54 protein-coding genes are annotated in these 48262 nt (G+C 38.7%); 37 read left to right on the top strand and 17 right to left on the bottom strand.

What is annotated here, in order from left to right; genetic code table 11:
• From VLZ86_RS06680 to VLZ86_RS06665, 4 genes are all read right to left on the bottom strand, one after another.
• Positions 1–343 (bottom strand): rhodanese-like domain-containing protein (locus tag VLZ86_RS06680; protein WP_325449859.1); only part of this gene is annotated, 343 nt, incomplete at its 3' end.
• A 41-nt stretch (positions 344–384) separates the two neighbouring features.
• Positions 385–696 carry a rhodanese-like domain-containing protein gene (locus VLZ86_RS06675; protein ID WP_325449858.1) on the bottom strand — a complete coding sequence of 104 codons (312 nt, stop codon included), beginning with the start codon at positions 694–696 and terminating at the stop codon, positions 385–387.
• 104 nt (positions 697–800) lie between these two features.
• Positions 801–1406: a thioredoxin family protein gene (locus VLZ86_RS06670; RefSeq protein WP_325449857.1), complete on the bottom strand. Its 606-nt coding sequence runs from the start codon at positions 1404–1406 to the stop codon at positions 801–803.
• A 66-nt stretch (positions 1407–1472) separates the two neighbouring features.
• Complete coding sequence (locus tag VLZ86_RS06665) at positions 1473–2000, bottom strand: TlpA disulfide reductase family protein (RefSeq protein WP_325449856.1); 528 nt, start codon at positions 1998–2000, stop codon at positions 1473–1475.
• Between the two features lie 114 nt (positions 2001–2114).
• On the opposite strand from VLZ86_RS06665, the gene VLZ86_RS06660 reads away from it, so the two are divergent.
• From VLZ86_RS06660 to VLZ86_RS06585, 16 genes are all read left to right on the top strand, one after another.
• Positions 2115–2570 carry a MarR family transcriptional regulator gene (locus tag VLZ86_RS06660; RefSeq protein WP_325449855.1) on the top strand — a complete coding sequence of 152 codons (456 nt, stop codon included), beginning with the start codon at positions 2115–2117 and terminating at the stop codon, positions 2568–2570.
• Between the two features lie 36 nt (positions 2571–2606).
• The gene (locus VLZ86_RS06655; RefSeq protein WP_325449854.1) at positions 2607–3164 is read left to right on the top strand and encodes a YceI family protein; all 558 of its coding nucleotides are present in this window, start codon (positions 2607–2609) and stop codon (positions 3162–3164) included.
• Positions 3165–3439: 275 nt separating this feature from the next.
• A complete protein-coding gene (locus VLZ86_RS06650) occupies positions 3440–4843 on the top strand; it encodes an anthranilate synthase component I family protein (protein ID WP_325449853.1) in 1404 nt (467 codons plus the stop codon).
• Positions 4844–5020: 177 nt separating this feature from the next.
• Positions 5021–5605 (top strand): aminodeoxychorismate/anthranilate synthase component II, encoded by a 585-nt coding sequence (locus VLZ86_RS06645; protein ID WP_325449852.1) that lies wholly within the window; start codon positions 5021–5023, stop codon positions 5603–5605.
• Positions 5606–5754: 149 nt separating this feature from the next.
• Positions 5755–6750 carry an anthranilate phosphoribosyltransferase gene (gene trpD / locus VLZ86_RS06640; protein WP_325449851.1) on the top strand — a complete coding sequence of 332 codons (996 nt, stop codon included), beginning with the start codon at positions 5755–5757 and terminating at the stop codon, positions 6748–6750.
• Between the two features lie 128 nt (positions 6751–6878).
• On the top strand, positions 6879–7661 hold the full coding sequence (gene trpC, locus VLZ86_RS06635) for an indole-3-glycerol phosphate synthase TrpC (RefSeq protein ID WP_325449850.1): 783 nt from the start codon (positions 6879–6881) through the stop codon (positions 7659–7661).
• 93 nt (positions 7662–7754) lie between these two features.
• Complete coding sequence (locus VLZ86_RS06630; RefSeq protein WP_325449849.1) at positions 7755–8411, top strand: phosphoribosylanthranilate isomerase; 657 nt, start codon at positions 7755–7757, stop codon at positions 8409–8411.
• Between the two features lie 75 nt (positions 8412–8486).
• Entirely contained in the window at positions 8487–9668 is a 1182-nt protein-coding gene (trpB, locus tag VLZ86_RS06625) for a tryptophan synthase subunit beta (protein WP_325449848.1), read from the top strand.
• Between the two features lie 362 nt (positions 9669–10030).
• Entirely contained in the window at positions 10031–10804 is a 774-nt protein-coding gene (gene trpA, locus VLZ86_RS06620; RefSeq protein ID WP_325449847.1) for a tryptophan synthase subunit alpha, read from the top strand.
• A gap of 87 nt (positions 10805–10891) precedes the next feature.
• Positions 10892–11035 (top strand): hypothetical protein, encoded by a 144-nt coding sequence (locus tag VLZ86_RS06615; protein WP_325449846.1) that lies wholly within the window; start codon positions 10892–10894, stop codon positions 11033–11035.
• 92 nt (positions 11036–11127) lie between these two features.
• The gene (locus VLZ86_RS06610; RefSeq protein ID WP_325449845.1) at positions 11128–11604 is read left to right on the top strand and encodes a hypothetical protein; all 477 of its coding nucleotides are present in this window, start codon (positions 11128–11130) and stop codon (positions 11602–11604) included.
• A gap of 1 nt (position 11605) precedes the next feature.
• The gene (locus VLZ86_RS06605; RefSeq protein ID WP_325449844.1) at positions 11606–12058 is read left to right on the top strand and encodes a tRNA (cytidine(34)-2'-O)-methyltransferase; all 453 of its coding nucleotides are present in this window, start codon (positions 11606–11608) and stop codon (positions 12056–12058) included.
• A gap of 63 nt (positions 12059–12121) precedes the next feature.
• Positions 12122–13642 (top strand): carbon-nitrogen hydrolase family protein, encoded by a 1521-nt coding sequence (locus VLZ86_RS06600; RefSeq protein ID WP_325449843.1) that lies wholly within the window; start codon positions 12122–12124, stop codon positions 13640–13642.
• Between the two features lie 2 nt (positions 13643–13644).
• The gene (locus VLZ86_RS06595; protein ID WP_325449842.1) at positions 13645–14304 is read left to right on the top strand and encodes a hypothetical protein; all 660 of its coding nucleotides are present in this window, start codon (positions 13645–13647) and stop codon (positions 14302–14304) included.
• A gap of 528 nt (positions 14305–14832) precedes the next feature.
• Complete coding sequence (locus VLZ86_RS06590; RefSeq protein WP_325449841.1) at positions 14833–15672, top strand: alpha/beta hydrolase; 840 nt, start codon at positions 14833–14835, stop codon at positions 15670–15672.
• A gap of 84 nt (positions 15673–15756) precedes the next feature.
• Positions 15757–16167 carry a DUF805 domain-containing protein gene (locus VLZ86_RS06585; protein WP_325449840.1) on the top strand — a complete coding sequence of 137 codons (411 nt, stop codon included), beginning with the start codon at positions 15757–15759 and terminating at the stop codon, positions 16165–16167.
• On the opposite strand, the gene VLZ86_RS06580 is transcribed toward VLZ86_RS06585, so the two are convergent.
• The 4 genes from VLZ86_RS06580 to VLZ86_RS06565 form a co-directional block, all read right to left on the bottom strand.
• The gene (locus VLZ86_RS06580) at positions 16164–16382 is read right to left on the bottom strand and encodes a VF530 family protein (protein WP_325449839.1); all 219 of its coding nucleotides are present in this window, start codon (positions 16380–16382) and stop codon (positions 16164–16166) included. The two genes, VLZ86_RS06585 and VLZ86_RS06580, sit on opposite strands and share 4 nt — an antisense overlap.
• 218 nt (positions 16383–16600) lie before the next feature.
• Positions 16601–16816, bottom strand: a complete 216-nt coding sequence (locus VLZ86_RS06575; protein ID WP_325449838.1) for a DUF6500 family protein — start codon at positions 16814–16816, stop codon at positions 16601–16603.
• Positions 16817–16926: 110 nt separating this feature from the next.
• On the bottom strand, positions 16927–18207 hold the full coding sequence (locus VLZ86_RS06570) for a DEAD/DEAH box helicase (protein WP_325449837.1): 1281 nt from the start codon (positions 18205–18207) through the stop codon (positions 16927–16929).
• Positions 18208–18294: 87 nt separating this feature from the next.
• Positions 18295–18678 (bottom strand): hypothetical protein, encoded by a 384-nt coding sequence (locus VLZ86_RS06565; protein ID WP_325449836.1) that lies wholly within the window; start codon positions 18676–18678, stop codon positions 18295–18297.
• A gap of 35 nt (positions 18679–18713) precedes the next feature.
• Between VLZ86_RS06565 and VLZ86_RS06560 the strand changes: the two genes are divergently transcribed.
• The 11 genes from VLZ86_RS06560 (at position 18714) to VLZ86_RS06510 (ending at position 29734) form a co-directional block, all read left to right on the top strand.
• Positions 18714–18935 carry a hypothetical protein gene (locus tag VLZ86_RS06560; protein ID WP_325449835.1) on the top strand — a complete coding sequence of 74 codons (222 nt, stop codon included), beginning with the start codon at positions 18714–18716 and terminating at the stop codon, positions 18933–18935.
• A 120-nt stretch (positions 18936–19055) separates the two neighbouring features.
• Complete coding sequence (locus tag VLZ86_RS06555; protein ID WP_325449834.1) at positions 19056–20018, top strand: alpha/beta hydrolase; 963 nt, start codon at positions 19056–19058, stop codon at positions 20016–20018.
• A gap of 30 nt (positions 20019–20048) precedes the next feature.
• Entirely contained in the window at positions 20049–20654 is a 606-nt protein-coding gene (locus VLZ86_RS06550) for a class I SAM-dependent methyltransferase (protein WP_325449833.1), read from the top strand.
• 244 nt (positions 20655–20898) lie between these two features.
• Positions 20899–21663: a hypothetical protein gene (locus VLZ86_RS06545; RefSeq protein ID WP_325449832.1), complete on the top strand. Its 765-nt coding sequence runs from the start codon at positions 20899–20901 to the stop codon at positions 21661–21663.
• A gap of 518 nt (positions 21664–22181) precedes the next feature.
• Positions 22182–22667 carry a hypothetical protein gene (locus VLZ86_RS06540; RefSeq protein WP_325449831.1) on the top strand — a complete coding sequence of 162 codons (486 nt, stop codon included), beginning with the start codon at positions 22182–22184 and terminating at the stop codon, positions 22665–22667.
• 261 nt (positions 22668–22928) lie between these two features.
• Entirely contained in the window at positions 22929–23606 is a 678-nt protein-coding gene (locus VLZ86_RS06535; RefSeq protein WP_325449830.1) for an RNA pseudouridine synthase, read from the top strand.
• Between the two features lie 124 nt (positions 23607–23730).
• Complete coding sequence (locus VLZ86_RS06530; protein WP_325449829.1) at positions 23731–24774, top strand: endonuclease/exonuclease/phosphatase family protein; 1044 nt, start codon at positions 23731–23733, stop codon at positions 24772–24774.
• 233 nt (positions 24775–25007) lie between these two features.
• Positions 25008–25421, top strand: coding sequence for a lipocalin family protein (locus tag VLZ86_RS06525; RefSeq protein WP_325449828.1), 414 nt, complete (start codon positions 25008–25010; stop codon positions 25419–25421).
• A 204-nt stretch (positions 25422–25625) separates the two neighbouring features.
• On the top strand, positions 25626–27323 hold the full coding sequence (gene ggt, locus VLZ86_RS06520) for a gamma-glutamyltransferase (protein ID WP_325449827.1): 1698 nt from the start codon (positions 25626–25628) through the stop codon (positions 27321–27323).
• Between the two features lie 311 nt (positions 27324–27634).
• The gene (locus tag VLZ86_RS06515) at positions 27635–29434 is read left to right on the top strand and encodes a serine hydrolase (RefSeq protein ID WP_325449826.1); all 1800 of its coding nucleotides are present in this window, start codon (positions 27635–27637) and stop codon (positions 29432–29434) included.
• A gap of 18 nt (positions 29435–29452) precedes the next feature.
• Positions 29453–29734 (top strand): hypothetical protein, encoded by a 282-nt coding sequence (locus VLZ86_RS06510; protein WP_325449825.1) that lies wholly within the window; start codon positions 29453–29455, stop codon positions 29732–29734.
• A 110-nt stretch (positions 29735–29844) separates the two neighbouring features.
• Here VLZ86_RS06510 and VLZ86_RS06505 read toward each other — a convergent pair whose 3' ends face one another.
• From VLZ86_RS06505 to VLZ86_RS06495, 3 genes are all read right to left on the bottom strand, one after another.
• Positions 29845–30642, bottom strand: a complete 798-nt coding sequence (locus VLZ86_RS06505; protein WP_325449824.1) for a tryptophan-rich sensory protein — start codon at positions 30640–30642, stop codon at positions 29845–29847.
• Positions 30643–30753: 111 nt separating this feature from the next.
• Positions 30754–31488, bottom strand: coding sequence for a uracil-DNA glycosylase family protein (locus VLZ86_RS06500; protein WP_325449823.1), 735 nt, complete (start codon positions 31486–31488; stop codon positions 30754–30756).
• The gene (locus tag VLZ86_RS06495; RefSeq protein ID WP_325449822.1) at positions 31489–32211 is read right to left on the bottom strand and encodes a hypothetical protein; all 723 of its coding nucleotides are present in this window, start codon (positions 32209–32211) and stop codon (positions 31489–31491) included.
• A gap of 101 nt (positions 32212–32312) precedes the next feature.
• On the opposite strand from VLZ86_RS06495, the gene VLZ86_RS06490 reads away from it, so the two are divergent.
• Positions 32313–32444, top strand: coding sequence for a 30S ribosomal protein THX (locus tag VLZ86_RS06490; protein ID WP_129017895.1), 132 nt, complete (start codon positions 32313–32315; stop codon positions 32442–32444).
• A 34-nt stretch (positions 32445–32478) separates the two neighbouring features.
• Here VLZ86_RS06490 and yaaA read toward each other — a convergent pair whose 3' ends face one another.
• From yaaA to VLZ86_RS06475, 3 genes are all read right to left on the bottom strand, one after another.
• Positions 32479–33237 (bottom strand): peroxide stress protein YaaA, encoded by a 759-nt coding sequence (gene yaaA, locus VLZ86_RS06485; RefSeq protein WP_325449821.1) that lies wholly within the window; start codon positions 33235–33237, stop codon positions 32479–32481.
• Positions 33238–33561: 324 nt separating this feature from the next.
• A complete protein-coding gene (locus tag VLZ86_RS06480) occupies positions 33562–34611 on the bottom strand; it encodes an RluA family pseudouridine synthase (RefSeq protein WP_325449820.1) in 1050 nt (349 codons plus the stop codon).
• A complete protein-coding gene (locus VLZ86_RS06475; RefSeq protein ID WP_325449819.1) occupies positions 34608–35174 on the bottom strand; it encodes a PASTA domain-containing protein in 567 nt (188 codons plus the stop codon). Before VLZ86_RS06475 ends, VLZ86_RS06480 begins: the two co-directional genes overlap by 4 nt.
• A 379-nt stretch (positions 35175–35553) precedes the next feature.
• On the opposite strand from VLZ86_RS06475, the gene VLZ86_RS06470 reads away from it, so the two are divergent.
• Positions 35554–36528 (top strand): D-alanine--D-alanine ligase, encoded by a 975-nt coding sequence (locus VLZ86_RS06470; RefSeq protein WP_325449818.1) that lies wholly within the window; start codon positions 35554–35556, stop codon positions 36526–36528.
• A 105-nt stretch (positions 36529–36633) separates the two neighbouring features.
• Complete coding sequence (gene coaD, locus VLZ86_RS06465; RefSeq protein ID WP_325449817.1) at positions 36634–37089, top strand: pantetheine-phosphate adenylyltransferase; 456 nt, start codon at positions 36634–36636, stop codon at positions 37087–37089.
• Between the two features lie 361 nt (positions 37090–37450).
• Here the strand turns inward: coaD and alaS are convergent, their stop codons facing one another.
• Positions 37451–40063 carry an alanine--tRNA ligase gene (gene alaS, locus VLZ86_RS06460; protein ID WP_325449816.1) on the bottom strand — a complete coding sequence of 871 codons (2613 nt, stop codon included), beginning with the start codon at positions 40061–40063 and terminating at the stop codon, positions 37451–37453.
• 219 nt (positions 40064–40282) lie between these two features.
• Here alaS and VLZ86_RS06455 point away from each other — a divergent pair, with 219 nt between their 5' ends.
• The 7 genes from VLZ86_RS06455 to VLZ86_RS06425 all read left to right on the top strand — a co-directional run bounded on the left by VLZ86_RS06455 (position 40283) and on the right by VLZ86_RS06425 (position 44577).
• Positions 40283–41254, top strand: a complete 972-nt coding sequence (locus VLZ86_RS06455) for a M23 family metallopeptidase (RefSeq protein ID WP_325449815.1) — start codon at positions 40283–40285, stop codon at positions 41252–41254.
• A 1-nt stretch (position 41255) separates the two neighbouring features.
• Positions 41256–41585, top strand: coding sequence for a MerR family transcriptional regulator (locus VLZ86_RS06450; RefSeq protein WP_325449814.1), 330 nt, complete (start codon positions 41256–41258; stop codon positions 41583–41585).
• Positions 41586–41598: 13 nt separating this feature from the next.
• On the top strand, positions 41599–42198 hold the full coding sequence (locus VLZ86_RS06445; RefSeq protein ID WP_325449813.1) for a LemA family protein: 600 nt from the start codon (positions 41599–41601) through the stop codon (positions 42196–42198).
• 67 nt (positions 42199–42265) lie between these two features.
• Positions 42266–42703 carry a TPM domain-containing protein gene (locus VLZ86_RS06440; protein ID WP_325449812.1) on the top strand — a complete coding sequence of 146 codons (438 nt, stop codon included), beginning with the start codon at positions 42266–42268 and terminating at the stop codon, positions 42701–42703.
• A gap of 10 nt (positions 42704–42713) precedes the next feature.
• Positions 42714–43571 carry a TPM domain-containing protein gene (locus tag VLZ86_RS06435; RefSeq protein WP_325449811.1) on the top strand — a complete coding sequence of 286 codons (858 nt, stop codon included), beginning with the start codon at positions 42714–42716 and terminating at the stop codon, positions 43569–43571.
• 191 nt (positions 43572–43762) lie between these two features.
• Positions 43763–44152, top strand: coding sequence for a VOC family protein (locus VLZ86_RS06430; RefSeq protein WP_325449810.1), 390 nt, complete (start codon positions 43763–43765; stop codon positions 44150–44152).
• Between the two features lie 197 nt (positions 44153–44349).
• A complete protein-coding gene (locus tag VLZ86_RS06425) occupies positions 44350–44577 on the top strand; it encodes a (4Fe-4S)-binding protein (protein WP_129017909.1) in 228 nt (75 codons plus the stop codon).
• A gap of 75 nt (positions 44578–44652) precedes the next feature.
• Here VLZ86_RS06425 and VLZ86_RS06420 read toward each other — a convergent pair whose 3' ends face one another.
• Together VLZ86_RS06420 and VLZ86_RS06415 are read right to left on the bottom strand one after the other, a co-directional pair.
• Complete coding sequence (locus VLZ86_RS06420) at positions 44653–47568, bottom strand: discoidin domain-containing protein (protein ID WP_325449809.1); 2916 nt, start codon at positions 47566–47568, stop codon at positions 44653–44655.
• 373 nt (positions 47569–47941) lie between these two features.
• Positions 47942–48262: T9SS type A sorting domain-containing protein (locus VLZ86_RS06415; protein ID WP_325449808.1), on the bottom strand; the 321-nt coding region annotated here is incomplete at its 5' end.

Genomic DNA, 48262 nt, shown 5'->3' with positions numbered 1-48262 from the left:
CTTTAAGGTCGTAAACCTTAACAAATCCAGCGTTTATCAGTTTCTCAGCACATTCGGCACTACGCTTTCCGGAACGACAATATATGATAACGGGTTTGGTTTTATCCAACTTTAAGATGTCTTCATCAAATGTTGGCGAATAGAAATCAATGTTTTGTGAATTTTTAATAAAACCGTCCTCTCTTTCCTTGGCCGATCTTACATCAACCAATTGCACATCTTCCAACTCCATTAAAGAGAGCATTTCTTCAGCCGTAACTAAATTAATCTCACCTTCGGTTTTATCATTACAACCGACTAGGAAGGTAGAAGCAATAATAAAAATCAACAAAAAACGCTTCATAATATGTGGTTTAGTTTTCTTATAAAGAAATAAATCAAGTTTTATTGTGTGGACGGTCCTTTCCATTCACTAAAACCTCCAATTAAGTTATAGGCCTTCTTAAATCCCAAAGAATTCATTATTGAACACGCTTGCCCACTTCTCCCCCCAGATCTGCAATACACATAATAGCTTTTCTCAGGATCTAGTTTTTTGATTTCATCAATAAACTCTTGACCTTTATGAATGTCCAAATGAATGGCCTCCGGAATGTACCCTTCGTCAACTTCATCTTGGGTTCTTACGTCCAAAATGATTGCGTCCTTGTCATTCTCCAATTGAGATGCCCATTCTTGTTGCGTTAAATCTGCCATGATAGTTATTTTTAAAAGAACAAAATTAACATTTCTTTGTGATATAGACGAAAAAAATCCGAAGTGTTACACTTCGGATTCAATTTTTAACAGTTACCTTTTTATTAGAGTTTAATAGAACACCCAATGGCTCGCGTTTGAGTTTCCTTAATGGGCCCTCCAGACAACAATGCGTCTACAGCATTTTCTACATATTTGGTTTGTACCGCACTGGCATCTTGGTAATTATCATCAATAGCACCAATATATTTCACTTGATTCCCTTTACTTGTTTTCTGCAACACATACACTTCAGGCGTTTTGGTGGCTCCATACTGTGGAGAAATCTTTTGGCCTTCATCCATTAGGTAAGGAAACGTAAACCCTTTTGTCTTAGCTCTATGTATCATGGCTTCCATATTGTCTCGAGGTTGAGTCTTGGGGTTATTTGGCATGATGGCAATTACAGGATACCCTTTGGCTTTGTATTTTTTATCGAGTGCGACAATCCTGTCTTCGTAGGCCACAGAATACGGACAGGTATTACAAGTGAAAATGACAATAAATCCTTTGGCATCTTTATAATCAGCCAAGGCTACCATGCTACCATCAATATTTTTCAGATTGAAATCTGCGGCAATATCACCTACTTTATAGCCACTGCTCTGATTTGTAAAAGCAGATAGCATGATGATGGCAATGACCGCGAAAATTCCTTTTATATGTTTCATATTTTCTTAAGATTGTTATTCTGCGCTATACAAGTCAAAAACTGTTCCATTAACAAGTTGCAATTTCTAATTGAGAAATTGCTTTACTTCTTTTTCTAATTCCTCATAAGTAAACGTCCTTTCATAAAACTGACGTTTCTCTCTATTGAAAATCAGCGTTGCAGGAATAGCTCCAGACCAATCAGGATCAATTGCGGGAATCCAAGTGTTAGAGTCGTTATCATCCAAAGCTACCACTTTAGATTTTAAATTATGCTTCTTGATAAATGGTTTCACATGGGAATCATACTTTTTTGGAAAATCTAAACTCACCAAAATAACTTCAACATTTTTATTTTTATAAGTAGCGTTCAGATCCTCAAAATAAGGCAACTCCTTAATGCAAGGTGCACACCATGTAGCCCAAAAATTGATAACATAGGTCTTATCTGTGTTCGTTTTTAGAAAGGGTTTCAGCCCTTCAAAATCATAGATTTCCAAAGGAACCTTAGAAAAATCTTCTTTGTAATCAAGGTCTTCCACCTTTTCACTTTGACGATTTTCGTCCTTACAGGATGCTGTTAAGATCAGCAATAAAAAACATATTATTCTCATGGTATAAAAATAAAGCTCCAATTGAAGACCAATAAAACTTTAACAAAACATTATAGCAAAATTTCAATTGGAAATAAAAAAACACTTATACATTTGTATATACAATTGTTGTATATGAAAGAGTTAGAAGACATCTTATTAACCACCTCCCAAATACCCTTGGCGAAGAAGACGGTTTTGAATATTTCTTATACGAGTAATATCATAAGGGACATTATTTCCAACATCCTTAAGCCTTTTGATATTTCCATTGAACAGTTTAATGTCCTAAGAATTTTACGAGGACAAAAAGGCAAGCCTACCAACCTTCAAGACATTCAAGGCAGAATGGTCAGTAAAATGAGCAACACCACGAGATTGGTAGATAAGCTCATCATAAAAGGATATGTAGAACGCTTTATATGTGAAGAAAATCGGCGGAAAGTTGAAATCTTCATTACGCCGCAAGGTCTGGAATTTTTAAAGGAAATAGACCCAATAGTTGAAGCATCTGAAAAAGATATTGCCTCGCCTTTATCCGAAGAAGAATTAAACACATTAAATAATTTATTAACAAAACTCAGAAATTAACCCTTAAATTAATTACACTTTTAAAATCACATTTTTATGAATAGTACACTAATTTTAGCAATGGCTTTTGTAGCCAGTTCATTTATCACTACAATCGAGAAGAAAGTTGATGTGGTCAACAGTAAAATCACCTGGAAAGGACATAAAGTAACCGGAGAACATGATGGATACATTATTCTTCAGCAAGGTGCTCTACAATTTGACGACAAAAATCAGTTGTCAGGGGGCTCTTTCATCATGGATATGCCAACCTTGACCGTAACTGATTTAGAAGGAGAAATGAAAGGCAAACTTGAGGCACATTTAAAATCCGACGATTTTTTCAGTACAGACAAACATGCCACTGCTACTTTTGTCATTACAAACGTATCAGGAAAAGACGGCAAATATAAAGTAACCGGCAATTTGACCATCAAAGGCATCACCAATCCTAACACTTTTGACATGGTTGTTTCTGGAAATACTGCAACTGCCGACCTTAAAGTTGACCGTACCAAATATGATATAAAATTTAGATCGGCGAGTTTCTTTGATGGTCTAAAGGATAAAGCCATCTATGATAATTTTGATCTCCATGTAGAGTTGAAGTTTTAAACTTTATTTTATTAAAAGCTACATCATAATGAATCCTGCTTCCGGAATTTCGGTAGCAGGATTCTTTTTTAATTTCTTCCCAAAATATTTGATAACTTAATTTTGATTTCTATATTTGGCAAAACAAAAATATGTACACAACTTTAAATCATACTTGGTGGTGGAACTTTTCGAAACAAACTTCGTGAGGTAATGCTATAGTATATTTAAATCTAATATAAAAAAGGCTTGTCATTCACGACAGGCCTTTTTTTTATACATAATAATTCAAAAACATGAAGTCTTACAGCCTACGCACCCATCACAAAAAGATTCTCGCAGACACTATTACGCCGGTGAGCATTTATTTGAAAATAAGGGATAAATTCCCCAACAGTATTCTTTTGGAGAGTAGTGATTACCGCGCCAATGACAATAGTTTTTCCTATATCTGTTGCAATCCTATCGCTTCCATTAAAGTGAAAAATGAAGTCATCACAGAAAGCTTCCCCGATAAAAGTCAGTCAATCCATCCCATTACCCGGGATACGAATGTGGCCAATGTGATCCATAAATTCACCAAACGTTTTAAAACGCATTCCGAAGATAAATTCAAGTTTATAAACAATGGTGTTTTTGGATATATCGCCTATGATGCGGTCCGTTATTTTGAAGACGTAGCCATTTCAAAAAAAGAAGGCCATCAAGATATTCCTGATATTTACTATGCGGTGTACCAAAACATCATTGCCATCAACCATTTCAAAAATGAGGCGTATGTATTTGCCAATTGTTTTGATACAGAAAATAATATCCCAGAAATTCTACAACTCATCCAGTCTAAAAACTTTGCTGCTTTCAATTTTTCAACGGAAGGCGAAACAGTCTCCAATTTAACAGATGATGAATATAAAGAGAATGTCGTCCTCGCAAAAAAACATTGTGCCCGAGGTGATGTGTTTCAACTGGTGCTGTCAAAAAAGTTTTCGCAGCAATTTAAAGGAGACGAATTCAACGTATATCGCGCTTTGCGCAGCATTAACCCCTCTCCTTACCTCTTCTATTTTGACTATGGCGATTTCAAGATTTTTGGAAGTTCTCCAGAAGCACAATTGGTCATAAATAAAGACAAAGCTGAAATCCATCCGATTGCAGGCACCTTCAAACGTACGGGTAACGACGAAAAGGATGCTGAACTTGCCAAACTCTTGGCCGTTGATGATAAGGAAAATGCAGAACATGTGATGCTTGTCGATCTGGCAAGAAACGATTTGAGCCGACATGGAAGTCAGGTCACCGTCGAAAAATATAGAGAAGTACAATTCTTTTCGCACGTCATCCATTTAGTGAGCAAGGTGACAGGAAAAAAACATAAGGACACCACCACCATGCAAATGGTCGCCGATACGTTTCCTGCAGGAACCTTAAGTGGGGCGCCTAAACACAAAGCCATGCAACTCATTGAAAAGTATGAAAAAACGAGTCGCGATTTTTACGGCGGCGCCATCGGATTTATGGATTTTAAAGGCAATTTCAATCATGCCATCATGATTCGGACGTTTTTGAGCAAAAATCATCAATTGCATTGGCAAGCCGGCGCAGGATTGGTTTCTAAGTCAAAACCTGAAGATGAATTGCAGGAAGTTTACAATAAGTTGGGGGCATTGACCAAGGCGATTGAAATGGCCAAGGAGATATAAACGGAAAGAATTATAAAAGAACAATCAAGGTTTTATAAACCTTATAGGTTTAAAACAGAAAATAAAAAGTAAATAGAATCACACCTGAGACCTTTCAGGTTTTTAAAAACCTGAAAGGTCTCAGCCAAAAAAAATAACATTTTAAAACTGAGATCCCCGCCTTCGCGAGGAATGCATATGAAAATATTAGTTATAGACAATTACGACAGTTTTACATACAATCTCGTCCATTATCTTGAAGATTTGGGATGTGAGGTCACTGTCCGACGCAATGATCAGCTCACGCTTGAAGAAGTAGATGCCTTTGAAAAGATCGTACTTTCTCCAGGACCAGGACTACCTGACGAAGCTGGGCTGCTAAAAGCCATCATTAAAACCTACGCACCCACAAAAAGTATTTTGGGCGTCTGCCTCGGCCAACAAGCCATTGCTGAAGTATATGGCGGCACATTAATCAATCTGGATAATGTCTATCACGGCGTAGCCACCAAAGTCACCAGTTGCGTTACCGACGAACTGCTTTTTAACGGCTTGGACAAAACCATTGAAGTGGGGCGTTACCACTCCTGGGTGGTCGATCCTAATTTACCTGAAGTATTGGAAGCCACTTCCTTTGACGAAAATGGTCAGGTAATGTCCTTGCGCCACAGAACATACGATTTAAAAGGGGTACAATACCATCCCGAGTCGGTGTTGACACCAGATGGGAAAAAGATATTGGAAAATTGGATAAAAATTCCTGTGCAGGCAGAAATCTTATAGGATCAACAACGTTAATCCTTAAGTTTTAGTTAAGCAAACGCTTCGAGAAAAGAGGATGAAAACAAAAGAGTTACATCGTATCAATAATTAGTTGATCTAGAAAAAATTAAGTTTAACAACAAAAGATTCCTGCCTTCGCAGGAAGTATTATGAAACATATACTCAACAGACTCATCAACCAAGAAAGCATCTCTAGCGAAGAAGCCAAACACGTCTTGGTCAACATATCAAAAGGAAACTACAATCAAAGTCAGATTGCTTCTTTTCTAACGGTTTATATGATGCGAAGCATTACCATCGAAGAATTGCAAGGGTTCAGGGACGCGCTTTTAGAATTGTGTCTGCACGTAGATTTAGCCGATTATAACGGCATCGATTTATGTGGTACGGGAGGCGACGGAAAAGACACCTTTAATATTTCAACTCTGGCATCATTTGTCACTGCTGGAGCTGGCGTCAATGTCACCAAACACGGCAATTACGGCGTTTCTTCGGCATGCGGGTCTTCCAACGTTATGGAATATCTAGGCATTAAATTCACCTCAGACCGCGATTTCTTGAAACGATCTTTAGACGAAGCGAACATTTGCGTTTTACACGCCCCGCTCTTCCACCCTGCCATGAAAAATGTAGCGCCCATCCGAAAGGATTTGGCGGTAAAAACCTTTTTCAATATGTTGGGACCCATGGTAAATCCGGCATTTCCAAAAAACCAATTGGTGGGTGTTTTTAACCTAGAATTACTAAGAATGTATAGCTACCTCTACCAAAATACAGATATTAATTATACCATTCTTCATGCCTTGGATGGCTATGATGAAATCTCCTTGACCGGTCCAACCAAAGTGATTCGAAACACCACAGAAACAATGATCTCACCCGAATTTTTCGGAGTCAATACTTTAAAACAAAGTGAGATATATGGTGGTGATTCCGTAGCTGAAGCCGCCCAGATTTTCACACAAGTATTGGATGGCCAAGGTACTGAAGCGAAAAATAACGTCGTATGCGCCAATGCCGCCATGGCGATTGCAACGGTGACCAATAAATCGATTGAAGATAGTTTTGGGATGGCAAAAGAGGCTTTATTGAGCGGAAAAGCAAAGGAGAAATTTGAGAGATTAGTTGAAATAAGTAGAGTTTAGTTGGCAGTGGGCAGTATGCAGTTGGTAGTCAACAGAAAACACATAACACACAACACATAACAGACATCAGACATCAGACATCAGACATCAGATAATAGACAACCGACCAATAATTAAAAAATTTTTAAATGAATATTTTAGACCAAATAGTTAATGATAAACGAAAGGAAGTGGATTTAAGACGATCACTCATTCCTACGTCACAATTGGAACAATCGGTTTTGTTTGAAAGAGATACGGTATCACTAACGGAACGATTGAAAAACAGCGCCACAGGCATCATAGCTGAACATAAACGTCGTTCGCCTTCGAAGTCTATCATAAATCAAAACCTAAATGTGTTTGACGTAGCAAATGGTTATGAATCGGCTGGAGTTTGTGGAATGTCAGTTCTAACCGATGGAAAATATTTTGGAGGCTCCCTGGACGATTTACTTTTGGCAAGAGCCAGCTGTAATTTGCCTTTGTTAAGAAAGGAATTTATCATCCATACGTACCAAATCCTGGAAGCCAAAGCGTATGGCGCAGACGTCATACTGCTCATCGCGTCCATTTTATCAAACATAGAAATTAAGAGATTTTCAGAATTGGCAAAAAGCCTCAACCTCGAAGTGCTTCTGGAAATCCATAATGAGGAAGAATTACATAAATCAGTGATGCCAAGTTTGGATATGATAGGCGTTAACAATAGAAATTTAAAAACCTTTGAGGTCAGTTTGGAGACGAGCAAGCATTTAAGCTCGTTAATTCCAGATGATTTTATAAAAATATCAGAAAGTGGTATCAGCAACGTGGAAGCTATAAAGGAATTACAACCCTACGGTTACCAAGGTTTTTTAATAGGAGAAAACTTTATGAAAACGGCCAATGCGGGCAAAAGTGCAAAGTCATTTATCAAAAATCTGATTTAAAAAACTAAAATGAGCACCAAAAACTTCAGTCATAAGCCAAATCAAACTCCCTCTCTTTCGAAGAGGGATGGGGTGAGGATTAAAGTCTGCGGTATGAAATACACCGAAAACATCAGTGATATTGCGAGGCTTCAACCTGATTATCTCGGATTTATATTCTATGAAAAATCGGCACGATATTTCAATGGCACGATTCCAGAATTACCATCAGATGTTAAAAAGGTCGGTGTTTTTGTGAACGCCACGGTTGAGGACATTATCGACAAGATTGAAAAACATAGTTTGGACTTCGTACAATTGCATGGGGAGGAATCGCCGGAGTTTTGTGAAAAACTAAAAAGTCAACTTTTAAAAGTAGATCAGGATGAAAATGTTGATAAGGATAAAAATCTAGAGATTCCTGCCTACGCAGGAATTTTGAAAGTGTTCTCAATCAAAGACCATTTCAATTTTGATGAATTAGAACCTTACGAATCGGTGTGCGATTACTTTTTGTTTGATACCAAAGGTAAGTTACCAGGTGGCAACGGATATACCTTTAATTGGGAAGTTTTAAAAGATTACCCTTCCACCAAGCCTTATTTTTTAAGCGGTGGGATTGGTTTGGAGGAAGTTATTAACGTAGCAGAATTCCTGCGTAGGCAGGAATCCCAGTATTGCCATGCTATAGACGTCAACAGCAAATTCGAAATTGAACCTGGATTAAAGGATTCGGAAAAATTGGAAGTATTTATAAAAGAAATTAATTGATTTAACCAGACCTGGCATTTAAAACCTGTCAGGTCTTTTAAACACGAGATTCCCGCTTTCGCGGGAATGAAGAATATGACATACAACATCAACGAAAAAGGGTATTACGGCGAATTTGGCGGCGCATACATTCCAGAAATGCTCTATCCCAATGTGGAAGAATTACGTCAAAACTATCTGAAAGTTATGGCAGAACCTGAATTCCAGGAAGAATTCAATGCGCTACTTAAAGATTATGTGGGACGCCCTTCCCCACTCTATTTCGCAAAGCGATTGAGTGAAAAGTACAACACCAAAATTTATTTAAAACGGGAAGATCTCAACCATACCGGCGCCCACAAAATCAACAACACTATTGGTCAGATCTTGATGGCGAAACGCCTCGGGAAAAACCGCATCATTGCAGAAACTGGAGCGGGTCAACATGGCGTGGCCACAGCAACCGTATGTGCGCTTATGGGCTTGGAATGCATTGTCTATATGGGCGAGATTGACATTGCACGCCAGGCACCCAACGTGGCACGGATGAAAATGTTGGGCGCTACCGTCGTTCCTGCACTTTCTGGAAGTCGCACCTTAAAAGATGCCACCAATGAGGCCATTCGCGATTGGATCAACAATCCGGTGGACACCCATTATATTATTGGCAGTGTGGTTGGTCCGCATCCATATCCGGATATGGTAGCGCGTTTTCAAGCTATTGTTTCCGAAGAAATCCAATGGCAACTCAAAGAAAAAGAAGGCACAACAAAACCCAATTATGTGGTGGCCTGTGTTGGTGGCGGCAGTAATGCTGCAGGCGCTTTTTATCAGTTCTTGGACGATACGGAGGTCAAACTTATTGCTGTGGAAGCTGCCGGTAAAGGGGTGCATTCTGGAGAAAGTGCTGCCACCTCAATCTTAGGTAAGGAAGGCATCATCCACGGCAGTAAAACACTGCTCATGCAAACACCAGACGGACAGATCACGGAACCTTACAGTATTTCCGCAGGATTGGATTATCCTGGTGTAGGGCCAATGCACGCCCATTTATACAAAAGTGGGCGTGCAGAATTCATCGCCATTACAGATGATGATGCCATGACCGCGGGACTGGAACTGTGTAAAATGGAAGGGATCATTCCTGCCATTGAAAGTTCTCATGCTCTGGCGGTTTTTGAACACAAAAAGTTTCAACCTGATGACCTCGTTGTGGTTAGTCTTTCTGGACGTGGCGATAAGGATTTGGAGACTTATATAAAACATTTTAACTTGTAATATTATGGCGTTACCCTAAAGGGTCAGGCTGTCGGCAGTCGCTCTCTTCGAGGAGCTCCGACAATGCCTCCATCCTTAACGCAAATTCGGCATATCAATTAAAAATTGATATTTATATTTTATTGATTAAAATTAAATTCCTTACCTTTTTTTATGGGAAGGTGGATTCAGTTTCAGTTGAGAAACTGAAGACGGAAGGGTTTCTATAAAACAAATAAACCCCTCAACTTCATCCCGTTTTCCGGAGATGAATGCCTCCTTTTTAAGGAGCAGAATTAAAAGTTTAAATAACGAAATGAGATTCCTGCATCCGCAGGAATATGGTTTAACTAATAAGATTCCCGCTTTCGCGGGAAGTGAACATGAACAGAATCAATCAGAAATTACAAGAAAACAGTAACGAAAAGTTACTTTCAATCTACTTTACTGCCGGCTACCCCAACCTTAACGATACAGTCAGTATCATTCAGGATCTGGAGAAAAACGGCGTCGGAATGATAGAAATCGGGTTGCCATTTAGCGATCCTCTAGCCGATGGCCCCACCATTCAGGCGAGTTCGACCCAAGCTTTAAAAAACGGGATGACTACAGAGGTGCTTTTTGATCAGCTTAAGGACATCCGGAAAACCGTCAACATTCCGTTGGTCATCATGGGATATTTCAACCCGATCTTGCAATATGGTGTGGAAGCATTTTGCAAGAAATGCCAGGAAATTGGTATTGACGGCCTCATCATTCCTGATTTGCCCGTGGACGTTTATAATGATCAATACAAAACCATCTTTGAAAAGTATGACATCATCAATGTCTTCTTGATTACCCCGCAGACCTCTGAGGAGCGCATCCGGTTTATTGACTCCATTTCAAAAGGTTTCATCTATATGGTCAGTAGTGCCAGCGTTACCGGAAGCAGTTCTGACTTTGGAGATGTCCAAACAAATTATTTCAAACGCATTGCCAACATGAAACTCAAAAATCCACAAGTGATTGGGTTTGGTATTTCAGACCATACTTCCTTTATGCAAGCCACAACTGATGCTAGAGGCGCTATTATCGGAAGTGCGTTTATCAAACATTTAAATTCTGAAGGCACGGGTAAAATCCATAGATTTATTGGTGACATTTTAGAAGCCTAAGATTTGTACACTTAAACTTTAAGATAATCTTAATACAGTTTCCGTTCTGTTTTTCTTATCTTATGGTTCACTTAAAAAGTAGAAATCATGGGAATAATAAAGGACAATAAAAAGTTTAAAACGACAAAGGAACAAACCAATCCTACCAATCCGACAGGTAACACTAAATTGGATACGAATCAATTTGACATCGATAAGAAGACCATAAAAGATCAGAAATCGAAAAAATGATTCGGTGCTATATATTAAAAAGGAACCTATTCTTATCTTTAACGAATAGGTTTCTTTTTGGTTGATAACCCTCACAAATAATCCATATTAGTATGAAAAAACACTTTAACCTCATCGTAATTGCTCTGCTTGCCTTAGGAATCTCCTGTAAGGAACAAGCAGAAACCAAACCCCCACTGCAAGAGAATACTGCCACATCTGAAAAATATGAAGAGCATTGCTATTTGTACGCCCAAAACAAAGACACCATTGCACTCATGTTAACACAGAGCAAAAACCTTGTGATAGGTGAAATGTTCTACAATTTTTATGAAAAGGACGGCAGCTTCGGTTCCTTTGAAGGCATCGTAAAAGGCGATACCATTTTTGGAGACTACGATTTCGAATCGGAAGGCACAACGTCAAAGCGTGAGCTTATTTTTCTTAAAAAAGGAAACACCCTACTTCAAGGTTATGGTGATGTGGAAGTAGATGAGAATAATACAACCGTATTTAAAAAGAATGCAAGAATTACCTTTGATGAAAAGTTTCCTTTAACCGTTGTAGATTGTGATCAACTAAATTTTTAATATGCCCTTAAACATTGTATTGATGGAGCCTGAAATCCCAAATAACACAGGAAATATTGGCAGGTTGGCTTTAGCCTCCGGAGCCCATTTGCATTTGGTCAAACCTTTCGGATTCGAGATTACAGATGCGCGCCTTAAACGCGCCGGATTGGATTATTGGCCGCATGTCAACATCACCACATATGACAGTGCCAGTGCGTTTTTTGAAGAACATCAAGGTGCGAAAATGGCGTTTTTATCAAGTCATGGCGATAAGGACTATTGGGACATCCCTTTTGAGGATGATTTGTTCTTGATTTTTGGGAAGGAATCCTTGGGCCTGTCTAAGGATATTTTGGAAAGACATCAGGAACATTTATACAAAATCCCTTTATTTAGTGAACACGTACGCAGTTTAAACCTTGCCAATGCTGTAGCCATTGTCGCTTATGAAGGCATAAAAGCCTTGAAGTAAAACCTTTTAAAATGAAGTTATGTATTTAGAATACTTCAACCACCAACCACATTAAATGACACCATGGAAGACATTGAAAACATCGAATTAAAATATTTACACCTGGATGATTATCAGGAATTAAAAGAAGCAATGATTGCCTCTTACACCACCATGCCCGATGCATTTTGGCAAGAACATCAAATTAAAAAACTCACTGAAGAGTTTCCAGAAGGCCAAGTGGTCATTAAGATCAATGATCAAATTGCAGGTTGTGCCTTGAGCATTATTGTAGATTACGAACAATTTGATGACAATCATACCTATAAGGATATCACCGGAAACTACACATTTGATACCCATACCAACGAGGGGGACGTGATTTACGGCATTGATGTGTTTATCAAACCGGAATTCAGGGGCCTGCGATTGGGCCGTCGACTTTATGACTACCGAAAGGAACTATGCGAGCGCTTAAACTTAAGAGGTTTAGCCTTTGGAGGACGCATCCCTAACTACCATAAATTTGCAGACACTTTATCGCCTAAAGAATATATCGACAAGGTAAGACGTAAAGAGATCCATGATCCGGTACTTAATTTTCAAATCTCCAATGATTTTCACCCCACCCGTATTTTAAAGAATTACCTTGAAGGTGATGCCTCCTCCCAAGATTATGCGGTTTTGTTGGAATGGAGCAATATCTACTACGAGAAAAAATCGAAGAAAGCCACGACCATCAAGAAGGTGGTCCGACTCGGATTGGTGCAATGGCAAATGCGATTGTATAAGGATATGGACGAAATGATGCAACAAGCCGAATTCTTTATCGATTCCGTCTCCGGCTATCGCAGTGATTTTGCCTTGTTTCCAGAGTTTTTCAATGCCCCCTTAATGGCAGAAAACAATCATTTATCCACCCCTGAAGCCATCAGGGAATTGGCAAAACACACAGCAGAAATGGTGCAGCGTTTTTCCAAACTTGCTATTTCCTACAATATCAATATCATCACCGGGAGCATGCCAGAGGTTGTGGATAATATCCTCTATAATGTGGGGTATTTATGTAGACGTGATGGCAGCACAGAACGTTTTGAAAAACTACATATCACGCCAGACGAAGCCAAGATTTGGGGCATGGTTGGCGGTAACAAACTCCAAGCCTTTGATACCGATTGTGGTAAAATAGGCATCCTGATTTGTTATGACGTCGAGTTTCCTGAACTGAGCCGTATCTTGGCAGATGAAGGCATGGACATCCTATTTGTGCCATTTTTGACCGATACCCAGAATGGGTTTTCCCGTGTGCGCCATTGTGCACAGGCAAGAGCTATTGAAAACGAATGTTATGTTGCCATTGCGGGCAGTGTGGGCAATTTGCCGAATGTTGAAAATATGGACATTCAATATGCGCAATCGGCGGTGTTTACACCGTGCGATTTTGCATTCCCAACCAACGGGGTTAAAGCAGAAGCCACACAAAACGCTGAAATGATCCTCATCGCCGATGTGGACATTGATCTTTTAAGAGAGCTGAACCAATTTGGAAGCGTCAGAAACTTAAAAGACAGAAGATTAGATTTATTTGAATTAAAAAAGAAGTAATTATGAAATATCACATGGTAATCAACAGTGTTAAGAATGTTGAAGAATTAAAAGACGCATGGACTAATGCCGATTATATTGAACTTTTAGATCGTTTCGGATTTCCGGATGGTGACAAATCCAAACCTGAAGATCTTGAGGAATTGCTCTTTATGGCTATTTCCGATTTTGAAGGTCCTGAAGCCGCAGCCATCCTCTTGGATTATAAATTATCTGATCATTTAACCGAAGGTCAAATTGAACAAATGTCACACGACATGGTACTCGATAAAATATCTGAAGAATACAGTGACATTAGTTTGCATCATCAGCTTTTCAATATCAATCAATTCCTGTTTAAAGCGTATAACGGAACCTTCCCATCTGCGAAAGCAACTATTGTCGAATTTGAAATCACGCCTAACAAGGAGGTGTCCAAAGAAGTGATATTAAAAGTTCTGGACAAGACCTTGGCGAACAATAATATCATCAAACGTTTATATTCTGAACAATTGGCAGGAAATGAAGCCTTTGAGGCAGCTGAAGATATTGTGTGGGAATTAAAGCCTACTGGCGATAATTCTTATATCATGACCACGTCTGAATATTGGATCAGTAGGGATGAGTTTACAGAGGCGGAATTTGATTCTGAGATTACGGTTTTTGAGGAGGAGGAAGATTGAGAATAAGACCGCTGTGCTGTTAGATGTTAGATGTTAGAGGTTAGAATCAAGAATCAAGACAAGATTCGTTAAATATTAAAGTTCCGGATTTTTATTTTAAATCCGGAGCTTTTGTTTTGTTTCCGAATGAACTATTAAGACTCGTGTTGAAAAGAATGAAAACAAAAGTATTTTTTTATCGCGATGTTTGAATTCGTGAAATTTCTGAATCCGTAAAAATGCGTGAAATTAGTGTCTAATATCTATTCCGAATGGAAGCTATGACACAGAGTTACGCAAAGATTTCAATAATTTCAACAAAGGGCAATTCACCATAATAGGCAAGCTCTCTATTTTATTATTAGGACAATTTCGAATTCGTGCAATTTTAGAATCCGTGTAATCCGTAATCCAGATAGCCATCGGGCCGTGTCTCAAAAAAACAAGACAATTAGTGATTCAAAAAGTTAAAAACGCGCATTAAATCCTCTCGATACACTATATTTAGCCATTCTCATAAAACCAAAAAGCATCCAAATTACCCCTATAATGAAACACCTTTTTTTTAGTATTTTTTTGATTGCGATTACCCTCAATTCTTCCCAAGCACAAACTGCCTTAAAAGAAAGTTCAAAATCACCCTTAACCATTGGAGAAATAGTTTCCATCGATTCTAAAATTCTATCGGAAAATAGAACGCTCAACATTTACCTGCCTGAGGGTTTTAAAACTTCGGACACTTTAAAATATCCGGTAATCTATGTATTGGACGGGAGCATGAATGAAGATTTCATGCATATTGTGGGCTTGGTTCAGTTTTTTAATTTACAGATGAACATGCCAAAAACGATTGTGGTTGGCATCGCCAATATCGATCGGAAGCGGGATTTCACCTTCCCTACCATCGATAGAAAGTTAAAGATGGATTATCCAACTACTGGCGCTTCGAGAAAATTCATCGACTTTTTAGAAAAGGAAGTCCAACCCTATATCAACGCCAATTATCCAACAACAAATCAAAGAATGCTCATTGGGCAGTCGTTGGGAGGTTTGCTTGCCACAGAAATACTCTTCAAAAAACCCTTGCTTTTCACGGAGTATATTATTGTAAGTCCTAGTCTGTGGTGGGATAATGAATCGCTTCTTAAAGATGCCAAAATGTTCTTGGGTGCGCATTCAAAGATGCCAGCAAATGTTTATGTAGCGGTAGGTTCTGAAGGGGAAATTATGGAACGTGAGGCCAAAATGCTAGCCGAACTTTTAAAGGACTCTGGAAAGCCAAATCTTAAATTGGAGTTTCTATTTTTACCCAAGGAGAATCATGCCACTATTTTACATCAAAGTGTGAATGACGTTTTCAAATTGATGTATCCTTATAAAGAAAATTGACCGTTTGTCCAATTCCATTGCTTTTTGAGGTGATTATTTAGAAATCTTTCTATTTTAGCACCAACCTCAACAAAACCTACAATTATGAATTGGTATTTAGACACTTTCAAAAACAAATATGCCGACTTTAGCGGACGTGCAAGACGAACGGAATATTGGATGTTTATGGCTTTTCACTTTCCATTCATCTTTATTTTATCTTTCCTATCCGGATTTATGGGAGAACTTGGGTTCGGAATTGTTCCTTCAATTCTCTTAATTGTTTATGTCTTGCTAACTTTTATCCCAACTATGGCGATAACCATCAGAAGATTACATGACACAGGAAAAAGTGGTTGGTATTATCTATTCTCGGTAATTCCGTATATCGGGTGGATCATCGTTTTGATCTTCACAGTTCAAGATAGTGAACCGATGCCGAACAAATGGGGACCGAATCCTAAACGTCCAAATTTAGATGAGATCAATGAGATTGGAAAACCTGTGGAATTTTAGCGTTTTTTAGCCAACATATTCAGATACATCCGCTCCACTTTGGTGCGTGCCCATGGGGTACGTCTTAAAAACTTCAAACTAGATTTGACTGATGGATCTTCATTAAAACACTTGATTTTAATCACCGTGCCCATATATTCCCATCCGTAATGCGCCACCAAATCATTTAAGATCTGTTCGAGTTTTATACCATGAAGAGGATTGTTGGGTTGCATATTTGAAAGGGTTTCTTGTTTCTTGTTTCAGGTTTCCTGTTGACAATGAAACGCTGAAAAGGTTGATATTACTGATAATCGCTGATTTGCTTAACATGCTAAATTAAAAAATCTGCAAACAATTCTTCTGGAATTTGCAATTTAGTTTTTTACCTGCTATCGGAAGGAAACGAATCTCGTCTTTGGTTTTTGCAAATTAACTCTGAGAGAAAACAACCTTAGTCCTTGACCATCGCCAATATCTTGACCGCTTTCTCAAAATGATCCAGCCTGTGCGCCATGATCCACCAAGTGGCAGCTTCCATTAACAATTCAGGAGTTTCGTTTTTATTGGCGAAAAACGCATAAAAAGATAACCCTACATTCGGACCTTTCGCAGCAATTTTCGCTTCACAAACCGCAATTATTTTATCTTTTAAGGATTGACTAAGCATTATAAAGAGTTTCTCGTTTCTTTTTATCTGTCAAACTTATAGAGTTGAAGTTTTCGACTTCGTCTTCAGTTTCAGTTTCAACTTCCTGCCCGTTCCACAGGCAGGTAATTTTAATTTCGTCTCGTTCTATTTCTATTTCTGCCAGAACCAGTTCCAGAACTTGAGCTCTTTGCGCTTGTTTTAGGTGTAGTTGATTTTCTCTGTTGTGGTCTCCCGCTTCGCCCTTGCCCTTGTTTGATAGGTTCAGTAGATGCATTAGGATCGGGTTCAAAACCTTCAACAATTTCCACAGGAATACGTTCCCCAATCAGTTTTTGAATATCCTGAAGGTAGCTTGTTTCATCAGCACTAACTAAAGAAATCGCCAATCCGCTAGCTCCTGCCCTTCCTGTTCTACCTATCCGGTGCACATAATCTTCAGCAATATTAGGCAGTTCAAAATTGACCACATGCGGCAATAACGGAATATCCAGTCCGCGTGCTGCAATATCAGTGGCTACCAGTACACGTACAGAACCTCTTTTAAATCCGTCCAACGCTTTGGTTCTTGCGCCTTGGCTTTTATTGCCATGGATGGCCATGGCGGTAATGTTACTACTGGTCAATTTCTTGGTCAGTTTGTTGGCGCCGTGCTTAGTTCGTGTAAAAACCAAAACTTGCTCCCAATTACCGTCAGAAATCAATTTCACCAACAAATCGGGTTTTAAACCTTTGGCAACACGATAGACTTGTTGGTCAATGGCATCCACCGTCGTGTTTTCCGGAGTGGCTTCCACCAATACGGGGTGGTTAAGGATATCATTGGCAAGCGCTTTAATATCTTTTGAAAACGTTGCCGAAAACAATAGGTTTTGGCGTTTTGCCGGCATCACTGCCATGATTTTTTTGATATCGCGTAAAAAGCCCATATCCAGCATACGGTCCGCTTCATCCAATACGAGAATCTCAACATTGGCGAGCGACAATAAGCGTTGGTTATGTAAATCCAATAACCGTCCTGGAGTGGCGACAAGCACATCAACACCATTGCGAAGTGTTGCCACTTGTGGATTTTGATTCACACCACCAAAAATAACGGTGCTTCTAATATCTAAATAAGTACTGTATTGTTTCACGTTTTGGTACACCTGAGCCGCCAATTCGCGGGTTGGTGTCAATACCAAAGCCCGTACGGGGCGTTGGCGCAAAGGTTGTCCTTGAGACAACAATTGTAGTAATGGCAGTGTAAAACCTGCTGTTTTTCCAGTACCCGTTTGTGCCGATGCTAGAACATCTTTACCTTCTAATATTAACGGGATGGCTTTTTGCTGAATTGGTGAAGGCGTTGTATAGCCTTGTTTGCTGACTGCTTTGAGTAAAGCATCAGATAATCCTAATGAATTGAATGACATAAATTGTGTTTACGAAGCAAGCACTATTAATTTAGGTCACTCCTTTAAATTTTGTGCAAAGGTACGTCTAAATTGATCGTTATTACATCATGTATGCCATTTTTTTGCAAAACCGACGCCACAGAAACCATCAAAACCACCCACTCCACAAGCGTTAACGAAGTTTTGACCCCATCTCGAAAACTTACTATAGAAGCAGCTTTTTGTCGTATTTTGTCTGGTTTTGTCTGCTTTTGTCGTGTATTGTCTGCTTTTGTCTGGTTGGAGGCGTTTTTCAGGAGGTTTCTCCCAGTTTTGTTCGACACTTGTTCGAGTGAGCTTCGGTAAAATGGGGTTTTGCAGGAGGATTGTCGAAGGATTGTCGAAGGAAGGTGCAAGGAAGTCAAGAGAAATTGCCTTTTTAAGACCAAAAAAACGTGGTTCTCCTATAGGAAATATAACGGAAAACGAAGCCAATAAAATAATGCACATTGCCTTGCTTATTGGTAAAAACGTTTTGATGGCGAATGACGTTCCTGAAAAGATGGGGAAAGTCAACGAAAACGAGAACCGATCAAAAAATCTCAATCAATGCGGAAAGTCGCGCAGAAGACGACACCTTATTTAATGGACTTTCAGCAGGTGGAACGGTTGAAGTGCCCATTGCCGAAAGTCCTTGGGGTTCCTATTTTGGTATGTTTAGAGATAAATTTGGTATGGAGTGGATGGTAGATTATGACCAAAAATGAAATAAAAAGCCCCAATTTGATTTCCCTGAAAGAAACACTTTAAACACTCCTTTTGGACCGTTGTTTTCTCTAAATTGCGTAAATTACTTAACGGCAAATTGAAATACAGGTTAAAACATTATGGCAGACACCTACGACGCTTATTCTCCTGATATCCTTGGTAACGGGTTTGAACAAATGACCTTAAACTTCACTGATGATTATGAAGGCAGAGTCATCGCAACATTAATTCGCAAGCAACCTTTAACCCCATCCGCTAAAGCTATATTATACATCCACGGGTTTAGTGATTACTTCTTTCAGGATCAAATGGCCAATCAATTCAATAAAGAGGGGTATGCATTTTATGCCTTGGACTTAAGAAAGTACGGCCGGTCATACCTCAGCCATCAAAAGATAAATAATGTGCGTTCGCTATTAGAGTATGATGAAGACATCAATGCCGCTTTACAAATTATTAAAACAGAAAAGCATAATCAAGTGATCTTAATGGGGCATTCTACGGGTGGCCTCATCATAACCTATTATGCGGCAAGGCATTTAAATAGCAATTTATTCCACGGAATCATCTGCAACAGCCCCTTTTACGAATTTAATCTCAGTGCCTTCGAAAGAAAGATAGGAATTCCGATACTTTCTTTTTTAAGTAAGTATTTTCCCGATAAATTGATCTCAGGTGGCTTTTCAAGATTCTATGGCTATAGTCTCCACCGTGAGAAATATGGGGAATGGGACTATAATCTAGCCTGGAAACCTCATGACCTACCAAAAGTGACGCTGAGTTTTATCGATGCCATCCATAAGGCGCATAAGAAAATACAGAACAACCTGAGATTGGATGTGCCCGCCTTGGTACTTTATAGCCATCAAACCATCAATGATAAAAAATGGTCTGGAAACTTCATGGCGGGAGATGCCGTCTTGAATGTTGAACACATCCACCAATTTGCAAGTCAACTCCAAGGGGACATCACCACTTGCGAAATTGAGAATGGCATGCACGATTTGGTGCTCTCAAAAGAACCCGTAAGAGAACAGGTTTATAAAATAATATTTGAATGGCTTAAGGCGAATTTTAGATAAGAAACCTGAGGGCAATAGAACTATAAAAAAATGACAGAATTTTGGGAGGAAGCCTTTAAAAAAAATCAGGAAATGTGGGGTTTTGAACCCGCGATATCCACTATTTTGGTAAAGGATTTCTTTCTTGCGCATAAGGTAAAAAACGTCCTTATCCCGGGCATTGGTTATGGACGAAATGCGCAACTTTTCAGGGATAATGGCATGACCGTAACAGGTATTGAAATTTCTAAAACCGCCATTGATTTAGCCCATAAGCATTTTGGAACCGACTTGTATATTCACCACGGCTCGGTAACCGAAATGCCCTTTGACAAACAGCTCTATGATGGCATCTATTGTTACGCTTTAATTCACCTCCTGAATAAAAAAGAGCGGGAAAAACTGATCCGAGACTGCTTTAGCCAACTTTCTGAGAACGGGTTTATGGTGTTTACGACGGTCAGCAAAGAAGCACCACTTTATGGCCAAGGAACCTGCATTGATCAAGACCGGTTTGAATTATTTGGCGGCGTAAAGATGTTCTTTTACGATAAGGACTCCATAAAAGAAGAATTTGGTAACGCAGGTATTTTTGAAATTCTAGAGGTGATGGACATCTATCCCTTTTATCTTATAAAATGTCAGAAAAGAGCATAACAATCGCATTTCAAAATGCTGTTTTGGAAATGGATTATCGCTGTTGCTGGTATTTTCCACCAGCAACTTCACCTCCTAAAATCACCATAAATCATTAAATCACTTACACTCGCCCTCGCTACTCAATTCTAAAACAAGAGTATAGGCATAAAAGCCGTCCCACAGATTATTTTCTTTAGGAATCGTACCGATTATATATTTTAATTATCTTTAAAAATCCTACGGGAGGCTTTAAAAAATCGTCATGAACAAAAAACTGACCATATTATTCCTTGTTATTTTTCAAATTGGTGCTGCCCAGCACTACGATACGGTCGTGATGGACACGCAAAATATTGACGCTACTAACGAGGTGTACTTAGTGGGAAACGCCTATATTTTTGACTACGAAATCATCAAAGATGGCAAAGTGTCGAAGCTCAAAAGCAATAAAGGCATGTATGAGAGTGCCGAATTTGAATTGGTGCCTTTAGCTACTGCTGATATTGAAGTGGACAAAATCCGTTTGGTGGTACAACAGGTTTCTGACGCAGAAAGAACCAACGAAGGACAAACGGAGATCTCCTATATTCAAGATCCGCTGGCCACGGGCATGAGTTTGACTGGATTGGTAGATAACTCACACAATATTTGGCTCCGCCCTATCCGAACTGGGTTTTTCAATGCCCTGCAAACCGCGCCGTTTCCATTCGTAAAAAAACCTTTGAAAGTGGGCGCAGAATGGTCAGATAAAATGGCCATTGGAAAAAACTGGGGCAATGCGCTTTGGGGAACCTGGGAAGACCCTTTACTACTCTCCCACCATTACAAAGTAAGCAAAATGGAAAAGGTTAAAACAGTTTTTGGAACCTTAGATTGTTTTGTCATTGAAAGCTTTGCCACCTCTGATATTGGCACGACCAAATTGACAAGTTATTTTTCCAACCTCTACGGTTTTGTGCGTCTGGAATATGAACTTCTCAACGGACTAAAGGTCAACTTTTGGTTAGTAGATTTAAAAAGAGGTTAAAAACTCTACTTAAAAAAGCTTCAGTTTTCAAAAAATAAAGTGGAAACCACAATTAGATGAACTACGGTAAGTTAGGTTGTTTCCAACTATTTATTTTAGTTTCTAAATTTATTTTTCTTCACTATAGTTGTCCAGTAAACAAAATTCATCAAACAGGAGACTATCCCAATTGTAAAACACCCTACCACCATAAGGCTATTTTAGCATGGATTCCTTATTAAGCCTATTGATCGCACATGTAAACGCACCAAAGACATCTATATCTCTCCAACAAAAAAAGTTTTCCGGTAAAAGGTTTAGAACTCCTTGGCAACCATAAAATTCAAAAGACCTATCGATCAAAAATAGTCATATCAAGAAAAGAAGCACCTCAAACCTTACCTGGGAATCCAATGAAATAAAAGCATAGATAGTCAATTGACCTAATTTCCAAATAACGGTTATAATGTACCAACTATCATCAAAATACGACCATCTACACATTAAAGACACAAAACAACGTTTTAATGACTATATTTATGACGTATTTCTTACAAAACGTTAAAGGGAAATACTATGAATTACAGATTTTAACCCTAAATTTATTATTAACCATGAAAAAATTTAAAATTTTAGCCATTTTATTGGTTGCTTTAGTAACGTTTAACTGTAGCAAGGATGACGATAGTCCCGCCCCAGAACTAACTACCCATCAACTATTAATGTCCGGGAAATGGTATGTTAGTTCAGCTACCCACGCGACCTTAGACAGCTGTCAAAGGGAGAGTTTTTATGACTTTACACATCCAGAAACTGTAATCGCTGAAGGTTTCAGTACAGGTGAATTCGGTAAATGTGAATCACACTATCTTCTGGTTGCTAAATATGTACTCATAGATGATGATCAAAATATACGATTACATATCGATGAAGACGAACTGATACTTTCAATTGAATTTATCTCGGAATCAAAATTAGTACTACAACAGGATGATACTTTCACAAGTTTTGTAAAGAAAAATTAAATTCTTGTCTTCAAAATTACTAATTTAAAGCCGAAGTTTATGACTTCGGCTTTTTTCGCCCCAGAGATGTTTAACACTGACAACTATACCCAATAGAATGAAGATTCACCATAGTAGCACATCCTATAGATACTATATTTAAACTTGATAAAACAAAAAACTGCCCAGCAGTAAAACATACTGTAACTATAAGCCTATTTTTGCACAGATTCCTTCTTAAACGTACTCATACTACCTTGAAATTAAAAAAGAACACTGCAAATGTCCAAACTTGAAATAATACTTGAAAACAACGATTATATAGTGGTCAATAAAACAGCTGGACTTATCAGTGAAAAAAGCCCTTACGAGAATAATACAGTTGAAGATCAAGTGTTAAATCACTTATTAAAGAAGAAACCAAAGCCTTACGTTGGCGTTATCCATCGATTGGATCGGGTAACCAGTGGCGTATTGGTATTTGCCAAGAAGAAAAGTGTTCTTGTGAAATTCAACGAGCTTTTCAGCAGTCGAAAAGTTCAAAAAACCTATTTGGCCATTGTTAAAAACAAACCTTTAAAGGATAAGGACAATTTGACTGATTTTCTGGTCAAAAACACGCTCGAAAAAAGAGCGGATATCGTCAATTCAAAAACAAAGGAGTCACAAAGCTGTATGCTTTCTTATGAGGTCATCGGCAAAAACAACTTCGGCTATCTGTTAGAAGTAAAGCCTAAAACCGGTCGTTTTCATCAAATAAGAGCGCAATTGTCACATAGAGGTCTGCCGATTATTGGAGATAATAAATATGGTTCAGACCAAAGCTATTATCCTTTATCTATCTGTCTCCATGCTTGGAAATTAAGCTATCAAACTTCAGGATCCAAAGAACTCATTACCCTCGAAGCACCACCGCCAAACAACGCTTTCTGGAAATTCATGTCACTCTCACCTGAGTAGGAAATAGAAAAGTGACTTTCAAAAAGAAGTCATCAACTCCAACGTTCTTCTTTCCAACTAATCTGACGTTTAAAAGCATAAAAAAACTTATTACCTTTCTAGCTTTCATTAAATTCAACCACTAATGTTTAGAACTGTTTATTGTCTAGGTTTTTATCTCATGCTTACCCTTATCTGTTCCTGTAGTTCAAAAAACGAACAGTCTTTAAGAGTTTTACAGTTTAATATTTGGCAAGAAGGCACCATTGTTCCGGGTGGGTTTAATGCCATTATTGAGGAAGTCATTCGTACTGATGCCGATCTAATAGCTTTAAGTGAAGTCAGAAATTACGATGAGAAAAGCCTTGCGGAACGTTTGGTAAACGCCTTGGCAGAACGTGGCCATACCTATTATTCGGAGCGAAGCGAAGATTCTGGAATCCTTTCGCGGTATCCAATCCTTTCCCAAACAGCGGTGTACCCTTTAAAGAACGACCAAGGTTCTGTAACAAAAGCAATTATAAAGATTAATAACAAGGCGATCGCATTTTATAGTGCCCATTTAGATTACCGCCATTGTAGCCTTTATTTACCACGCGGATATCATAGCTCTACGTGGGAAAAGTTAGAACATATCGTCACGGATTCCTTAACTATTGCAACAGATAATTTAGCCTCAAGGCGCGATGAAGCCATTAACGCCTTAATTAAGGACGCCATGAATGAAAACGCGCTTGGACGCTTGGTGATTTTTGGTGGAGATCTTAACGAACCTTCTTTTTTGGACTGGACGGAAGACACCAAAGACCTCTATGACCATAACGGGGTCGTGATGCGATGGCCCAATACGTTGGCGCTGGACAAAGCAGGCTTTATTGATACCTATCGTGAAATATATCCTAATCCCTTAACCCATCCTGGGTTTACATTTCCAGCCGATACCCGTTTGGTGCCGATCAAGAAACTGGCGTGGGCGCCTGATGCTGACGATAGAGATCGAATTGATTATGTCTTTTATCTGCCATCTGATAAACTAAAACTTATGGATGCCAGAGTCATTGGTCCCAAAGGTTCTATCGTTCGGAATAAACGCCAATTGGAAACTTCAAAAGATCCGATTGAATCGCCCGATGGGATTTGGCCTACGGATCATAAAAACGTGCTGGCTGTTTTTAAGATTACAAATTGACCCTTTTTAATCCGCTTTTGATTTTATATTGCAACTAATAAAGAACTGACGATAGAGCTGTGCCGTCAAAACCAATTATCCGCAAAAAAGCACCAACCATACATGAAAAATGGCCATCCACACATTAAAAGGTCATAAGAAGGCTTTAATGTGTATTTTTATAGTGGATTTCTTACAAGAAAAAGGTGTAAGAATGATTGTTAAAACAATTTAACCCTAAATCATTATTAATTATGAAACAATTTAAAATTTTAACACTTGTATTGGTGGCCATGATCACTTTCAACTGTAGCAGTGACGACGACAGCCCAGCGCCACAACCCACTGCCCACGAACTTTTAATGTCTGGAAAATGGTTTATTATTTCCACTACAGGTGTCACCATGGACGATTGTATGAAAATGTCTTATTTTCACTTTACAACTCAAGACACCCTGACCACTGAAGCGTTTAAAACAGGTGAAGATGGTAAATGTCAATCTGATGGAACATCAATTGTTAAATACACGCTTATAGAAAATGATAAGAAACTGCGGATGGATTTGGGCGATGGAGATGATCTGATCATGTCCATTGAATCAATTTCAGCAGCAAAATTAATATTGAAAAGCCAAGATCTTACGACAACTTTGGAAAAGAAAAGCTAAACTCTTGTTCATCAGTCCTCACTACATAACCGAAGCTCATAACTTCGGTTTTTTTATTGCCGGGTTAATTGTCAACAAAAAAATTAAATAAATCCAACGACCGTTTCCAAAATTGATGTAAAACAGCTCCATTCGCCTATTTATTTCCTAAATTAGGGGTCGAAAAACACCACGTAACGCTCAGACCCTTACAGAAACATCATCATGACACAAAACAACTTCTCTTTTTTAATCGCTCTTTTTATAGCGACCTTTATTTTCTCGACAACTAGCTACAGTCAGACTTATGGCCAAAATGGCATGGTCGTTTCTGATAATGCGGTCGCATCACAAGTTGGCACGGACATTTTAAAAAAAGGAGGCAATGCCATTGATGCCTCTATTGCCACAGCTTTTGCACTTGCCGTAACACATCCGCAAGCTGGAAATATTGGTGGTGGTGGATTCATCGTCTATGCGGATGCCACGGGCAAATCTACAACCATTGATTTTAGAGAAAAAGCACCACTGTTGGCTACGCCTGATATGTTTTTAGACAGTTCCGGAAACCTCATTAAAGGCAGCAATCATGAAGGTTTAAAATCTGTTGGTGTACCCGGAACCGTTGCCGGTTTATATTTAGCCCATCAAAAATATGGTGCTTTACCATGGAAAGATCTGGTGCAACCCTCTGTGGATTTAGCCGAAAAAGGCGTGGTACTTTCTTACACCTTGGCTGAACATGCTAAAAATTTCAATGCGAGTTCAAGTACGACCCCTCAATTTTTAAAAGACTACTATAAAAAACCAAACGGGGAACTGGTCAAATTTGGTGAATTATGGATCCAAAAAGCATTAGCCGAAACCTTAAAACTAATTCGAGACAAAGGTAAAGATGGTTTTTATAAAGGTGCCGTAGCTCAAGAAATTGCTGCGTTTATGAAAGCGAATGGTGGGATCATCACCGTTGAAGATTTGAATAAATACGAAGCGGTAGAACGTGAAGCCATCACAGGAACCTACAAAGACTATGGTATTGTATCCATGCCACCACCTAGCTCTGGAGGCGTTGCAATAATTGAGATGCTAAACATTATGGAGCAAGCCAATTTAGATTCCATCCCATTCAATTCTACTCAATATGTGCACTTGGTTGCCGAAGCCATGCGACGTGCTTTTGCCGACCGAGCGGAATATCTTGGTGATCCCGATTTTAATTTAGAGATGCCACTGGACCGATTGACTTCAAAAGAATTTGCAAAAATGCGTTATGAGAATATCGATATGAACAGAGCATCTGTGAGCGATTCACTAAAATTTGGACAACTTTATGATGGTCCAAATACGACGCATTTATCGGTGGTGGATAAAGCAGGAAATGCCGTATCCTTAACTTATACGATTGAACAATCTTATGGATCAGGATTGGGTTCATCAAAGCTCGGATTCATTTTCAACAATGAAATGGGCGACTTTAATCCGCAACCTGGATATACCGATACTGGCTGGTTGATTGGCACGAATCCGAATATCATTCAACCCGAAAAACGGATGTTGAGCAGTATGAGCCCAACCATTGTCACCAAAAACGGAAAACCTTATCTAGTGATCGGCAGTCCAGGTGGCAGAACCATTATCAATACGGTGTTTCAAACCATTTTAAACGTCATCGCTTATGACATGCCGATTGAAAAAGCTATTGAAGCGATGAAAATCCACCATCAGTGGTTTCCTGATCAAATCACCTTTGAAAAAGACTTAATGTCGCCAGACACGCAATTAAATCTGATACAAATGGGCCATACACTTAAAGGCACAAACAACCTAGGTCGCTTGATGGGTATTTTGATTCCTACGGATGGCGAGGTTTATATTGGCGCAGCGGATTCATCGAGTCCAGATGGCGGTGCAGTTGGGTATTAATGAGTTTTTCATTACTGCCGAAGGCATGATGCTCTTTGGGTAATTGATATTGCATCTTAAGATGGAACCCTTATAACATTGATTTTACTGATTTTACTGAGTCGATAGCTTCATGAATTAAACAAACTTCCTTTTAAACAGTAAGAGGTCCTTTGTGCTACTTTGTACCTCCTTTGTGGAACTCGGTGTAATGCTATTTCAAAAGAAAGTGTTTTGTCAATTATATATGGTAAGTACTAACAATTTCACCCAAAGCCGTAACTTTTACAAAGTAAAAACTACTGATAAGTAATCAACCAAACCAAAATGTCATGAAAAAATCCATCTGTATTTTCTTTTGCCTCGCCCTTTTCATCTCTTCCTACGCACAAACCGACAAACGTCTTAAAGGTCTTGACAAAGATCTCAACACTATACTAGAAGTTACGAAAGCACCTGGTTTTGCTGTAGCCGTAGTGGATGGCGACAAAATTATTTACTCAAAGGGCTTTGGTTACAGCGATTATGAGAATAAAATACCTGTAGATGCCAATACGCTTTTTGCCATTGGTTCAGCCACTAAAGCATTTACCTCAGCCATCTTAGGGCAATTAAGATCGGAAGACAAATTATCTTTTGATGACAGCCCCTTAAAACACATTCCCGAATTAAAGTTCTATAATGACAATTTAAACAATCACGTCATCATCAAAGACTTGATGCGTCATAGCACAGGCTTGCCACGTCATGATCTAAGCTGGTATTTGTTTCCATCGGCAGATAAGGACAGCCTCATTGCTCGGATTGCCCATCAAGAACCTTTTACGGGTATCCGAGAGGAATGGCATTACAATAATTTTATGTTTCTGGCACAAGGGGTCATTGCAGAAAAGATTACCGGGCAATCGTGGGAAGAGAATATCAAGACGCGGTTTTTTGAACCTTTGGGCATGTCGCGCTCAAAAACCGCATTGAGCGAATTGCAAAAAACCGACAACGCGGCCTTTGGTTATGAACTCAAGAAAGATGACAAAATCAGTAAAATGGATTATTACGATATATCTGGCATGAGTCCGGCCGGGAGCATTTACAGCAGTGCCAACGACATGGCAAAATGGCTAAATATGTGGATCAATAAAGGGAAACATCACGACCAAGAGATTTTATCTGAAGCCTATATTAATGAAGCAATGAGTTCTCAAATGGTAATGACTGCCGCTTTACCTGAAGAAGAAAACCCCGATTTATTTTTCGCCAATTATGGATATGGCTGGATGACCATGGCCTACAGAGGACATTATCGGGTAGAACATGGCGGTAATATTGATGGCTTTTCAGCAAGTGCCGCTTTTTTTCCAAGTGACAAATTAGGGATCGTGGTCTTGGCAAATCAAAATGGCTCTTCAGTGCCTAACCTTGTGAGAAATACCATTGCCGATAGACTTTTGGGCGGTAAAACCACAGATTGGATCAAACGTTTTGTTGAAAAACAGGAAAATGCAAAAAAGATGGAAACCGAACTGAAACAGGAAGGCAGTGAAACCACTCAAATTAAAAACACAAGACCCTCTCATGTGATGCAAGATTATACGGGCAGTTATGAAAATGCGGGGTATGGCAGTTTTAATATTGCAATTGTAAACGATTCCTTATTTGCTAATTTCAAACGCAAAAAACTGTATTTAAAACATTACCATTATGATGTTTTTGAACCTTATGAAGTGACCAAAACCGGCATTGACACCACCAACTCAGGCACCATGCGCTTAAATTTTGCAATTGGTGATGGTGGAAATATCATTCAAGTTGCCTTAAAGGTAGAAGCAGCACTTGATCCTATTGTGTTTAAACGTACGCCAAACATAATAGACGTCAGTACTGCCGATTTAGAAATGTATGTGGGCGATTACAATTTGATGGGCAGCACTTTAAAAATCTATATTAAAAACGAGACGGTACTTTACCTCTTTGTTCCCGGGCAACCAGAATATGAACTGATGCCAACAGAAAAACATAAGTTTTCATTAAAAGTTGCCGACGGCTTTAAAATCGAGTTTTTTGAAACTGACAACGTTATTACGGACATGAACTTGATTCAGCCAAATGGGACGTTTAAGGCAAAGAAAGAATAATATGAAAATACAAAAGCTATGGATGGCAGTTTAAGTCATTTCAAAGCCACCTTGCAGAGACGTAAAGAAAGGAAAGATAAAAACACCGGAAAGTTCGGGAAAACACCTTTCCAGTCTAATTACAATTCTGTATCCCTATACATTTTTCCTAAAGTTTCGGTAATGGAAATGGAAGTGTTAAAAAAAAACATTGGTAAAAATATCAAACGGCAGCAACATAAAGAGACGGTTATCCGCTCAGGGATTTTTATAGTCCTTTGTAGTAGCGTTTGGATCCTTATCCATACTTATCTTTTGTAGATACACTTTTAGCAGTGTTCTAAAAAACAAATTCCTTTGTGCTGAAATCTAAACTAACTGAATTTATCTGGCTATCCATGGTAAATGGGTTAATCTAAACAACACGAGGTCTATTTACTGAAATGCTCCTTCAACTTCTCCATCGGATTTGTAGCTCTGTTGATGTAGGCATGGGAAAAGCTACTGGCAATTAGAACAAGGGCAGCACCACCCGCCACATAAGCAATGGTGAGTTCCTGCTCATAATTGGTATAGGCAATGGCGATGAGTGCCCAGGCACCAACCAAAGCGAATTCGCGCATGTTCCGACTCCAAGTGACAATCAAATTAATGATTAAGGCCACAATGATCATAAAAATCGTCCATGCTTCTTCTGACATTCCAAAGCCACCCCACTCTATTTTGATTAAATAAGAGGACACATTGGCAATACTTGCTACGGTAACCCATCCACTATAAAACACGAAGGGCCACCATAAAAATGCAATCACAGAAATTGGCGCATCCCACAATTCCATGTCATTGTTCAGGACAATTTTTAATAGAGAAAATAATAACAAAAAGATGAACACACAGGAAAGCCCCGTATATCCGTAAAGCCATAAAATCACCCACGCAGAATTCGCCACACAGGAAATGACAAACCACCACCCGATTTTTAGAACAAACTCATCATCCCTCACTTTTACAAATAAGCTTCTCCCCTGATAAATAATGAAACCAATGAGTAATAAGTATATAAATCCCCAGATGGCAAAAGCATAGCCTGCCGGAGTAAAAAATGAATGTAAATCACGCGAAACCTCACCAATAGTCATGTTATTTATGGCTCCGGTATTAGAAAGATAATTGATGATTATGGTGGAAACGAGCGCAAGGCCATTGCTAATTTGTAAAACTTTTTTCATAAGAATGTTCTGCAGGATTCTGAGATGTTAAATTAAAATCAACTCTTTAACCAAAGATTGAATCTACGAAATAAACCGTAATAAATTAACACATTCAGTTGAGGTTTTAACTCAAATAAACTCCCGGTATTGCAGCACTCTAAAATCGAAGGTATTAAAATGGGGGTTTTTGGCTTTAAGATGTTGGTACAATGGCATCCTACTGATGGAAATATTGGCAGCACCAGAACCCGAAGTGAGGGAGACCGTCTTGATGGTTCTGCTCTTAGGCTTTGTCGTATCTAGTTGAGATAATTTGTTGAGTGGTGTTGAAAGGTTTGACTCTTCAAGCGGTCTCAAGCCGGCAGGGAGTTCAAATTTATGGATTCGAGGCACCTCATCAGATACCACTTCCAATTTCAATCCATAAGTTTTCAATTGTTTTCTAAAGAAATACTCCGGGCCATTTTTACTGTTGCCACCCGTAAACAATAAGGTGTCAATATTGGGATATTCTTGAAGATATCCTATAAGGTTGCGGAGGTGGATGTTTGTCATGCCCAAATCGGAGGCGTTGATCTTTTCGCGTTCGGCACTTTCAACAATATCACAAATCCCAATTTTGTGTGCTGTTAGAAAATCTTTCCGTTGGATAACGGCCTCTTCAGAATTGTCAAACCTCAAATTAAGATCGTATATTTTGTCAATAAAAAGCCAAAGGGAATTAAAATAGCTCCCATAGCAAAAATCGACATCCTTTTCCATTAGCTCGCCTATTGAAAAACGTGGTGGCGGTAGGGTTCCTACAATTAGTTTTGTGGTATCCTTTTTAATAAATGGCGGATATGGATGCTGATGAAAAAACATTTACAGCCCACTATTCAATTTCTCAACTTCAAGGATGGTCGCTTTATAGATACGCTGGTTCATTTTTGTCATATTTTGCATTTCCACTTGGAGCTCCTTCAAAATAGCTTTCGCGTCGTTGACTTTATCATTGCGCATTAATAATTTTGCAAAGGCCACACGTTCATTATAGTTAGAATAGGGCCTGTCAATAAGCTTCAATAGCGTTTCCGCCTCGTCTGTTCTTCCCTTTTCTGCTAAGGCCATCCCATAAAGAAATGGAATCTCTGACTTTTCAAACTCTTTGTGACTTTTCAATCCTTCACTATGTCCAATAACCTGATCAAAATCCTTGATATTATAATACGCTTTGATCAAATGCTCGTTTACAAAAAAGTCATTTTGGGCCTTGTCTTCCAGGGCAATATTATAGTGCTCAATGGCCTTTAAATATTCGTTTGCCTCAAGATAGGCGTCGGCGAGATTGACCCTATTGAGGTAGGTTTCGGCAAAGTCGAGCTTTTGTTCCAAAGCTTTTAGTTTACTGGAAGGATTGATTTTCTTTTTTATGTTGTCCTGTATTTTCTCAGGATTGTTTTTTGTAGAAACTTGGGTAACCAAATACGCAAGACAGCCAACCAATGGTAAAAAAACAATGGCAAAAATCCAATAGAACGATTTTCTATTCTTGAATAGATGATAGATACAAAAAGCTTGAAAAGCAATAATAAAATAAAAATACATCTGTTAAATTATGATTAAAATCTGAAGGTATCGGTTTGTAGTTATAAAAATTTAGTACCTTCAGGATTACTTCATTTTAACTACAATTAAACTATAACAACATGGGAAAAGGTGATAAAAAAACCAGACGAGGAAAAATCAACCGAGGATCTTACGGTGTAAAACGTCTTAGGATAAAGAAAAGACCAACAACACTTGAAAAAATAAATTTAGAAAAGAAATCTAAAGCTTAAAAGTGTGGTTGATTTTAATTCCATTATCATAAGGCTATCTCGTAAAAACCAATCTATTTTCTACAGATAGCCTTTCTTGAAATCTGTAATTTTCCATGTCAAAGCCCTTAACGTCATCCATGGTCTTTGCATTATTATCTATAATATAGCGGGTCATGAGGCCGCGTGCTAATTTAGCATAAACTCCAATGGTCTTATACTCCCCATTTTTCAATTCCTTGAAATCCACATCCACCACAGGAACTTTTAAAGCCTTTTTATCTATTGCCTTAAAATATTCAACACTTGCTAAATTAAGAAATAATTCGTCGTCTTTTAACTCGGCATTCAATGCTTCTGTAATATCGTCCTTCCAAAATTCGTATAAGTTCTTATCTTTTCCGATGCTTAATTTTGTGCCCATTTCCAAGCGGTAAGGCTGTATCAAATCCAACGGCTTCAAAATCCCATACAATCCTGAAAGAATACGCACAGTATCCTGGACCTTCTCTATTTTGTTCTTCGGAATGGTATAGGCATCCAGACCTCTATACACATCACCGCTAAACGCATAAATTGCTGGTCTTGCATTATCTTTCGTGAATGGGATTTTCCAGTCCTGATTGCGTTCATAATTGAGTTGGCTCAAATCCTTCGAGATCCCCATTAGCTCTGATAAGGCTTTAACAGATTTCTTTTTAAGGATTTTATTGAGGCGCTCTGATTGCTTTAAAAATTCGGGTTGCGTGGTTTTATCCGTAGGTAATTCCGTTTCATAATCCAAAGTTTTTGCTGGTGACAATACAAGTTTCATAGTTTTTCCCACTAAATCGGGTCTTCTTTTATATATTTAATCAACTCTTAATATACAAAGTTACGAATGAATTTTAACCTTATTGAACAGAAATAGCACCAATCAATTGGTGGCGTCAATATAGTATCGATTCCTAATCTGCAAAGATACGAAACAAATAGTAATTGCCTGACCCACTGCAATGAGTAAGAGTCATTCATTTCAAAGTATCAATTATAAACTAGCGAATATTGGGTAGTGCAAATCTTTAGTCTCAGAATGAAACGCACAGTAGGGGAATATGGTTGTGTGCAGTGAAATGAAGTCAAAAACCCATGGCGCAGATTATTCCATCTCCATATCCTTATGCTTGGCGTAATGCTGCCATTTTGAAATACATTCCTGCATATCTTGTGGGATTTCAGAATCGAAACTCATAAACTTCCCTGTAGTAGGATGTTCAAAACCCAAGGTTTTGGCGTGAAGTGCCTGACGGGGCAATATTTTGAAGCAATTGTCAACAAACTGTTTGTACTTTGAAAATGTAGTCCCTTTTAAGATTTTATCGCCTCCATATCGCGCATCGTTAAAAAGCGTATGCCCAATATGTTTCATATGCACGCGTATTTGGTGGGTACGGCCCGTTTCCAACTTACAGGACACTAAAGTCACGTAGCCCAAACGTTCAATAATTTTATAATGTGTGACGGCAGGTTTGCCCTTGCCATCATCATCATCTAAATAAACCGTATTCTGCAGCCTGTTTTTGGGATGCCTGCCAATATTACCTTCAATAGTTCCTTCGTCTTCTTCGATATTTCCCCAAACAATAGCGACATACTCGCGCTCACTTGTTTTATTAAAGAATTGCTTTGACAGATTTGCCATGGCAGCTTCGGTTTTGGCAATGACCAACAATCCGCTGGTATCTTTATCAATCCGATGCACCAACCCAGGTCTATTACTGGAATTGTTGGGCAGGTTATCAAAATGATAAATCAAAGCGTTGATAAGTGTTCCTGAATAATTGCCATGACCAGGATGCACCACCATGCCGGCTTCTTTATTGACCACGAGCAAGTCATCATCTTCATAGACAATATCAAGAGGGATGTCTTCGGGGGTCAGCAAATACTCATAAGGCGGATGCTCAAAAAGCACACGGATCTCATCAAAGGGCTTGACCTTATAATTGGATTTTACTGGAATGTCATTGACGTAAATACTGCCGTTTTTGGCAGCTGCCTGAATTTTATTACGGGTTGCGTTTTCGATAAAATTCATCAGGTATTTATCAATACGCAAAGGTTTTTGACCTTTTACCGCGGTAAATGCATAATGCTCATATAAGTCGTCATCGTTTTGATCTTCTAAATCGGGAGTGTTTTCTATCATTCTTCTTCTATACCTCTATTACCATTCCCCAAAACGATATCAATTTTGGAGGTCATGGGCAGTAAATCGCCCGCGCTGACCGATTCGCCTTCAAATGAAATAGATTGTACCTCATCTTTACCAATATCGTCAATGTACGATATTTTGCCAACTTCAAAACCAATGGCTTCCAAAGTTGGCTTGGCTTGACGGAAGGTACGCCCAACTACAATAGGCACTTCCACTTTGCGGTAACCTGATGGATTTAGGATCAAATAAATTTTTCGATCTTCCTTTACCTGGCTTCCAGCTTTTGGATATTGTTCAATTACTGAATATTTAGGATATTTAGGGTTATAGTTTGCCGAATCCTGAATCTCCATAGCCAACTGATTGTCTTTCAATAAGATTCCTGCAGTTTCAATAGATTTCCCTGCCAAATCTGGAACCGTTACAAAACTCCCATGTTTGGTGCGATAATCTAACCACTTCAACATTAAAAAAGACAATATCACAAGTGCTACAACAGCAAGTATAATTTGTTTCAAAAACGCTTTACTCGTTAAAAATTTTATTAGACTCATGAAAGTTTATTATAAGTGGCAAAGATATATAAATCCAACCGTTTTTTCTTTTCCTTTTAATGTGATATTTTTGTTTTGGAATATCGTCCATTAATTTACGAATGTATAACCTTTATATCGTATAAATATTGTTATCTCATTACAGGACATGAAATAGGTTTATTTAAGCATTTGTAAATTACGGGAAAAGTATTCGTGTATTTAGTAGTCGACAGGAACAACTTAAATCAGACATCCGCTTCCGTGGGAATTAAAAAGAAGCCTAGGTGTTGCACGATAGGTTTCTACAAAATATAAACTCTAACTAATAAAATTCCCTCCCGATAACTATCGGGATCATGGGAAATAAATAAGATTCCCACCTTTGTGGGAAGTAAATATGAAAAAGAACGTTGCCATCATCATGGGAGGATTTTCGAGCGAATTCGAGATTTCCCTTAAAAGCGGCCAAGTGGTTTATGAAACCCTTGATGCAGCCAAGTATAATGCTTACCGCATCCATATTTTTAAAGACAAATGGGTCTATGTAGATGCCAAAAACAGCGAACATCCTGTTGATAAAAATGATTTTTCGATTTCTGTTGGTGGGCTCAAAACCAACTTCGACTGTGTATTCAACGCCATACATGGCACTCCTGGAGAAGATGGGTTTATGCAAGGGTATTTGGAACTGCTCAATATCCCACAGACCAGCTGCAACATGTACCAAGCTGCCCTGACCTTTAACAAAAGAGATTGTTTGAGCACTTTAAAACCTTATGGGATTAAAACTGCTGTTTCTTATTATGTAAATCTAGGTGATGCTATTGATGAAGATGCCATTATTGCCAAAGTAGGTTTGCCATGTTTTGTTAAAGCCAACAAAGCCGGAAGTAGTTTTGGGATAAGCAAAGTCTATAAAAGGGAAGAGTTTAACAAGGCATTGGAAGTTGCTTTTAAGGAAGACGATGAAGTGATCATTGAATCCTTTTTAGACGGAGTAGAAGTGTCTGTTGGGGTTATCACTTATAAAGGTGAAGTGACGGTTCTTCCCATTACCGAAATTGTAAGCGACAATGATTTCTTTGACTATCAAGCCAAATATTTAGGGCAATCCCAAGAAATAACCCCGGCAAGGTTGACAGATGAACAAGAGGAAAAAGTTAGAACGGTTGCCAAAAAAGTCTATGAGGTTTTGAAAATGAAGGGCTTTAGTCGCAGCGAATTTATATTTAAGGATGGCGAGCCACATTTTCTGGAAATCAACACGGTTCCTGGAATGACCGCCGCAAGCATTTTACCTCAACAAGCAGCAGCGGCAGGCATTAGCTTAGCGGATTTGTTTGGAAATGCGGTTGAAGAATGTTTGAAGTGATGATTGGCACAAGGATGGATTTCGTTGGAAAATCTTTCTGAAAAAGAATTGTATATTTGAATTTATAACTACTAAAATGAGATTCCTGCCTGCGCAGGAAATAATATGAAACGCGCACTATTCCCAGGATCCTTTGATCCGCTTACCTTAGGCCATTTTGACATCATCAATCGCGGATTGAAAGTGTTTGATGAAGTGGTAGTTGCCATTGGCATCAATGCCGATAAAAAATACATGTTCTCTTTAGAAGAGCGCTTGAATTTCATTAGGGAGGCGTTTAAAGAGCATCCTAAAGTAAAAGTGATGACCTATACAGGTTTGACTATTGACTTTTGCAAGGAAATTGATGCGCAGTTTATTTTAAGAGGCTTGCGCAATCCCGCCGATTTTGAATTTGAAAAAGCCATCGCGCATACCAACAGAAAACTTTCCAAGATAGAAACCGTCTTTTTACTGACCGCCGCCAGTACGTCTTATATCTCTTCATCCATCGTGAGGGATGTCATCAGAAACAATGGGGATTATACTGTTTTGGTGCCGGATAGTGTTGTGATCAAATAATTTCACCTAATAACATCATGCAGCGTTTCCATTTTTATGGATAAATGTTGATAGAATTTTATACTAATATGAGTGTATGGTTAGAGCAGATAATAATATTAATCTAGAGGCTTTCATATTAAGCATATCCTATTAAAAAAGCATCAAAAGCAAACCATATTTCACTATGATGTTTACAACTGATGCTTTTCAAGAAAATTGACTAATAGCATTTTCAATATACAAATTAATACATTTTCAAAATCATTTTATCGATGAAAAGCATTAAAAAAAGACAATCCGTAATCGCTTGAAAGGGTATCCAAAATTATTTAAGAAGCAACTAAACAAGACTTTGCTATCACCTCACCTGGCGAGGATATTATTGCAAATACCCGACCGCAGCTTCCAAAGCCTTTTCAATTCCGGCTGGATTCTTACCACCTGCAGTTGCAAAAAATGGCTGTCCACCCCCACCTCCTTGAATATGCTTACCCAATTCACGTACTATGGAACCCGCATTCAATCCTTTACTCTCCACTAATTCCTTAGAAATATAACAGGATAACAAAGCCTTTCCATCATTTTCAGACGCAAACAACAAGAATAGATTATCATATTGTTGTCCCATTTCAAAGGACAGATCCTTGATGCCAGAAGCATCCAAATCTACTTTTTTGGCAAGAAATTGAATGCCGTTTAACTCTTTTAATTCGTTTTTAAGATCACCTTTTAAATTTTTGGCTTTCTCTTTTAATAAATTCTCGATTTGTTTCTTTAATTCGGCATTCTCACTTTGCAAGTTTTGGATGGCCTTTACTGGTTCTTGGGCGTTGTTTAGAAGGCCTTTGATTTTATAAAACGCACGGTCATGCTCTTGATAATAATCCTTTACTGCATCATTGGTGATGGCCTCTATACGTCGTATACCTGAAGCCACCGCACCTTCTGAAATAATCTTAAAATACCAAATATCCGCAGTATTCTTAACATGGGTACCTCCACAAAGTTCGAACGATTTTCCATAACGCACGGTCCGTACGGTATCGCCATATTTTTCACCAAAAAGGGCTATAGCGCCTTCTTCGATAGCCAATTCCATCGGAATGTTGCGCTGTTCTTGAAGCTCTAGTTTGCCATCAATACGAGCGTTGACAAAATTCTCAACATCGCTTAATTCCTCTGGAGTCATTTTTGAAAAATGTGAGAAATCAAAACGAAGGTATTTTGAATGCACTGCACTTCCTTTTTGCTCTACATGTTCGCCCAAGACTTCACGTAATGCTTGATGCAGCAAATGGGTTGCGGTATGGTTGGATTCCGTTCTTCTACGCTGTTTCGCATCTACTGAAGCTTTGAATGTGCCATGAAGATCCTTAGGTAAATTTTTAGTAAAATGAATGGCTACATTATTCTCTTTCTTGGTATCCAGGATGTAAACAACATCACCATTACTATCTGTCAAATAGCCTTTATCACCAACTTGTCCGCCACCTTCAGCATAAAATGGGGTCAAGTTAAAAACCAACTGGTACATTTCGCCATCTTTCTTGGAAACTACTTTTCTGTAACGTGCGATTTTCACATTGGTTTCAAGAAAATCATAACCGATAAATTCCTGTACGTCATCTTCCATTAAAACAGTCCAATCCTCTGTGGACATCTCACTGGCAGCACGCGAGCGGTCTTTTTGTTTTTTCATTTCAAGATGAAACCCTTCTTCGTTCAATTCCAATCCTTTTTCACGCAGTATAAGTGCTGTCAAGTCAATCGGAAATCCGAATGTATCATAAAGTTCAAAAACTTTTTCACCTGAAATTATTTTCGAATTCGATTCTTCAACGACTCTGTTTAAGAGCACCAAACCTTGATCTAAAGTTCGTAAAAATGACTGTTCCTCTTCCTTAATCACGTTTTCAATCAACTGTTTTTGCGATTTCAATTCAGGAAAGGCGTCACCCATCTTCTTGCTCAAAACATCCACCAATCTGTAAATGAAAGGATCTTTCTGATCTAAAAAGGTAAAACTATAGCGAATGGCCCTTCTTAAAATTCGGCGGATGACATAGCCTGCTCCTGTATTGCTTGGCAACTGTCCGTCAGCAATTGAAAATGCTACCGCACGCACGTGATCGGAAATGACGCGTATGGCAATGTCAACGTCCTCGTTCTCTCCATAAGGTTTTTCCGCAATGGTTTCTATCTCACGGATAATTGGGGTAAAGACGTCTGTATCATAATTTGACTGCACCCCTTGCAATACCATGCAGAGCCGCTCAAAGCCCATACCTGTGTCAATATGTTTTTGAGGTAACGGCTCTAAAGACCCGTTGGCCTTTCTATTGTATTGCATAAACACAAGATTCCATATTTCAACCACTTGCGGGTGATCCATGTTCACCAAAGTCTTGCCATCAACAGCAGCTTTTTCTTCATCCGATCGGATATCCACATGGATTTCACTACATGGTCCACACGGTCCTTGCTCGCCCATTTCCCAAAAGTTATCTTTTTTATTGCCCATCAAGATGCGATCTTCAGAAATAAAGGATTTCCACAAATCATAAGCTTCCTGATCCATTGGTAGATTATCGTCGGCACTGCCTTCAAAAACAGTGACATAGAGAATGTCTTTATCAATACCATACACATCCACCAAGAGTTCCCAAGCCCAAGCTATAGCTTCTTTTTTGAAATAGTCACCAAAACTCCAGTTGCCCAACATTTCAAACAATGTATGGTGATAGGTGTCATAACCTACCTCTTCCAAATCGTTGTGCTTGCCTGAAACCCGAAGACATTTTTGAGTATCGGCAATCCGATTGTTTTTGGGCTGCGCATTGCCTAAAAAATATTCCTTAAAAGGTGCCATTCCAGAATTGACAAACATTAAGGTAGGATCATCCTTTAAAACCATGGGTGCGGAAGGTACAATGCTATGTTGTTTGTCCTTAAAAAAGTTTAAAAATGTGGAACGTATGTCTTGAGATTTCATTTTGATAATTTGATGTCTTATTTTATATTAAAATTGGGATATGACGGAATTTTTCACAAATTTATTTTAAAGTTTGCATATCACAGGTCTAGTTTAATCGAGAATCATTTAGTTTTACTAAATTTACAAATAAAATATTTTGTAGGTTTGTTCGTTTGGTTCATATATAAAGACCTTTTAAAGTCATTTTAACTGTGCAAAAATAGTATAAATTAGGAAATGAGTAAGGTAAAATATTATTACGATTCTGATACCCTCTCTTATAAAAAAATAGAGCGTAGAAAAAGGAATACTTTTAAGTATGCTTCCATTTTTATTTTAGGCTCAGCACTGTTTGGTTTCTTATTTGTGTTTTTGGCGAGTCAGTTCATTCAATCGCCCAAAGAACGTGCTTTAGCAAGAGAACTCCAGCATATGGAACTGCAATACCAATTGCTTAACAAAAAAATGGACGAGGCACAATCGGTTTTGGCCAATGTTGAACAACGAGACAACGCCATTTACCGACTCTATTTTGCCGCCAATCCAATTCCAGAAGAACAACGTAAAGCGGGTTTTGGTGGGATCAATCGGTATAAATCATTGGAAGGTTTTGATAATTCAAAAATTATCATTGAAGCCAATAGACGTATGGATATTTTACAAAAACAAATTGTAGTCCAGTCCAAATCTTTGGATGAAATAGCAGTTTTGGCTGAAGATAAAGAGAAATTCTTAGCTTCCATTCCCGCAATCCAACCTATAAACAGTGATGATTTAACCCGAATGGCCTCAGGTTATGGTTACCGGACCGATCCGTTTACAAAGGTTAGAAAATTTCATTATGGCATGGATTTTACAGCACCACAGGGCACCCCAATATATGCTGCTGGGGATGGCGTCGTGACACGGGCAGACAACTCTGCAACAGGGTATGGCAATCACATCCGCATTGATCATGGCTATGGTTATGTCACTTTATACGCCCACTTATACAAGTATAATGTACGCGCAAATCAAAAGGTGAAACGTGGTGATTTAATTGGATTTGTTGGTAGTACAGGCCGTTCTGAAGCCCCACATTTACATTATGAAGTATTTAAGGACGATGATCGCATCAACCCAATCAACTTCTATTATGGTAATTTATCAGCAGAAGAGTATAGCAAATTATTGGAGCACGCTGCCCTAGAAAATCAATCCCTGGATTAATATGCAGATCGATCTTCCAGAAAAAAGGTATTATGGTATTGGCGAAGTTGCCAAAGCTTTCAAGGTCAATACATCCTTGATCCGATTTTGGGAAAAAGAGTTTGACATTTTAAAGCCAAAGAAGAATGCAAAAGGCAACCGAAAGTTCACACCAGAAGACATAAAAAACCTTCAATTTATATACCATTTGGTCAAAGTGAGGGGGTTTACCCTTGAAGGCGCAAAAACGCATTTAAAGGAACAAAAACAAGAAGCACTCAACACATTCGAAATCATTAATAAATTAAAAGGCATTAAAGCCCAACTTATAAAAATTAAAACACAACTATAAAAACCACTATCACATGAAAAAATGGCTCGTACCTGTAATTATTATTGCTTTAATCGCAATAGCACTTTACTCTTGGGGAAAAAACTTTAACAATACAGCGGTAGAACTCAAAGAAACTGCCACGCGAAGCTGGGGCGATGTAGAAAGTAGCTACCAACGCCGTAATGACCTTATTGGCAATCTTGTGAAAACAGTGCAAGGTGCGGCCGATTTTGAGCGTACCACATTGACAGAAGTTATTGAAGCAAGAGCAAAAGCAACGTCTACCACCATTGACGCCAACAATTTGACACCAGAAAATATGGCTCAGTTTCAAGAAGCGCAAAGTGGATTGAGCGGAGCATTATCTAAACTCTTGGTATCTGTGGAGCGTTATCCTGAATTAAAGGCGAATCAAAACTTCTTGGAATTACAATCGCAATTGGAAGGCACTGAAAACAGGATTAACGTGGCGAGAGATCGTTTTAACGGCAACGTAGAACCTTATAACAAACACATCAAAACCTTTCCAAACAGTGTGCTGGCAGGTCTTTTTAATTTTGATGACATGAGTTATTATAAGGCTGATGCCGGGTCTGAAAACGCTCCTGACGTCGATTTTGATTTTAAATAAATCACTCTCACGGGTCAACTTTTACTTGTACTCAAAACCCGAATATCTATAAAAAGAAATTAGAAGAATGTCCAAAATAGAAGATTTCCTAACCGAAGCAGAGGAGCAACAAGTGATTGAAGCCATTAGAAATGCGGAAAAGAACACCTCTGGAGAAATACGCGTACATCTAGAGAAAACCTCTAATAAGGATCCGTATGAACGCGCATTGGAAGTGTTCCATCTCCTTAAAATGGACAATACAAAACTCCAAAATGGCGTGTTGATTTACGTTGCTGTAGAAGATAAAACCTTTGTAATCTTTGGTGATGAGGGTATTAACGATGTGGTAGATGATGATTTCTGGGAAAGCACAAAAAACGTGATGCAAGGCCATTTTAAAAGAGGTCATTTCAAACAGGGGTTAGTGGATGGCATTTTAAAAGCAGGCAAACAATTGGAAACCTTTTTCCCTTGGGAAACCGGCGATAAGAATGAAATTCCTGATGATATTTCTATAGGATAAAAAATTAAGTATGCAGTTAGCAGTCAACAGTCAACTATATTTTTTCAGGGGAAGCGTTTTTAAACGCTTTCTTTTTAGCGTCCTGTTGGTTTTATGCAGTATCCAATTGGGGTTTTCTCAATTTAACATCCCTGAAAAACCTTCAAAAACAACGGAACAAACGAGTGTTTATCAATATATTCCTTTACTATCTGAAAGCCAGAAGAACAGTCTGGAACAGAAACTGATAAAATATTCGGATACCACCTCCACCCAAATTGTCATTGCCATTATTAGTACCACACAAGGAGAAAACATCAATTACTTAGGGGCACAATGGGGACAAAAATGGGGCATTGGTCAGGAAAAAGAAGACAATGGCATCCTCATTCTATTGGCTAGGGACGACCGTAAGATTGCAATCAACACAGGTTATGGCACCGAACATCTATTAACAGACGCCATGTCCAAACGGATCATTGAGCGCGATATCCTGCCTTATTTTAGACAAAACGATTATTACGGCGGCCTCAATCGAGGTGCTGATGCTATTTTTGAAGTGATGACCGGTGAATATCAAGGCACGCGACAAAACAACGCGGAGGAAGGAATTCCTGTTGGATTTATTTTCATGCTCTTTATCATCTTCATCATCATTATGATTTCTATTTCCAAGAACAACAAAGGTGGTGGTGGACCAGGCAGTAAGAGAGGTGGTGATTTTAGTATCTGGGATGCCATAATCTTAAGCAACTTGGGGCGCGGCGGTTTTGGTGGCGGCGGTAGATCATCAGGAGGTGGTTTTGGCGGTGGCTTCGGCGGCGGCGGTTTCGGAGGTGGATTTGGAGGCGGTGGCTTTGGAGGTGGTGGTGCTTCTGGAGGCTGGTAGGGTTTTGGTTGGAAGTCCTGCAGTTAGCAGTTGGCAGTCGTCAGTTCTCGGTGACCAATTCGCAGTGGTTTCTCCTTCGTAAATACTATGGACGGGCAGGTAGTTTCCAGTATTCGCTGTTCAGTACTTAGCTAAAAATATCTTATTCTCCGAATTCAGCTTTAATTTCATCTTCAATTTCAACTTATAACATGGCTTCATACAAACCAAAAAACTACAATTCCCTATCACCTTATCTCATTGTGGACGATGCGGAAAAACTTGTCGATCTTTTAAAAATTATTTTTGATGCCAAGGAATTAAGGCGCTATAACCGAGAGGATGGCTCCATAATGCATTTGGAACTCCAATTGGATGATTCTGTAGTAATGATCAGTGATAGTACAGAGGATTATCCCGCTATAACTGCCATGTTGCACATCTATGTGCCCGATGTTTTTAAAACATTTGATTTGGCCATCGAACATGATTGTCTTCTTCTAGAGCGACCAATTACCAAACCCGACGATACGGATACAAGAGGTTCTTTTTTGGATCCTGCCGGAAACTATTGGGCGGTGAGCACACAACAAGACATATAAGAATTCAATTGATAACCTTTCATAGTTATACCAGACTTTAATGTCTAATTTTGTGCGCGAACAAAAGGCCGTTCATCGATTACAGAATAAATCACTTGCTTTTTATCAGATATTTTATAACTTTAATTGATGATTTAGAGTGTTTATACACAAAATTTTAAAATTCAAAGAGATTCAAACCCCAAACTGGTCTACTTATGGAAACAAATGCTAATCATTTTAGTAATAGCGATATTACTATAACTTACGAACCATCTGTTTGCATCAACGCCGGACGTTGTGCGAAAGAACTTTCCGATGTATTTAGAAATTCAGTAATCCCATGGATTGACATAGATGGTGCACCTTCTGAAAGAATCATTGATCAAGTCAGAAAATGTCCATCCGGGGCCCTGAAAGTTTATCTAAATCAGAAAGTGGCCTAATCATTAACCGTCAAAAGAAAATCCCTTTGAAATTAAATTCAAAGGGATTTTTTTATTGTTATTGATTTTTTTGAATTATTTAATGATCACTTTTTGGGTTTTAATTTGGTTATCATTATTAATCTTCACTACATAAACACCGGTAGTTATGGTGGAGATATCCATGGTGTTCTCTGTAGTATACGGACTAAGAGCTTTCTTCAATACCACTCGGCCTTGGATATCATAAAGATGTGCTGTTGTTGCACCTCTCAATTGTCCCATTATGTATAAGTTTTTAGGCGATGCTGTTGTATAAATTCGCAAATTATCATTGGCGTCCATATCCCCAATAGACAGAGTTCTCGATGAATAATGGACATTGAAACGACCCGCACCATTCAAACTTGCAGTGGGCGTAAAGGTAAAAGCGCCATCATTCAATAACGTCAGTGTATTGTTTTGGGTATCTTCCAGATACACATTAATATTTGAGGGCAGTGTGGAGAGGTCATCAATACTGATGCTCAATTCCGATCCCGCTTTAGCCTTGATTCCCAAAGGCACGGTCACGTCGTTAAAATCCTCATAAGGTAAGGACTGAATCGCAATATCAAGACCGGTATGGTCTTCCAACAGATTGGTAAATATTGAGAAATCAATTTTAGTAGCTGAATAAGCTGCCGCATCATAACCCCGGTCCAAACCTTTGGTTGTGCCTTCAATAAAATAAATGCTGGTTGAGGATAGATTATTATTATTTTCTAATCTTAGTTTGCTTAAAGCCTTAAGGCCTCCGTGCGGTCTGCCAGCAATAAAATCATCGGTATTTCCTGTGCGTCGCATTGCCGGTGTAAAAGTTATAGTGCCGCCACCTACTTTAGCTTTTACAAAGAATCCCTGCCCCGGAGCCATTAGTGCTTCGCTGGGTACATTGGCTTGATTATAAATTTCCCAGCTGCTTTTACTGCCTCTATATCCATATACGGCAACGTACTGATCCTCTAACTGATCCATATTATTTGGTGTAAAAAACGCTTCAACATCAAGATAGGACGGATATGGATTCCCAATCAGGTTCCATGCTCTTCCTGCAGAAGCATCTGAAAGACTGACATTGACATTAGATTTAGTAACTGCGCCTGTAAAGGTTAAATTGCTTACAGGAGTTGTTGCTGCTCTGAAACCCACTCCTGACGCTATAACAGTGGATGCATTTCCATTGACGTCATAATTTTGATAGGCACCAACAACAGTGTTATAAGGCGCAAACGCTCTTAACGTACCTGATGCTGCCAAACTACTGTTAGCAGTTGCGGATGCAAAAGATCCAAAAGTCTGATTTACCACCGGTGTAGAGATCAGATCATTGCCGCCACCTGCCGAAGTGCCAATGACATTCACATGACGTTCATAATTGACGACACCATTAATCTCACCGTTCAATATTAAACTGGAATACATTAGTGATGAGGATTGTAAGGTTGTTGAATTCACGGTTAATGTGGCCCCGCTATTTATAGTCAATCCAGCACCAGGCGCAACGGTTAGGGCGTAACACGTAATGTCACTAGAAATAACAGCGTCACCTGAATTAATCTGGATACTATCATGGATGTCCAAATCAGCAGTATTAGGGTCACTTGGAGACCATGCAGTACCGTCATAGACGTATGCTGTACCGACGTTTATTTGTATAGTTTTGACACATGGTTCAATGGGTTCACTTATCACGTTTATCTCCGCCGCAGATGCCCAGTTATTATCCCCTCCTTCGGAAAGTGCTAACAAACGGACATACCTGCCTTGGGTTGCAGTAAAACTGACTTGCTTTAAAAAAGCGTTATATGCCCAAGACTCATGGGTGCCTGGGTTATCCTCATCCTCATAAGCAGAAGCCACGGGACTGCCCCAATTATTAGGTGAATTACTCACATAAATCTCAAATTCAGCGATCATACCATGTAATATGCCATCTTGTCTTGGTAAATACTCAAGACCCGATACATATGATTCTGCTCGCAAATCTATTACGATTTCATGAGGATAGGGATTGTCTATAGCAGACCATTCTGTATGCCAAATTGTACCTTCGACGCCATCAACAGCATTGGAGCCACGGCCATCTTCCATGTAAATCTCCTCACTATCCACCGATATCACCACTGGATTTAATGTAGGTCTTATAGAATACAGTCCAGCTTGACTATTAGTAATATTTTCAACAATTGGACCAATTACCTCATTATTTGGGCTTGTAATTGTATAGTCAATCCCCTCTAAGTCTAGGAAAAGCGCAATATCATCTCCTTCGTTAACCGTAATCTCTAATGGCGCATTGCTAATTGAACTATCATTTACTTGATAGGTTAAATTTAATTCTTCACAGACAACAACAGAACCCACACAATTACAATCGCCATCTTCAACATCATTGATAGTATGTGGATTACCGTCATCGCAGGGGCTACTAACTGGCGGACAATTCGCAGGAAAAGCATAGACTTGAACTTCTGCCAAGCTTAATATCCCATTTTGACGGATCATCACGTATCTAGCACTACCAAGATTTCCTTTATATTGCACTATGTCCCAATTGAGATCTCCAACTTTAGTATAATCATTAACATTTTCGCTATTAATAGTACCTACGTAAACTTCCGCACCAAATAAGCGACTGCCTTCACTCCCAATTCTATTATAGATTCGCATCACAGACAAATCATAAACATCACCTAAATCTACGCGCCACCATGCATCTTTATCTTCATCGTCAGTATGTGTAACCGAGTTTGCCGATAAATTATCATTATCAAAAGCACCACTTGTATTCCCATCAACGGCCTTTTCAGGATATCCTTCCCAACCTACACTTGATTGAGATGTAGGCTGCCCTAACGCTAAATTGGGTCCAAGGTCCTGAGAAAAACTTTTATAACTCACTAAAACTAATAAAAAAAATATCTTGTAAAAATACGATCTACTCATAATGTAGGGCTTGGGGTTAGACATATAGATAATAATTTAACTCATGGATGAACAATTCATTCATGAATCAATTAACGGATTTAACTCCGTTTACGTTTTTTTCGAAAAATAACACAAAAATTTCATAACAAAAATTTTATTGAGGAAACTATCTTATTTTTTTACAAATCACCCAAGTCATAAACAAGGAAGGCCACATTGACAATGCTGTCGAGCTACATTATACTTAATCAATCAGATTATGAGCTAACAAATAAGTTTGAATAAATTTTCATAAAAAAAGGAGTGTAAACGCTTAGGTTCTCACTCCTTTATATTCTTTTCATTTCAGTGTACCTAAAAGACTCTTCAGGACCATCAGTGTAAAATGACATTCCTTTTGATTATTTCTTTAATCTTATTTAATGATAAGTTTTTGCGTTTTATTTTGATTATCGTTATAAATCTTAACTACATAAACACCCGTACTCATTGTTGAGATATCCATAGTGTTTTCAGTAGTATTCGGGTTGAGAACTTTACTTAGTACCATGCGGCCTTGTATGTCATATAGATGCGCTTTTGTTGCACCAGTCAATTGCCCCATAATATATAAAGTCTTAGGCGATGCGGTTGTATAGATTCGTAAATTATCATTCTTATCCAAATCTCCAATGGATAGGGTTCTCGATGCATAATGGACATTGAAACGGCCCGCACCATTCAAATCTTCAGTAGG

The organism is Gelidibacter sp., assembly GCF_035515035.1.
In the GTDB taxonomy this organism is placed as follows: Bacteria; Bacteroidota; Bacteroidia; order Flavobacteriales; family Flavobacteriaceae; genus Gelidibacter.
The sequence above is the reverse complement of the archived record's forward strand: the minus strand, read 5'-3'. Positions and strand labels throughout refer to the sequence as shown.

What these genes read in the sequence shown, in the direction of transcription:
- VLZ86_RS06675 (WP_325449858.1), bottom strand. Translation starts at nt 696, where the DNA reads ATGGCAGATTTAACGCAACAAGAATGGGCATCTCAATTGGAGAATGAC.
- VLZ86_RS06670 (WP_325449857.1), bottom strand. Translation starts at nt 1,406, where the DNA reads ATGAAACATATAAAAGGAATTTTCGCGGTCATTGCCATCATCATGCTA.
- VLZ86_RS06665 (WP_325449856.1), bottom strand. Translation starts at nt 2,000, where the DNA reads ATGAGAATAATATGTTTTTTATTGCTGATCTTAACAGCATCCTGTAAG.
- VLZ86_RS06660 (WP_325449855.1), top strand. Translation starts at nt 2,115, where the DNA reads ATGAAAGAGTTAGAAGACATCTTATTAACCACCTCCCAAATACCCTTG.
- VLZ86_RS06655 (WP_325449854.1), top strand. Translation starts at nt 2,607, where the DNA reads ATGAATAGTACACTAATTTTAGCAATGGCTTTTGTAGCCAGTTCATTT.
- VLZ86_RS06650 (WP_325449853.1), top strand. Translation starts at nt 3,440, where the DNA reads ATGAAGTCTTACAGCCTACGCACCCATCACAAAAAGATTCTCGCAGAC.
- VLZ86_RS06645 (WP_325449852.1), top strand. Translation starts at nt 5,021, where the DNA reads ATGAAAATATTAGTTATAGACAATTACGACAGTTTTACATACAATCTC.
- trpD (WP_325449851.1), top strand. Translation starts at nt 5,755, where the DNA reads ATGAAACATATACTCAACAGACTCATCAACCAAGAAAGCATCTCTAGC.
- trpC (WP_325449850.1), top strand. Translation starts at nt 6,879, where the DNA reads ATGAATATTTTAGACCAAATAGTTAATGATAAACGAAAGGAAGTGGAT.
- VLZ86_RS06630 (WP_325449849.1), top strand. Translation starts at nt 7,755, where the DNA reads ATGAAATACACCGAAAACATCAGTGATATTGCGAGGCTTCAACCTGAT.
- trpB (WP_325449848.1), top strand. Translation starts at nt 8,487, where the DNA reads ATGACATACAACATCAACGAAAAAGGGTATTACGGCGAATTTGGCGGC.
- trpA (WP_325449847.1), top strand. Translation starts at nt 10,031, where the DNA reads ATGAACAGAATCAATCAGAAATTACAAGAAAACAGTAACGAAAAGTTA.
- VLZ86_RS06615 (WP_325449846.1), top strand. Translation starts at nt 10,892, where the DNA reads ATGGGAATAATAAAGGACAATAAAAAGTTTAAAACGACAAAGGAACAA.
- VLZ86_RS06610 (WP_325449845.1), top strand. Translation starts at nt 11,128, where the DNA reads ATGAAAAAACACTTTAACCTCATCGTAATTGCTCTGCTTGCCTTAGGA.
- VLZ86_RS06605 (WP_325449844.1), top strand. Translation starts at nt 11,606, where the DNA reads ATGCCCTTAAACATTGTATTGATGGAGCCTGAAATCCCAAATAACACA.
- VLZ86_RS06600 (WP_325449843.1), top strand. Translation starts at nt 12,122, where the DNA reads ATGGAAGACATTGAAAACATCGAATTAAAATATTTACACCTGGATGAT.
- VLZ86_RS06595 (WP_325449842.1), top strand. Translation starts at nt 13,645, where the DNA reads ATGAAATATCACATGGTAATCAACAGTGTTAAGAATGTTGAAGAATTA.
- VLZ86_RS06590 (WP_325449841.1), top strand. Translation starts at nt 14,833, where the DNA reads ATGAAACACCTTTTTTTTAGTATTTTTTTGATTGCGATTACCCTCAAT.
- VLZ86_RS06585 (WP_325449840.1), top strand. Translation starts at nt 15,757, where the DNA reads ATGAATTGGTATTTAGACACTTTCAAAAACAAATATGCCGACTTTAGC.
- VLZ86_RS06580 (WP_325449839.1), bottom strand. Translation starts at nt 16,382, where the DNA reads ATGCAACCCAACAATCCTCTTCATGGTATAAAACTCGAACAGATCTTA.
- VLZ86_RS06575 (WP_325449838.1), bottom strand. Translation starts at nt 16,816, where the DNA reads ATGCTTAGTCAATCCTTAAAAGATAAAATAATTGCGGTTTGTGAAGCG.
- VLZ86_RS06570 (WP_325449837.1), bottom strand. Translation starts at nt 18,207, where the DNA reads ATGTCATTCAATTCATTAGGATTATCTGATGCTTTACTCAAAGCAGTC.
- VLZ86_RS06565 (WP_325449836.1), bottom strand. Translation starts at nt 18,678, where the DNA reads ATGTGCATTATTTTATTGGCTTCGTTTTCCGTTATATTTCCTATAGGA.
- VLZ86_RS06560 (WP_325449835.1), top strand. Translation starts at nt 18,714, where the DNA reads ATGACGTTCCTGAAAAGATGGGGAAAGTCAACGAAAACGAGAACCGAT.
- VLZ86_RS06555 (WP_325449834.1), top strand. Translation starts at nt 19,056, where the DNA reads ATGGCAGACACCTACGACGCTTATTCTCCTGATATCCTTGGTAACGGG.
- VLZ86_RS06550 (WP_325449833.1), top strand. Translation starts at nt 20,049, where the DNA reads ATGACAGAATTTTGGGAGGAAGCCTTTAAAAAAAATCAGGAAATGTGG.
- VLZ86_RS06545 (WP_325449832.1), top strand. Translation starts at nt 20,899, where the DNA reads ATGAACAAAAAACTGACCATATTATTCCTTGTTATTTTTCAAATTGGT.
- VLZ86_RS06540 (WP_325449831.1), top strand. Translation starts at nt 22,182, where the DNA reads ATGACGTATTTCTTACAAAACGTTAAAGGGAAATACTATGAATTACAG.
- VLZ86_RS06535 (WP_325449830.1), top strand. Translation starts at nt 22,929, where the DNA reads ATGTCCAAACTTGAAATAATACTTGAAAACAACGATTATATAGTGGTC.
- VLZ86_RS06530 (WP_325449829.1), top strand. Translation starts at nt 23,731, where the DNA reads ATGTTTAGAACTGTTTATTGTCTAGGTTTTTATCTCATGCTTACCCTT.
- VLZ86_RS06525 (WP_325449828.1), top strand. Translation starts at nt 25,008, where the DNA reads ATGAAACAATTTAAAATTTTAACACTTGTATTGGTGGCCATGATCACT.
- ggt (WP_325449827.1), top strand. Translation starts at nt 25,626, where the DNA reads ATGACACAAAACAACTTCTCTTTTTTAATCGCTCTTTTTATAGCGACC.
- VLZ86_RS06515 (WP_325449826.1), top strand. Translation starts at nt 27,635, where the DNA reads ATGAAAAAATCCATCTGTATTTTCTTTTGCCTCGCCCTTTTCATCTCT.
- VLZ86_RS06510 (WP_325449825.1), top strand. Translation starts at nt 29,453, where the DNA reads ATGGATGGCAGTTTAAGTCATTTCAAAGCCACCTTGCAGAGACGTAAA.
- VLZ86_RS06505 (WP_325449824.1), bottom strand. Translation starts at nt 30,642, where the DNA reads ATGAAAAAAGTTTTACAAATTAGCAATGGCCTTGCGCTCGTTTCCACC.
- VLZ86_RS06500 (WP_325449823.1), bottom strand. Translation starts at nt 31,488, where the DNA reads ATGTTTTTTCATCAGCATCCATATCCGCCATTTATTAAAAAGGATACC.
- VLZ86_RS06495 (WP_325449822.1), bottom strand. Translation starts at nt 32,211, where the DNA reads ATGTATTTTTATTTTATTATTGCTTTTCAAGCTTTTTGTATCTATCAT.
- VLZ86_RS06490 (WP_129017895.1), top strand. Translation starts at nt 32,313, where the DNA reads ATGGGAAAAGGTGATAAAAAAACCAGACGAGGAAAAATCAACCGAGGA.
- yaaA (WP_325449821.1), bottom strand. Translation starts at nt 33,237, where the DNA reads ATGAAACTTGTATTGTCACCAGCAAAAACTTTGGATTATGAAACGGAA.
- VLZ86_RS06480 (WP_325449820.1), bottom strand. Translation starts at nt 34,611, where the DNA reads ATGATAGAAAACACTCCCGATTTAGAAGATCAAAACGATGACGACTTA.
- VLZ86_RS06475 (WP_325449819.1), bottom strand. Translation starts at nt 35,174, where the DNA reads ATGAGTCTAATAAAATTTTTAACGAGTAAAGCGTTTTTGAAACAAATT.
- VLZ86_RS06470 (WP_325449818.1), top strand. Translation starts at nt 35,554, where the DNA reads ATGAAAAAGAACGTTGCCATCATCATGGGAGGATTTTCGAGCGAATTC.
- coaD (WP_325449817.1), top strand. Translation starts at nt 36,634, where the DNA reads ATGAAACGCGCACTATTCCCAGGATCCTTTGATCCGCTTACCTTAGGC.
- alaS (WP_325449816.1), bottom strand. Translation starts at nt 40,063, where the DNA reads ATGAAATCTCAAGACATACGTTCCACATTTTTAAACTTTTTTAAGGAC.
- VLZ86_RS06455 (WP_325449815.1), top strand. Translation starts at nt 40,283, where the DNA reads ATGAGTAAGGTAAAATATTATTACGATTCTGATACCCTCTCTTATAAA.
- VLZ86_RS06450 (WP_325449814.1), top strand. Translation starts at nt 41,256, where the DNA reads ATGCAGATCGATCTTCCAGAAAAAAGGTATTATGGTATTGGCGAAGTT.
- VLZ86_RS06445 (WP_325449813.1), top strand. Translation starts at nt 41,599, where the DNA reads ATGAAAAAATGGCTCGTACCTGTAATTATTATTGCTTTAATCGCAATA.
- VLZ86_RS06440 (WP_325449812.1), top strand. Translation starts at nt 42,266, where the DNA reads ATGTCCAAAATAGAAGATTTCCTAACCGAAGCAGAGGAGCAACAAGTG.
- VLZ86_RS06435 (WP_325449811.1), top strand. Translation starts at nt 42,714, where the DNA reads ATGCAGTTAGCAGTCAACAGTCAACTATATTTTTTCAGGGGAAGCGTT.
- VLZ86_RS06430 (WP_325449810.1), top strand. Translation starts at nt 43,763, where the DNA reads ATGGCTTCATACAAACCAAAAAACTACAATTCCCTATCACCTTATCTC.
- VLZ86_RS06425 (WP_129017909.1), top strand. Translation starts at nt 44,350, where the DNA reads ATGGAAACAAATGCTAATCATTTTAGTAATAGCGATATTACTATAACT.
- VLZ86_RS06420 (WP_325449809.1), bottom strand. Translation starts at nt 47,568, where the DNA reads ATGTCTAACCCCAAGCCCTACATTATGAGTAGATCGTATTTTTACAAG.